Origin of the sequence: Bradyrhizobium sp. 132, from assembly GCF_023074185.1 — a bacterium.
Lineage (GTDB): Bacteria > Pseudomonadota > Alphaproteobacteria > Rhizobiales > Xanthobacteraceae > Bradyrhizobium.
In genome coordinates this window covers 288,357-346,027 of the sequence record NZ_JADPKY010000132.1, presented here as the reverse complement: position 1 = coordinate 346,027, position 57,671 = coordinate 288,357, and the positions used below count along the sequence as shown (strand labels likewise).

The 57,671-nt window shown below is 64.3% G+C and carries 52 protein-coding genes (2 of these 52 cut by a window edge); 29 read left to right on the top strand and 23 right to left on the bottom strand.

Features of this window, described 5'->3' with window-relative positions; all coding sequences use genetic code 11:
- The 4 genes from IVA74_RS29540 to IVA74_RS29525 all read right to left on the bottom strand — a co-directional run.
- Positions 1-1,716 carry the 5' portion of an adenine deaminase C-terminal domain-containing protein gene (locus tag IVA74_RS29540; protein ID WP_247350020.1) on the bottom strand. It extends 87 nt beyond the left edge of the window, so only the first 1,716 of its 1,803 coding nucleotides appear in the window; the start codon lies at positions 1,714-1,716; the stop codon falls past the left edge of the window.
- 84 nt (positions 1,717-1,800) lie between these two features.
- Positions 1,801-2,592, bottom strand: a complete 792-nt coding sequence (locus IVA74_RS29535; RefSeq protein WP_247350018.1) for an NYN domain-containing protein — start codon at positions 2,590-2,592, stop codon at positions 1,801-1,803.
- A 108-nt stretch (positions 2,593-2,700) separates the two neighbouring features.
- On the bottom strand, positions 2,701-3,546 hold the full coding sequence (locus IVA74_RS29530; protein WP_247350017.1) for an IclR family transcriptional regulator: 846 nt from the start codon (positions 3,544-3,546) through the stop codon (positions 2,701-2,703).
- 57 nt (positions 3,547-3,603) lie between these two features.
- On the bottom strand, positions 3,604-5,733 hold the full coding sequence (locus IVA74_RS29525; RefSeq protein WP_247350014.1) for an acetate--CoA ligase family protein: 2,130 nt from the start codon (positions 5,731-5,733) through the stop codon (positions 3,604-3,606).
- Positions 5,734-6,078: 345 nt separating this feature from the next.
- On the opposite strand from IVA74_RS29525, the gene IVA74_RS29520 reads away from it, so the two are divergent.
- The 4 genes from IVA74_RS29520 to IVA74_RS29505 all read left to right on the top strand — a co-directional run bounded on the left by IVA74_RS29520 (position 6,079) and on the right by IVA74_RS29505 (position 10,445).
- Positions 6,079-6,774, top strand: coding sequence for a GntR family transcriptional regulator (locus IVA74_RS29520; protein WP_247350268.1), 696 nt, complete (start codon positions 6,079-6,081; stop codon positions 6,772-6,774).
- Positions 6,775-6,835: 61 nt separating this feature from the next.
- A complete protein-coding gene (gene oxc / locus IVA74_RS29515) occupies positions 6,836-8,569 on the top strand; it encodes an oxalyl-CoA decarboxylase (protein ID WP_247350012.1) in 1,734 nt (577 codons plus the stop codon).
- Positions 8,570-8,633: 64 nt separating this feature from the next.
- Positions 8,634-9,911, top strand: a complete 1,278-nt coding sequence (gene frc, locus IVA74_RS29510) for a formyl-CoA transferase (protein ID WP_247350010.1) — start codon at positions 8,634-8,636, stop codon at positions 9,909-9,911.
- A 351-nt stretch (positions 9,912-10,262) separates the two neighbouring features.
- Positions 10,263-10,445, top strand: a complete 183-nt coding sequence (locus IVA74_RS29505; protein ID WP_247350009.1) for a hypothetical protein — start codon at positions 10,263-10,265, stop codon at positions 10,443-10,445.
- Between the two features lie 65 nt (positions 10,446-10,510).
- Here the strand turns inward: IVA74_RS29505 and IVA74_RS29500 are convergent, their stop codons facing one another.
- The 3 genes from IVA74_RS29500 to IVA74_RS29490 form a co-directional block, all read right to left on the bottom strand.
- Positions 10,511-10,735, bottom strand: coding sequence for a hypothetical protein (locus IVA74_RS29500; protein WP_247350007.1), 225 nt, complete (start codon positions 10,733-10,735; stop codon positions 10,511-10,513).
- 54 nt (positions 10,736-10,789) lie between these two features.
- Positions 10,790-11,032 carry a transcriptional regulator gene (locus tag IVA74_RS29495; protein WP_247350006.1) on the bottom strand — a complete coding sequence of 81 codons (243 nt, stop codon included), beginning with the start codon at positions 11,030-11,032 and terminating at the stop codon, positions 10,790-10,792.
- 97 nt (positions 11,033-11,129) lie between these two features.
- On the bottom strand, positions 11,130-11,339 hold the full coding sequence (locus tag IVA74_RS29490; protein WP_007593324.1) for a cold-shock protein: 210 nt from the start codon (positions 11,337-11,339) through the stop codon (positions 11,130-11,132).
- Between the two features lie 463 nt (positions 11,340-11,802).
- On the opposite strand from IVA74_RS29490, the gene IVA74_RS29485 reads away from it, so the two are divergent.
- A complete protein-coding gene (locus IVA74_RS29485; protein WP_247350005.1) occupies positions 11,803-12,246 on the top strand; it encodes an SRPBCC family protein in 444 nt (147 codons plus the stop codon).
- Positions 12,247-12,372: 126 nt separating this feature from the next.
- Here the strand turns inward: IVA74_RS29485 and IVA74_RS29480 are convergent, their stop codons facing one another.
- Positions 12,373-13,704 carry an Hsp70 family protein gene (locus tag IVA74_RS29480; protein ID WP_247350004.1) on the bottom strand — a complete coding sequence of 444 codons (1,332 nt, stop codon included), beginning with the start codon at positions 13,702-13,704 and terminating at the stop codon, positions 12,373-12,375.
- Positions 13,705-14,003: 299 nt separating this feature from the next.
- Between IVA74_RS29480 and IVA74_RS29475 the strand changes: the two genes are divergently transcribed.
- The 13 genes from IVA74_RS29475 (at position 14,004) to IVA74_RS29415 (ending at position 28,708) form a co-directional block, all read left to right on the top strand.
- Entirely contained in the window at positions 14,004-14,141 is a 138-nt protein-coding gene (locus tag IVA74_RS29475) for a hypothetical protein (RefSeq protein WP_247350003.1), read from the top strand.
- 235 nt (positions 14,142-14,376) lie between these two features.
- Positions 14,377-15,663 (top strand): oxalate/formate MFS antiporter, encoded by a 1,287-nt coding sequence (gene oxlT / locus IVA74_RS29470; protein WP_247350002.1) that lies wholly within the window; start codon positions 14,377-14,379, stop codon positions 15,661-15,663.
- A 255-nt stretch (positions 15,664-15,918) separates the two neighbouring features.
- Positions 15,919-17,241, top strand: coding sequence for an oxalate/formate MFS antiporter (gene oxlT / locus IVA74_RS29465; protein WP_247350000.1), 1,323 nt, complete (start codon positions 15,919-15,921; stop codon positions 17,239-17,241).
- A 182-nt stretch (positions 17,242-17,423) separates the two neighbouring features.
- Positions 17,424-17,852: a CBS domain-containing protein gene (locus IVA74_RS29460; protein WP_247349999.1), complete on the top strand. Its 429-nt coding sequence runs from the start codon at positions 17,424-17,426 to the stop codon at positions 17,850-17,852.
- A 234-nt stretch (positions 17,853-18,086) separates the two neighbouring features.
- A complete protein-coding gene (locus IVA74_RS29455) occupies positions 18,087-19,106 on the top strand; it encodes a 2-dehydropantoate 2-reductase (RefSeq protein ID WP_247349997.1) in 1,020 nt (339 codons plus the stop codon).
- Complete coding sequence (locus tag IVA74_RS29450; RefSeq protein ID WP_247349995.1) at positions 19,103-19,891, top strand: fumarylacetoacetate hydrolase family protein; 789 nt, start codon at positions 19,103-19,105, stop codon at positions 19,889-19,891. The genes IVA74_RS29455 and IVA74_RS29450 overlap by 4 nt, the downstream gene beginning before the upstream one ends.
- 147 nt (positions 19,892-20,038) lie before the next feature.
- Positions 20,039-20,440 (top strand): hypothetical protein, encoded by a 402-nt coding sequence (locus IVA74_RS29445; protein WP_247349993.1) that lies wholly within the window; start codon positions 20,039-20,041, stop codon positions 20,438-20,440.
- 210 nt (positions 20,441-20,650) lie between these two features.
- A complete protein-coding gene (locus tag IVA74_RS29440; RefSeq protein ID WP_007608336.1) occupies positions 20,651-20,851 on the top strand; it encodes a hypothetical protein in 201 nt (66 codons plus the stop codon).
- A 73-nt stretch (positions 20,852-20,924) separates the two neighbouring features.
- Positions 20,925-21,575, top strand: coding sequence for a hypothetical protein (locus tag IVA74_RS29435; RefSeq protein WP_247349991.1), 651 nt, complete (start codon positions 20,925-20,927; stop codon positions 21,573-21,575).
- Between the two features lie 1,018 nt (positions 21,576-22,593).
- Positions 22,594-23,589 (top strand): nitronate monooxygenase family protein, encoded by a 996-nt coding sequence (locus IVA74_RS29430; RefSeq protein ID WP_247349989.1) that lies wholly within the window; start codon positions 22,594-22,596, stop codon positions 23,587-23,589.
- 25 nt (positions 23,590-23,614) lie between these two features.
- Positions 23,615-24,586: a zinc-binding dehydrogenase gene (locus IVA74_RS29425; RefSeq protein WP_247349986.1), complete on the top strand. Its 972-nt coding sequence runs from the start codon at positions 23,615-23,617 to the stop codon at positions 24,584-24,586.
- A gap of 192 nt (positions 24,587-24,778) precedes the next feature.
- A complete protein-coding gene (locus IVA74_RS29420) occupies positions 24,779-26,152 on the top strand; it encodes a cation-efflux pump (protein ID WP_247349983.1) in 1,374 nt (457 codons plus the stop codon).
- A 225-nt stretch (positions 26,153-26,377) separates the two neighbouring features.
- Positions 26,378-28,708: a PAS domain-containing sensor histidine kinase gene (locus IVA74_RS29415; RefSeq protein WP_247349980.1), complete on the top strand. Its 2,331-nt coding sequence runs from the start codon at positions 26,378-26,380 to the stop codon at positions 28,706-28,708.
- A 3-nt stretch (positions 28,709-28,711) separates the two neighbouring features.
- On the opposite strand, the gene IVA74_RS29410 is transcribed toward IVA74_RS29415, so the two are convergent.
- A complete protein-coding gene (locus IVA74_RS29410) occupies positions 28,712-29,605 on the bottom strand; it encodes a LysR family transcriptional regulator (RefSeq protein ID WP_247349978.1) in 894 nt (297 codons plus the stop codon).
- A 222-nt stretch (positions 29,606-29,827) separates the two neighbouring features.
- On the opposite strand from IVA74_RS29410, the gene IVA74_RS29405 reads away from it, so the two are divergent.
- From IVA74_RS29405 to IVA74_RS29385, 5 genes are read left to right on the top strand one after another with little or no spacing between them, the layout of a single operon-like run.
- Positions 29,828-30,304, top strand: a complete 477-nt coding sequence (locus tag IVA74_RS29405) for a formate dehydrogenase subunit gamma (protein ID WP_247349977.1) — start codon at positions 29,828-29,830, stop codon at positions 30,302-30,304.
- Positions 30,301-31,857, top strand: a complete 1,557-nt coding sequence (locus IVA74_RS29400; protein WP_247349976.1) for an NADH-quinone oxidoreductase subunit NuoF — start codon at positions 30,301-30,303, stop codon at positions 31,855-31,857. Before IVA74_RS29405 ends, IVA74_RS29400 begins: the two co-directional genes overlap by 4 nt.
- A 10-nt stretch (positions 31,858-31,867) precedes the next feature.
- Complete coding sequence (gene fdhF / locus IVA74_RS29395) at positions 31,868-34,741, top strand: formate dehydrogenase subunit alpha (RefSeq protein ID WP_247349975.1); 2,874 nt, start codon at positions 31,868-31,870, stop codon at positions 34,739-34,741.
- A 4-nt stretch (positions 34,742-34,745) separates the two neighbouring features.
- Positions 34,746-35,573, top strand: coding sequence for a formate dehydrogenase accessory sulfurtransferase FdhD (gene fdhD, locus IVA74_RS29390; RefSeq protein WP_247349974.1), 828 nt, complete (start codon positions 34,746-34,748; stop codon positions 35,571-35,573).
- On the top strand, positions 35,563-35,796 hold the full coding sequence (locus IVA74_RS29385) for a formate dehydrogenase subunit delta (protein WP_247349973.1): 234 nt from the start codon (positions 35,563-35,565) through the stop codon (positions 35,794-35,796). Before fdhD ends, IVA74_RS29385 begins: the two co-directional genes overlap by 11 nt.
- Here IVA74_RS29385 and IVA74_RS29380 read toward each other — a convergent pair.
- The 13 genes from IVA74_RS29380 to IVA74_RS29320 form a co-directional block, all read right to left on the bottom strand.
- Positions 35,753-38,740: a bifunctional [glutamine synthetase] adenylyltransferase/[glutamine synthetase]-adenylyl-L-tyrosine phosphorylase gene (locus tag IVA74_RS29380; protein WP_247349972.1), complete on the bottom strand. Its 2,988-nt coding sequence runs from the start codon at positions 38,738-38,740 to the stop codon at positions 35,753-35,755. The two genes, IVA74_RS29385 and IVA74_RS29380, sit on opposite strands and share 44 nt — an antisense overlap.
- Positions 38,737-40,197 (bottom strand): ATP-binding protein, encoded by a 1,461-nt coding sequence (locus tag IVA74_RS29375; RefSeq protein WP_247349971.1) that lies wholly within the window; start codon positions 40,195-40,197, stop codon positions 38,737-38,739. The genes IVA74_RS29380 and IVA74_RS29375 overlap by 4 nt, the downstream gene beginning before the upstream one ends.
- Positions 40,181-40,861: a response regulator transcription factor gene (locus IVA74_RS29370; RefSeq protein WP_038944287.1), complete on the bottom strand. Its 681-nt coding sequence runs from the start codon at positions 40,859-40,861 to the stop codon at positions 40,181-40,183. The genes IVA74_RS29375 and IVA74_RS29370 overlap by 17 nt, the downstream gene beginning before the upstream one ends.
- Positions 40,862-41,145: 284 nt before the next feature.
- A complete protein-coding gene (locus IVA74_RS29365) occupies positions 41,146-42,726 on the bottom strand; it encodes a Do family serine endopeptidase (protein WP_247349969.1) in 1,581 nt (526 codons plus the stop codon).
- Positions 42,727-42,951: 225 nt separating this feature from the next.
- Positions 42,952-43,434, bottom strand: a complete 483-nt coding sequence (locus IVA74_RS29360; protein ID WP_247349967.1) for a cytochrome c-type biogenesis protein — start codon at positions 43,432-43,434, stop codon at positions 42,952-42,954.
- A gap of 4 nt (positions 43,435-43,438) precedes the next feature.
- Positions 43,439-45,421, bottom strand: coding sequence for a heme lyase CcmF/NrfE family subunit (locus tag IVA74_RS29355; RefSeq protein ID WP_247349966.1), 1,983 nt, complete (start codon positions 45,419-45,421; stop codon positions 43,439-43,441).
- Positions 45,418-45,927 (bottom strand): cytochrome c maturation protein CcmE, encoded by a 510-nt coding sequence (gene ccmE / locus IVA74_RS29350; RefSeq protein WP_247349965.1) that lies wholly within the window; start codon positions 45,925-45,927, stop codon positions 45,418-45,420. The genes IVA74_RS29355 and ccmE overlap by 4 nt, the downstream gene beginning before the upstream one ends.
- A gap of 37 nt (positions 45,928-45,964) precedes the next feature.
- Positions 45,965-47,080: a c-type cytochrome biogenesis protein CcmI gene (gene ccmI, locus IVA74_RS29345; RefSeq protein ID WP_247349964.1), complete on the bottom strand. Its 1,116-nt coding sequence runs from the start codon at positions 47,078-47,080 to the stop codon at positions 45,965-45,967.
- A 131-nt stretch (positions 47,081-47,211) separates the two neighbouring features.
- A complete protein-coding gene (locus tag IVA74_RS29340; protein WP_247350265.1) occupies positions 47,212-47,481 on the bottom strand; it encodes a hypothetical protein in 270 nt (89 codons plus the stop codon).
- Between the two features lie 100 nt (positions 47,482-47,581).
- Positions 47,582-48,979 (bottom strand): hypothetical protein, encoded by a 1,398-nt coding sequence (locus tag IVA74_RS29335; RefSeq protein WP_247350263.1) that lies wholly within the window; start codon positions 48,977-48,979, stop codon positions 47,582-47,584.
- 158 nt (positions 48,980-49,137) lie between these two features.
- A complete protein-coding gene (locus IVA74_RS29330; protein ID WP_247349963.1) occupies positions 49,138-50,514 on the bottom strand; it encodes a sensor histidine kinase in 1,377 nt (458 codons plus the stop codon).
- A gap of 121 nt (positions 50,515-50,635) precedes the next feature.
- Complete coding sequence (locus IVA74_RS29325; protein ID WP_247349962.1) at positions 50,636-51,307, bottom strand: response regulator transcription factor; 672 nt, start codon at positions 51,305-51,307, stop codon at positions 50,636-50,638.
- A gap of 228 nt (positions 51,308-51,535) precedes the next feature.
- Positions 51,536-51,691 carry a hypothetical protein gene (locus IVA74_RS29320; RefSeq protein ID WP_247349961.1) on the bottom strand — a complete coding sequence of 52 codons (156 nt, stop codon included), beginning with the start codon at positions 51,689-51,691 and terminating at the stop codon, positions 51,536-51,538.
- 236 nt (positions 51,692-51,927) lie between these two features.
- Between IVA74_RS29320 and IVA74_RS29315 the strand changes: the two genes are divergently transcribed.
- The 4 genes from IVA74_RS29315 (at position 51,928) to IVA74_RS29300 (ending at position 53,922) form a co-directional block, all read left to right on the top strand.
- Positions 51,928-52,911, top strand: coding sequence for a Ku protein (locus tag IVA74_RS29315; protein ID WP_247349960.1), 984 nt, complete (start codon positions 51,928-51,930; stop codon positions 52,909-52,911).
- Between the two features lie 60 nt (positions 52,912-52,971).
- Complete coding sequence (locus tag IVA74_RS29310; protein WP_247349958.1) at positions 52,972-53,208, top strand: hypothetical protein; 237 nt, start codon at positions 52,972-52,974, stop codon at positions 53,206-53,208.
- 175 nt (positions 53,209-53,383) lie between these two features.
- The gene (locus IVA74_RS29305; RefSeq protein ID WP_247349956.1) at positions 53,384-53,566 is read left to right on the top strand and encodes a hypothetical protein; all 183 of its coding nucleotides are present in this window, start codon (positions 53,384-53,386) and stop codon (positions 53,564-53,566) included.
- A gap of 191 nt (positions 53,567-53,757) precedes the next feature.
- On the top strand, positions 53,758-53,922 hold the full coding sequence (locus tag IVA74_RS29300; protein WP_247349953.1) for a Flp family type IVb pilin: 165 nt from the start codon (positions 53,758-53,760) through the stop codon (positions 53,920-53,922).
- Between the two features lie 38 nt (positions 53,923-53,960).
- Here IVA74_RS29300 and IVA74_RS29295 read toward each other — a convergent pair whose 3' ends face one another.
- Positions 53,961-54,929 carry a phosphatase PAP2 family protein gene (locus tag IVA74_RS29295; RefSeq protein WP_247349951.1) on the bottom strand — a complete coding sequence of 323 codons (969 nt, stop codon included), beginning with the start codon at positions 54,927-54,929 and terminating at the stop codon, positions 53,961-53,963.
- 174 nt (positions 54,930-55,103) lie between these two features.
- On the opposite strand from IVA74_RS29295, the gene IVA74_RS29290 reads away from it, so the two are divergent.
- The gene (locus IVA74_RS29290; RefSeq protein ID WP_247349950.1) at positions 55,104-56,666 is read left to right on the top strand and encodes a hypothetical protein; all 1,563 of its coding nucleotides are present in this window, start codon (positions 55,104-55,106) and stop codon (positions 56,664-56,666) included.
- 157 nt (positions 56,667-56,823) lie between these two features.
- A protein-coding gene (locus IVA74_RS29285; protein ID WP_247349949.1) for a glycosyltransferase family 2 protein crosses the window boundary here: on the top strand, positions 56,824-57,671 show its 5' portion. Its footprint extends 148 nt past the window's final position; the window shows 848 of its 996 coding nt (coding positions 1-848); it begins with the start codon at positions 56,824-56,826; its stop codon lies off the right edge, out of view.

The following is a 57,671-nucleotide window of genomic DNA, read 5'->3' as shown; positions in this document are numbered from 1 at the left end:
AATCAAATTGAAGCCCATGTAGGGGATGGTGCAGCCGGCCTCCGCCCATTCCTTCTTCAGAGCTTTGACCTCCTCGGCCACCTCCGTGACGCGCTTGTCGGACAAGAGCCCGGCGATTGGCAGCGGCACCAGCGCCCTCACCTTGCCGTCGGCGACGACACAGACGGCGCCGTGCTGTGCCTTGATGGCCGATATCGCCGCCTGCATATCGGCCTCGTTGGTTCCGGCAACGATGATGTTGTGGCTGTCGTGCCCGACGCTGGAGGCTACCGCCCCGCGCTTCAGGCCAAAATCCTTCAGCAAGCCATAGGCGACGTTGCCGGCCGATTTGCCGTGGCGCTCGACCACCGTAACGAAGCACAGGCCGTAGCGCGCAAACAGCGACGGCCAGTCTTTTGCGGGCTCGATCGCGATCTTCTCATGGATCAGCGTGATGCCGGGCAGCGCGGTCTTGATCGCGTTGACGGTACAGGCTTTCGCCGGCAACTCCGGCGTCAACTTGACCTTCTCGGGCAGCTTCACGGTCGCATATGCCGCCTTCGGATATTGATAACGCTGCGACAGCGCCTGATCGAGCTTCGGCGTGATCTTACGGTGCTCGACCACGAGTTCGCCACCGTACCAGGTGCATTGCGGCCTGAGATTGTCGTCTACCAACACCAGATCGGCGCGGCGGCCGCCGCCGAACCCGCCGATATCGCCATCGATGCCAAAGCGCGTCGCACCATGCAGCGACCCCATTGACCAGGCCTGCTCGGGCGACATTCCCGCCTTCACCGCCTCCCGCACCACCCAGTCGAGGCCGAACAGCAGCAGATCATCGGCGTCGCGGTCATCGGTGCACACGGCGGTGCGCTTGTGCGAGGCGCCGAGCTCGGTGATGGTGCGGATCGCCTGCGGCAGCGAGTGCCATGGCGTGGTCGGCGGGCCGCCACGCAAAAACACCCAGACGCCGGCATCGAGCAAATCGTCGGCGATGTCGCGGTCGATCGCCTCATGGGTGTCGGTGACGCCGGATGCCGCATAGGCCGCGACGAATTCGCGGCCATAGACATGGCCGGACACCGGTCGCCCGCGCTTCAGGGCGGCGGCGAGGATGGCGTGGCTGCGTTCATCGCCCATGGTAACAGGCACAAAATCCATCTTCTCGCCGAGCCCGACTGCTTCCGGCCAGCGGTCGAACAGGCCGGCGATCTTGTCCGGCGTGAGGTCGCCGCCCGCAGTCTCCAGTGCGGCCGAGGTGGCCGGTACCGTGCTCGGCACCGTCAGGAAGATCGAAAGCGGGGCTTCGCGCGCGTCCTCCAACATGGCCTCAACGCCGGCGACGTCCATGACGTTGCCGATCTCGTGGCTGTCGCAGAAGATCGTGGTGGTGCCGTTGAGCAGTGCCGCCTCGGCATAGGCGCAGGCCGTCACCATCGAGGATTCGATGTGGATGTGCGGATCGACCAGGCCGGGCGCGATGATGCCGCCGGCGGCGTCGTACAGCGGCACGTTGCCGAAGAATCGCTTCGCAGCACCCGCCGGCTTCACCGCCGCAATGCGCCCCCCGGTAATCCAGACCTCGCGGTTCGCGTGGATGCGCTCGGAATAGGTCGAGAGCACCCGCGCACCTGATATGACGAGATCGGGCGCGACCCGCGCGGAGGCGACATCGGCCAGACGCCGCGTCATCGCGTGCAGCGGCGCGACGGCAAAGCGGGTGAGTTTTGTCATGAGCGCTCTCGCGGGATGTTACGGCCCCGCGATGGTTACGCCCTGAGCCAGACCGGGCAAGCTCAAATATAACAGCACGCCTGCTTACGCCTTGGGTGGAACGCCTGCCGTCCCTGACCTTCTGCGCGGGTTCCGCGTTTTCGACGGTGGTGCGGCAGCAGGCTTGACCCGAATCCGCATCGACCGCCCCTTCGGCTCATCGATCTCGAAGGAGTTTGTCTTCCGCACGAGGTCACTCAGCTTGCGGAAACCGAACGTCCTCGGATCGAAATCGGACGCCAGATTGGCAAGCTGCCGCCCGACCTCTCCGAGCGTGACCCAGCCGTCTTCGCTCTCCATCTGGGTGATGACCCTCTTGATGATGGGGGTTGCCCCATCGGGCGGCTGAAGTGGCGCTGACCTCGCCGCCGCATCCTGCGTGTTCGCGGGGGCGGGAAGCAGGTTCTCCGTATAGACGAACCTTCGGCAGGCCTGCCGGAAGCTTTCCGGCGTCTTCTGCTCGCCGAACCCAAAGACATCGACGCCCTGCTCGCGGATACGGGCGGCAAGACGGGTAAAGTCGCTGTCGGACGACACCAGGCAGAAGCCATCGAACCGGCCGCTGTGAAGCAGGTCCATCGCGTCGATGACCAGCGTTATGTCGGATGCATTCTTTCCCGTCGTATAGGCGAATTGCTGCTGCGGGATGATGGCGTGTTTCGACAGGATGTCGGCCCAGCCCCTGGACCTGGCATTGGAGAAATCGCCGTAGATACGGCGGACGCTGGCCTCGCCGATCTTGGCGATCTCCTCGAACAGTCCATCCGCGATCTTGGCCGAAGCATTGTCGGCATCAATCAGGACGGCGAGACGGGGCGAACGGAGCTCTGACGGCATGACTTTCCCCAAAAGGACGCGACAACGGTGGACGGATATACCGATGTCGGGGCTCTTGCCGCCAGAGCTGATTTCTCCCGCAAGGTGGCGATGGAGCGCAGGCCTGGCTCAACCCGGCTTTGCCGCCGGCATCACGCCGCCAAGCGCTGCCGTCAGTTCCGCCGCGACGTCCCGCACCACGCGGCCGATCTCGGGCAGCCGGCCGTCGGTGACGCGGCTGGTCAAGCCGGACACCGAGATCGCGGCGAGCGGCTCGGCGCTGGGGCTGTAGACCACGGCTGCGACGCAGCGCAGACCCATCTCGGCCTCTTCATCATCCACTGCAAAACCCTGCTTGCGGATGGTCGCGAGCTCCCTGAACAGATCGCTCGGTCGCACGATGGATTTCTCGGTCAGGCGTGGCATGCCGTGATGGCGGATGACGGCACTGACGTCCTCGTCGGAGTAGGTCGCAAGCACCGCCTTGCCGACACCCGATGTCACCATGGCGACGCGACCGCCGACCTTGGTCAGCGAGCGCATGATCTCGCGGCTCTCCATCCGGGTCAGCACGATGATGAACTCGTCGTCGACGACGGCGAGATTGGCGGTCTCGCGGGTGAGATCGCGCAGCTTGCGCAAATAGGGAATGGCCTGGGCGCTGAAATTGCGCCGTCGGGCAAAGCTCGCGCCGACCGTGAAGCTGCGCACACCGACATGCCATTTGGATTCGGCGCGGTCGAATTGCACGAAGCGGCGGCTTTCCAGCGTCGCCAGCAGGCGGTGCACGGTTGAGGCCGACAGGCCGGTGCGGACGGCGAGATCGCTGAGGCGATAGCCTTCGTCGTCCTCGGCCAGCGTCTCGAGGATCGACAGCGCGCGGCCGACGGACTGCACACCGCCGTCGCGCGCGTCGTGGTCTGCCTCCGACGATCGAGGCTCGAGCGATTTGCGCCGGATCACGTTCTTGCCCATCGCGACCTGACAATTGTCACCTCTCTCCGCGTGCGGAGAGAGGTGAAAGTCCTCGTGTCAGAGCAGCCCTGCCCCGCGCGCCCATTTGTACTTGGCGCCCAGGACCTCGACCGGCAGTTCGGTCGAATAGGCATAGGCCGGGATGCCGTTCTGGTAGAGATATTCGGCGGCTTCCTCGACCTCGACGTCGCCGGCGAGCGAGGCGACGATCGGCTTCACAAAACCCTTCGCCTCCATCTCCTTCTTCACCTCGACCATGTTACGGGCGAACACCATCGGCGGCGTGACGATAGTGTGCCAGTAGCCGAGGATCAGCGAATGGATGCGCTCGTCCGTCAGGCCGAGCTTGACCGTGTTGACGTAGGTGATCGGCGGCTCGCCACCGGTGATGTCCACAGGATTTCCGGCCGCGCCGAACGGCGGGATGAACTTGCGGAAGGCCGCATCGAGATCCGGCGGCATCGACATCAGCGACAGGCCGTTGTCGACGCAGGAGTCCGACAGCAGCACGCCCGAGCCGCCTGCACCGGTGATGATCAGGACGTTCTCGCCCTTGGGCGTCGGCAGCACCGGCACGCCGCGCGCGAACTCGAGCAGCTGCCGCAGCGAGCGGGCGCGGATCACGCCGGACTGCGCCAGGACGTCCTCGTAGATCTTGTCGTTGCCGGCGAGCGCGCCGGTGTGCGACGAGGCTGCCTTCGCACCGGCGGAGGTGCGGCCGGCCTTGAGCACGATGACAGGCTTCTTCTTGGAGACGCGTTTTGCGGCTTCGGCAAAGGCGCGGCCGTCCTTGAGATCCTCGCAGTGCTGCGCAATCAGGTTGGTGTTCGGATCCTGCTCGAAGAAGGCGAGCAGATCGTCCTCGTCGATATCGGACTTGTTGCCGAGACCGACGATGGCCGACACACCCATTTTTGCCGAGCGCGAAAAACCGATGATGGCCATGCCGATGCCACCCGACTGCGATGACAGCGCCGCGTGGCCCTTGACGTCGTAGGCGGTGCAGAAGGTCGCGCAGAGATTGGCCGGCGTGTAGTAGAAGCCGTAGATGTTCGGCCCCATCAGGCGGATGTCGTATTTCTTGCCGACCTCGACGATCTCGGCCTGGAGCTCCGGCGCGCCGGCTTCCGCGAAGCCCGACGGAATCAGAACCGCGCCGGGAATTTTCTTCTCGCCGCATTCGGTCAGCGCCGCGGCCACGAACTTCGCGGGAATCGCGAACACCGCGGTGTCGATCACGCCCGGCACGTCCTTGACGCTCTTATACGCCTTGTAGCCGAGGATTTCGGCGGCCTTGGGATGGATCGGGTAGATGTCGCCCTTGTAGCCGCCGTTGATGAGGTTCTTCATCACGGAATTGCCGATCTTGCCGTCTTCGGCCGAGGCACCGACCACGGCAACCGCCTTCGGCTGCATGATGCGGCTCATGGCCGCGACGATCTCTTCGGTCGGGCGCGGCTTCGGCTTGGGCACGTAAGCGAAATCGACGACGATGCGGACGTCGGCGGCGATCGCGTCCTTTGCCGTCGCGAACACCGGGTTGAGATCGAGCTCGACCATCTCGGGGAAATCAGTGACGAGCTGCGAGACCTTGACGATGATATCCGCAAGCGCCGTGCGGTTCACCGGCTCGCCGCCGCGAACGCCCTTCAAAATCTCATGCGCCTGGATGCCGTCGAGCATCGACAGCGCGTCTTGCTTGGTCGCGGGCGCCAGGCGGAAGGTGATGTCCTTCAGGACCTCGACCAGCACGCCGCCAAGGCCGAAGGCAACCAGCTTGCCGAACGAAGCGTCGGTGATCGACCCGACGATCACTTCGGTGCCGCCGGCCAGCATCTGCTGCACCTGGACGCCCTCGATCTTGGCATCGGATTTGTACTTCTTGGCGTTGCCGAGAATGGTGTCGTAGGCCTTCTCGGCGTCTTCGGCCGTCTTGAGGCCGACGATGACGCCGCCGGCTTCGGTCTTGTGGAGAATGTCCGGCGAGACGATCTTCATCACCACCGGGAAGCCCATGGACGAGGCCATCTTGCCAGCCTCGCCGGCCGACTTCGCCACGCCCTCCTTCGGCACCGGAATGCCGTAGGCGTCGCAGACCAGCTTGCCTTCCGGCGCGGTCAGGCTGGTGCGGTTGTCCGCCTTGACCTGGTCAAGCACCTTGCGGACGGCATCTTTGGAATTGGACATGTGGCTTCTCCCTGGACCTTAGTTCTTTCTCAAAGCGCGCGCGTGTTGCGGCTGCCCGTGATGCTTGCCAATCGCCGCGCTCTGTTCCATGTCGCGGAGCGGAGTGGCGTAAGCCTGAGACTACTCCGCAGCTTTGGATCAAAAATGGCTGGCGATGGCATTTGGTATGCCAGAAGCCAACTTGTCAAGCTGCAGCGCACCTTAGAATGCTGCGAAAAATAGGCAGCTTGACATTCTGGTATTTGGTATGCCAAAAACTTTCCGGTCAATATTCCTGTAAAAGACGACTCCCACTGGAGGAGATTCGTCGTGTCACTGCGGAAACCAACCAAGGCGTTGCCGAACATGGCCGAGGCAGATATCGCAATCGTTCGTATTGCCCCGGAGAGCAGCTTCAAGAACAAGGCGTATGACGCCTTGAAGCAAGCTATCCTCAAGATGGACATCTACTCGACGCCCGAGCCGGTGATGCTCGACGAGCGCGCGCTGTCAGAACGCCTGGGTGTGAGCCGCACGCCGATCCGCGAAGCCATCGCGATGCTCGAGCAGGACGGTCTCGTGAAAACGGTTCCGCGCCGCGGCATCATGGTGGTGCGAAGGACCAAGACCGAGATCGTGGACATGATCCGCGCCTGGGCGGCGCTGGAAAGCATGGCGGCCCGCCTCATCACCACCACCGCGCGCAAGAAAGACATCACGGCGCTGCGCGACTACTTCAAGGACTTTGGCAAGGACCGCCTGCCCGAGGATCACGTCGAGGAATATTCGCGCGCCAACATCGCCTTCCACCAGGCGCTGATCTCGCTGTCGGAATCGTCGGTGCTGGTCGATCTCACCAACGACCTCCTGCTGCACGTGCGCGGCTATCGCCAGCTGACTATCGGACGCAAGGACCGCACAGCGACTTCGCTGCCCGAGCATCTCGGCATGATCGAAGCACTGGAAGCGCGCGACACCGAGCTCGCCGAGAAGCGCGCCCGCGACCACACCCTCGGCCTTGCTGCTTACGTCGAAGCGCACGGCCAGGAATTATTCAACTAGCAACGTTCACCAGAAGGGCGAAGCACTCGCCCCAGTAGCTGAGACCAGGGAGACAACGCCCATGCTGAATACCGCGACCAAGTCCGAAGCACCGGGCACCGAGCAGGAATTGACGGATGGTTTTCATCTCGTTATCGACGCGCTCAAGCTGAACGGCATCAACACGATCTATAATGTGCCGGGCATCCCGATTACGGATTTGGGCCGCATGGCGCAGGCGGCCGGTATTCGCATGATCTCGTTCCGCCACGAGCAGAACGCCGGTTATGCGGCGGGTATCGCCGGCTACCTCACCAAGAAGCCCGGGATCTGCCTCACCGTCTCCGCGCCAGGCTTCCTCAACGGTCTCACCGCGCTCGCGCACGCCACCACCAACTGCTACCCGATGATCCTGATCTCGGGCTCCTCCGAGCGCGAGATCGTCGACCTCCAGCAGGGCGACTACGAAGAGATGGACCAGCTCGCGATTGCCAAGCCGCTGTGCAAGGCGGCTTATCGTGTGCTGCACGCCCAGGACATCGGCATCGGCCTGGCCCGCGCCATCCGTGCCGCCGTCTCCGGCCGTCCCGGCGGCGTCTATCTCGATTTGCCGGCAAAGCTATTCGGCCAGGTGATGAACGCCGATGCCGGCCGGAAGTCGCTGGTCAAGGTGATCGACGCGGCTCCCGCGCAGATCCCCTCGCCCGCTTCCATCAAGCGCGCGCTTGATGTGTTGAAGAACGCAAAACGTCCGCTCATCATCCTCGGCAAGGGCGCGGCCTACGCGCAGGCCGACGAGGAGATCAAAACCTTCGTCGAGAAGAGCGGCGTCCCCTTCCTGCCGATGAGCATGGCCAAGGGCCTCCTCTCCGACACCCATCCGCAATGCGCAGGTGCTGCTCGCTCGACGGTGCTGAAAGAATCCGACGTCGTGCTGCTGATTGGCGCCCGGCTGAACTGGCTGCTCTCGCACGGCAAGGGCAAGAACTGGGGCGAAGCGCCCAAGAAGTTCATCCAGGTCGACATCGAGCCCAGGGAAATGGACTCCAACGTCGAGATCGTCGCACCGGTCGTCGGCGACATCGGCTCGGTCGTCTCCGCCTTCAACCAGGCGATGGCTTCGGGCTGGACCGCCCCGCCGACCGAATGGACCAAGGCGATTTCGACCAAGCGTGAAGAGAACGTCGCCAAGATGGCGCCGAAGCTCATGAACAACAAATCGCCGATGGACTATCACGGCGCGCTCGGCGTGCTGAAGAACGTGATCAAGGATCATCCCGAGGCGATCCTCGTCAACGAGGGCGCCAACACGCTCGATCTCGCCCGCGGCGTCATCGACATGTACAAGCCGCGCAAGCGTCTCGACGTCGGCACCTGGGGCGTGATGGGCATCGGCATGGGCCAGGCGATCGCGGCAACGCTCGAGACCGGCCACCCCGTGCTCGCGGTGGAAGGCGACAGCGCGTTCGGTTTCTCCGGCATGGAGGTCGAGACCATCTGCCGCTACAATTTGCCGATCTGCATCGTCATCTTCAACAATGACGGCATCTATCGCGGCACCGACGTCAACGGCGCCAACGCCGATCCGGCGACGACGGTGTTCGTCAAGGGTGCGCGCTACGACAAGATGATGGAAGCCTTCGGCGGCGTCGGCGTGAACGCGACCTCGCCGGACGAGCTCAAGCGCGCCGTCAACGAGGCGATGGCCTCGGGCAAGCCGACGCTCATCAACGCGGTGATCGATCCGGCTGCAGGTTCCGAGAGCGGCCGCATCGGCAACCTCAATCCGCAGAGCGTTCTGCAGAAGAAAAAGTAAGTCCTCCCCTTCAACCCTTTATTCCCTGCGGTTGGCAGGGGCAGACAGAGTACGGAGCAACACGATGACCAAGGCGCTTGAGGGCGTTCGCATTCTCGACTTTACCCACGTCCAGTCCGGACCGACCTGCACGCAGCTGCTGGCCTGGTTCGGCGCCGACGTGATCAAGGTGGAACGTCCGGGCGTGGGTGACATCACCCGCGGCCAGCTGCAGGACATCCCGAACGTGGACAGCCTGTATTTCACCATGCTCAACCACAACAAGCGCTCGATCACGCTCGACACCAAGAACCCCAAGGGCAAGGAAGTCCTCACCGAGCTGATCAAGAAGTGCGACGTGCTGGTCGAGAACTTCGGCCCCGGCGTGCTCGACCGCATGGGTTTCCCGTGGGAGAAGATCCAGGCGATCAACCCGAAGATGATCGTCGCCTCGATCAAGGGCTTTGGTCCCGGACCGTACGAAGACTGCAAGGTCTATGAGAACGTCGCGCAGTGCACCGGCGGCGCCGCCTCCACCACCGGCTTCCGCGACGGTCTTCCGCTGGTCACCGGCGCACAGATCGGCGACAGCGGCACCGGTCTGCATCTGGCGCTCGGCATCGTCACCGCACTCTATCATCGCACCCATTCCGGCAAGGGCCAGAAGGTCACTGCCGCGATGCAGGACGGCGTGCTCAACCTCGCGCGCGTCAAGCTGCGCGACCAGCAGCGCCTCGCCCATGGCCCACTGAAGGAATACAGCCAGTTCGGCGAAGGCATTCCGTTCGGCGATGCCGTGCCGCGCGCCGGCAACGATTCCGGCGGTGGCCAGCCCGGCCGCATCCTGAAGTGCAAGGGCTGGGAGACCGATCCCAACGCCTACATCTACTTCATCACCCAGGCCCCGGTCTGGGAGAAGATCTGCGACGTGATCGGCGAGCCGACCTGGAAGACCGATCCGAACTACGCCAAGCCGGCCGTCCGCCTGCCGCGCCTGAACGAGATCTTCGGCCGCATCGAACAGTGGACGATGACCAAGACGAAGTTCGAGGCGATGGAAATCCTCAACAAGGACGACATCCCCTGCGGCCCGATCCTGTCGATGAAGGAGATCGCCGAGGACCAGTCGCTGCGCGCGACCGGCACCGTGGTCGAGGTCGACCACCCTACCCGCGGCAAGTACATCTCGGTCGGCAACCCGATCAAGCTGTCGGACTCCCCAAGCGACGTGGAGCGCTCCCCGCTGCTCGGCGAGCACACCGACGAGATCCTGCGCAGCGTACTCGGCTTCTCGGACCACCAGGTCGCCGACATCCACAAGTCCGGCGCGCTCGATCCGCCGCAGAAGCAGGCCGCGGAGTAAGCGGAGCTACCCGAGAATACAGAAGGCCGCCGGTTTTGGCGGCCTTTTTGCTGGCGCCGAGATGAACCATGTCGCGCAATCGGCACGTTTCCTGGGTTGACCCGCCAAAGCGAATAAGGACTAATCTTGGGGAACCGATGCGGCAGCCGGCCGTTGTTATCTCGACCGGTGTGCTCTCAAATGCGGGCGTGCCGCGGCCATAGCGAGTGACTGAACGCCTCGCAAAAGACCTGCATACCGCTGAAGAACTGGCCGCCTTCTCCCTGGAAGGCGAGGCCTAATCATGCAGGATGCGAGACGAAGGCGTCGCGTCCCGGTCGAACCACGAACGTTGATGAAAGTGAGATCGAAATGTTGAAAGATCAATCCCCTGATCGCGCCAAGCGTGAAGCCAACAAGGCGTTCAAACCAACCACAACGCAAAAACCGGTGAATGACTATGCGAAGGACCAGAACTCCTTCAACGAGAACCGGGAGCGGCTGAAAGCCGAGCGATTGGCCCGCGAAGCCAAGCCGGGAAACGATTCCGACTAGGAGCCCGCTCAACCGGCTTCCGATCGCAAACGCGCTGGAAGCCTGGCATCGAAATCGATCCCGATCTAAAGCATCGAGAGCACGACGATCCCGTCTTCAAGCTCGCCTAGGGCCAGCCGAGTCCGCGCGACGCGCTCTAATTCCGTTCGGTTCTTTTGAAGATAGCTGAAGGCCTGCTTCTGCGTCAGGAACGCGGTGGCAAGTCGACACATTTGCCGGCCCGCGCCAAGCGCGAGAAAGAAAGTGATTGTGCCACCGCTGTCCGACTTTATTCTAGGCACGACCCGCACTCTTTGGCATGTGACCGGCCCTCTCCAGATTTTCGTCGGCGCTTTTAGTGCCGGCTATGGCGGCAGCTTCTTCTTGCGCTTCGCGGGGGCAGGCGCCGGCAACGATGCTTGAAGGGTCGCGTCGGCCGCTTCCTTGGCCCGGCGCAGCTCTCGAAGCCGCGCCATGTTCTTGCGAACATCGACGGCTTGCTTTTCGGCATCCGCCATGGCTCGCACGCCTTCTTCGGCAGCCAAACGCTGACGATTGGTGCGCGCGATGGCTTCAGGTGATGGTTCGGCCGATTTCCTGGCGCTCATTATTCACCCTGCTCTGCAACAGACAAAACCCGCTCAATCCTGGGATCGAGCGGGTGGCGTGGCCGTTTCAGTACATCCGTGAAACGGCACCAGGGCTTTAAGCCAGCGAGAGATTCTCTGCGCTGACCTTGCCCCGCATCTTGTCGGTCTTGAGCTCGAAGTTGACCTTTTGGCCCTCTGCGAGACCCGCAAGACCAGCCCGCTCGACCGCGCTGATGTGAACGAACACATCATTACCGCCGTCGTTCGGCTGAATGAATCCAAAGCCCTTCTGGCCGTTAAACCACTTCACAGTACCTGTTGTCATTTTCTTCTCCAAAGCGCATACGCGCGCGCCCCGCGCGATAGTCACGCAGAACCAAGTCAATTCGTCGATGTCTATGGAAAAGGAGCCCGCGGGCGCATTCAACAAGGCACAGCGGCTGAACGAACAGCTCTAACGTATACCACATCTGCCTCATTTGCAAGGCTTGGGCGGATTCCAAGGCGCTTGGCCAGCCTTCATGGCTTGACCAGCCTTCAAGGCTTGGCCGGATTCAAGGATTGGCCGGACCTCATGCCTCAGGAACTCGACGGCGAGATACGTCCGCGTCAGGACGGACGGAGTAGGCACGATGCCGCAGGATGGCGGCAGTCTGCCAGCTCTCGCCAGGCATCCCTATAGAAATTCGAGACGCCCTGTCGGATCGGAAGTATCTCGTTCGTCATCTAGACATGAATGGGCAATAGACGCTGAGGTCGAGCCCGGCGATTCATGAGGAAGAACGATCATGCCCAGCACTGTCCGCCTGCACCGCGTTCTCTCGACCAGCCCCGAGAAAGTCTATCGCGCTTTTCTGGAGGCGGATGCGCTGGCGAAATGGCTTCCGCCGAATGGCTTTACCTGCACCGTGCATCATTTCGAGCCGAAGGTCGGGGGCACGTTCAAGATGTCGTTCCGTAACTTCACGACGGGCAACAGCCACGCCTTCGGCGGCGAATATCTCGAACTCATCCCCGGCGAACGTCTCCGCTACACCGACAAGTTCGACGACCCCAATCTGCCGGGTGAGATCGAGGTGACGGTGTTGCTGAAGAAAGTATCCGTCGGCACCGAGGTGGATATCACGCAGGCCGGCATTCCCGACGTCATCCCGCCGGAGGCCTGTTATCTCGGCTGGCAGGAGTCGCTGCGGAATCTGGCGAAGCTCGTCGAGCCCGAGATCAACCAGTAGCGTCCCACGCGGAGCCGAGCGCGCGCCAAAGGCGGGCGTCTCGAAGGATGGGCGGCAGAGAACAGCCTTGAATGCGATAGTCCTGTCCGGAAGCGGAGCAAGCGATCGAGCCCAGTCTCACAGCGCTTACGCGCCCACCCTCGACTCCAGCCCGCCGCTTGCGGTCCAGCGCTCCGGGTCGGGGCTGTGTCCGATCAAGGCCAGGCCGTAGGCAATCGACTCGAACTGGTCGCCCGACATCAGCCGTTCGTTGCCGAACCGCTCGGCGAACAGTTTTCGGACAGCGGGGACGAAGGACGTGCCGCCGGTCAAAAATACCTTCTCAATTTCGCGCGCGGTGATGCCGGCTTCGCCCAGCACCTTGTCGACGGTGGCCCCGAGCCTCGCGATATCGTCGCCAATCCAGGCTTCAAAATTCTTCCGTGTAATGGTCGAGCCAATGTCGACCCCGCCGCCCTTGAAGCGGAATTCGACCTGGTCCTGCGCCGACAACGCGACCTTGGCGTCGGACACCGCGCGGTACAGCGAAAAGCCGAGGTCGAGATCGACGATGGTGATGAAGTCCTCGAGCAGAGCCGGCTTCACCGCGGTGCGCGCAAGCTCCCGGAGCTCGCGCAGGTCGCCGTTGCTCTTCATCATCGCGAGCTGATGCCAGCGAGCGAGATTGGTGTAGTGGCCGGTGGGGATCGGCAGCACCTTGTCGAACGAGCGGAAGCTGGAGCCTTTGCCGAGGCGCGGCGAAACGACATGGTCGACGATGCGGTAATCGAAGGTGTCGCCCGCAATGCCGATGCCGGCATGGCCGAGCGGCTCGGCACGCAAGCTGCCGCCTTTGCGCGAGAAACGCATCACGGAGAAATCGCTGGTGCCGCCGCCAAAATCCGCGACCAGCACGGTGGCGTCGCGCTCCAGCCGGCGGGCGAACGAGAACGCGGCGCCGACCGGCTCGTAGACATAGCGCGCGTGACCGGCGCCAAGGCGCTCGAACGCGGTCCGGTAGCGCTGCATCGCCAGCGCTTCGTCGGGATTGCCGCCGGCGAAGCGCACCGGGCGGCCGACCGTGATGGTCGACGTCTCGAAGCCGAATTTGTCGCCGCCATGGCGCGCCAGCGTCCGCAGGAACGCCGCCAGAATATCCTCGAACTTGTAGCGCTGCCGGAACACCTGGGTGGTGTTGAAGCTCGAGCTCGCCGCGAAGGTCTTGAACGACTGGAGGAAGCGGTAGACGTGGCGCCCTTCGAGGAACTGCTCGATCGCCCAAGGGCCGCCTTCGGCCTGGGCCCCGGCTCCCGGCCGGTCCTCCCAGAAGCACAGCGCCGAGACAAAGACGCTGTGGCGCTGTCCGCCATGGTCGAAACGGATGGCCTCGACCCGGCGGTCGTCCGCTGCAATGGCTACGACCGTGTTGCTGGTCCCAAAATCGATGCCGATCGAGACGGCGGGCGAGGCGCTCGACATGAACCACTCTGACAGATGATTGGAAGGGGGCAGACCACTAACGGCTTTGCCTTGCCCTGCCAAGACCTTGCCCTGCCAAGACCTTGCCCTGCCAAGACCCTGCCGGACCGCCAAACACCGCGTTTCGGCTGTCCAGGAGGACGTTAAGCGCGAAACGGCCCCATTAACCCGCGTTATGTTGCAATGCGGGATGTCGCATGCTGCCATGCAATGGCATGCGTAGACAGTGGCATCTGGTATACATAGATTGTCCTTTGAAATGAGACAGCAATACTGACCGTCTCAAGAAGGGATTTCCAATGTCCAAGACCGCTGCCGTCGCTCTCGCACCGTCCTCCTCGCTGTTCGCCCGCCTGATGGCGACGATCGACCGCCTTCTGATGGCGAGCGCCGAGATTTCGAATCACAACGGCGACCTCCCCCGTTTCGGCCTGTAAGCCCGCGCTGCCAGGAGCGCGACGGTTTCAGACCGGTTCGCATACTACTTTTGATGAATGGCCCCGCAGGACGGGCCCATTTCTACTTGTGCTGGCCTGAGTCACAGCCGCAACCGGTCAAGGTACTGCGGCATTTGCGCACGGTGACCGGACCAGCGCTTGAAGCTTGGCATAATGCATACAAGAATGCCGTTCCAGCGCTCGCAGAAAAATGAGAGGCGCCACGGGAGGCTTTATGACGGACATGGTGCAAGCAACCGCCCCTACAGCTGCGCGCGTTAGCGACACGTATCGCTGGACGCAACTGGCGGTCGGGGTCGGGGCGATGGTGATGATCGCCAACTATCAATACGGCTGGACGTTCTTCGTCCCCGACATCCAGAAGAAATTCGGCTGGGATCGCGCGTCGATCCAATGGGCCTTCACACTGTTCGTGCTGTTCGAGACCTGGCTCGTGCCGGTCGAAGGCTGGTTCGTCGACAAATACGGCCCGCGCCTCGTCGTGCTCATCTGCGGCGTGCTGTGCGCCATCGGCTGGGCGATCAATGCCCAGGCCACCACGCTCAACGGCTTCTATCTCGGCATGATCATCGCGGGCATCGGCGCGGGCGGCGTCTATGGCACCTGCGTCGGCAATGCGCTGAAATGGTTTCCTGACAAGCGCGGCCTTGCCGCCGGCATCACGGCTGCCGGCTTCGGCGCGGGCTCCGCGCTCACGGTCGCGCCGATCCAGGCCATGATCAAGGATAGTGGGTTCCAGACCACCTTCCTCTATTTCGGTCTCGGCCAGGGCATTGTCATTTGCATCCTCGCCTTCTTCCTGCTCGCGCCGAAAGCAGGTCAGGTGCCGAGCGTGGTCGCGAACGCCGCGCTGGTGCAGACGCGCCGCAACTACCAGCCGACCGAGGTCCTGCGTCAGCCGATCTTCTGGCTGATGTACTTCATGTTCGTGATCGTCGGCGCCGGCGGCCTGATGGTGACGGCGAACCTGAAGCCGATCGCGCTCGACTGGAAGGTCGACAACGTGCCGGTCACGCTGATGGCGGTGACGATGACCGCGGTGACTTTCGCGGCCACGATCGACCGCGTGCTCAACGGCCTGACGCGTCCGTTCTTCGGCTGGATCTCCGACATGATCGGACGCGAGAACACGATGTTCATCGCCTTCGGTATGGAAGGCATCGGCATCTGGATGCTCTACCTCTGGGGCCACGATCCGCTCTGGTTTGTGCTGCTCTCGGGCTTCGTGTTCTTTGCCTGGGGTGAGATCTACTCGCTGTTCCCCTCGACCTGCACCGACACGTTCGGCGCCAAGTTCGCGACCACCAATGCGGGCCTGCTCTACACGGCGAAGGGTACGGCCTCGCTGCTGGTCCCGATCGGCAACTACATGCAGCAGTCGTCGGGCAGTTGGGACCACGTGTTCATCATCGCGGCCGGCGCCAACATCCTGGCCTCGGCGCTGGCGATCGCGGTGCTCAAGCCCTGGCGCAAGGTCGTGGTCGCGCAATCGACTATCTGACACACGCTCCAAAAGCGCTTCTTGCGCAAAACGCCCGGCCTCAGGCCGGGCGTTTTCGTTTTGCGCGAAGCTTTCGCGAGCCCAGTTTTTCCCAATGGAACCCGCCTTTTGTCACCAGGGCGCCAAGTTAGGGCTTGCAATCTGGAATATGGTATACCAAAGTCCCCGCCGCGCTTGCGACGATAAGCCACAATATTGCGACATCAGGTCATCTTGCAACCGGTGTCGAACAGACAGGCGCTTGGGAGGTTCTTGATGATTTCCGGCACCGACGGCGCCGTCACGGCCGCGCCTCTTCGCACAGGTTTCCGTTGGCTCCAGCTCGTCATGGGCATCGTCTGCATGGCGATGATCGCCAATCTGCAATACGGCTGGACGCTGTTCGTCGATCCGATCGATCATACGCACCACTGGGGCCGCGCCGCGATCCAGCTCGCTTTCACCATCTTCGTCGTCACCGAAACCTGGCTGGTGCCGATCGAGGCCTGGTTCGTCGACAAATACGGCCCGCGCCTCGTCATCATGTTCGGCGGCGTCATGATCACGCTGTCGTGGATTCTCAACTCCTACGCCGATAGCCTCACTTTGCTCTATGCGGCCGCGATCATCGGGGGCATGGGCGCGGGCGCGGTGTACGGCACCTGCGTCGGCAACGCGCTGAAGTGGTTTCCCGACCGCCGCGGCCTTGCCGCCGGCGCAACTGCCGCCGGCTTCGGCGCAGGCGCCGCGCTCACCATCGTGCCGATCGCGACCATGATCGCAACGAGCGGCTATCAGCACGCGTTCTTCACCTTCGGCATCGGCCAGGGCGTGATCGTCTTCGTGCTCGCCTTCTTCATCCAGCCGCCGCGGATTTCGATCCCGCCGAAGAAGAGGCAGCTCAATCTGCCGCAGACCAAGATCGACTTCACCCCGCCGCAGGTGCTGCGCGCCCCTATTTTCTGGGTAATGTATCTCGTCTTCGTCATGGTCGCCTCCGGCGGCCTGATGACCGCGGCGCAGATCGCCCCGATCGCGCACGACTTCAAGATCGCCGACACGCCGGTGACGCTTGCAGGCTTCCAGATGGCGGCACTGACGTTCGCGATCTCGCTCGACCGCATCTTCGACGGTTTCGGACGCCCCTTCTTCGGCTTCGTCTCCGACACGATCGGCCGCGAGAACACCATGTTCATCGCCTTCGGCACCGCCGCGCTGATGTTGCTGACGCTGTCGTCCTATGGCCACGTGCCGGTCGTCTTCGTGCTCGCGACCGCAGTCTATTTCGGCGTGTTCGGTGAGATCTACTCGTTGTTCCCCGCAACCTGCGGCGACACCTTCGGCTCGAAGTTCGCAACCACAAACAACGGCATGCTCTACACCGCGAAGGGCACGGCATCCCTGCTCGTTCCGCTCGCCAGCGTGATCTCGGCGACGTACGGGTGGAAAGCCGTGTTCGTGGTCGCGGTGGCGCTGAACGCGACGGCGGCGCTGATGGCGCTGTTCGTGATCAAGCCGATGCGCCGCTCCTTCATCCTCGGCAAGGAAGCCGAGAGCGTCAACGCCGCGACGGCTAACGCCACGACCGAGACGGCGTAACGGCCACACACCTTGCTCGGTTGAGAAAGGGGCGCAGCGATGCGCCCCTTTCTTTTTGCTTTTGGGGAACGGCAAACGTCAGCAGTGCTGCCGCAAGATTTTTCGGATCAGCCAAATCCAACGCTTGACCATTGGCATTATGTATACCACACTTGCCTCAACATTCACCCAGGGAGGTTGCAATGCTGGTCGGAGACATTCTGCGCAAGAAGACACCGCGCGTTGTCACGGTGCGAATGAACGAAACGGTGGGTATCGCCGCCAAGCTGATGCGCGCCAACAATATCAGCGCACTGGTGGTGAAGGACGTGGTCCGCTCCGAGGGGAACACCGCGGTCGGCATGTTCACCGAGCGCGACGTCGTGCGCGCCGTCGCCGAGCACGGCGCCAATGCCGTCAACGTCAAGGTCTCGCAGCTGGTCTCGGTGCAGCAGCTCGTGTCCTGCACGTCGAGCGACACGATCGAGCACATCCGCCATCTGATGAACCAGAATCACATCCGCCACCTGCCTGTCATCGACGATTACAGTCTGGTCTCGGTCGTCAGCATGCGCGACATCGCCGCTGCCATGGACGAAGCGCTCAACCGCACGCCGCAAGCAGCAGCCTGAAGGCGTCGCCGCACTTCTTGGAACTGAAGCCACGGAAAAAGGGCGCCCCCTCTCCCGCTTGCGGGAGAGGGTTGGGGAGAGGGTCTCTCCGCTAGGAAGACTCCCCAGGAGGATAGAGCCCTCACCCGCCGCGCTCTTCGAGCGCGTCGACCTCTCCCGCAAGCGGGAGAGGTGCAGAGAGCCTGTGGCGTGAACGATCGAACGAACGACCAATTTTGGTCCCGCGAGGATTCCATGAAGATCTGCATCTACGGCGCCGGCGCGATCGGCGGATATCTCGGGGTTCAGCTCGCGCGCGCTGGCGCCGACGTCAGTCTCATCGCACGCGGCGCCCACCTCGCCGCGATGCGCGAGCGCGGCTTGACGCTGCTCGCGGGCGAGGAGAAGCACACCGTGCATCCGCGCTGCACTGACGATCCCGCCGAGCTCGGCGTGCAGGACTACATCATCATCACGCTGAAGGCGCACTCGATCACCGGCGTGATCGAGAAGATGCAGCCGCTGCTCGGACCCCACACCCGCATCGTCACCGCCGTCAACGGCATCCCCTATTGGTACTTCTACAAGCACGGCGGCCAATACGAGAACGCGACGCTGGAGAGCATCGACCCCGGCGGACGGCAGTGGCGCGAAATCGGCGCCGGGCGCGCCATCGGTTGCATCGTCTACCCCGCCACCGAAATCGAGGCGCCCGGCGTGATCCGCCACGTCTACGGCAACAATTTCCCGCTCGGCGAGCCCTCCGGTGAAATCACCCCGGACGTGCAACGCCTCGCCGATCTCTTCATCGCCGCCGGGCTGAAAGCGCCCGTGCTCGACCGCATCCGCGACGAGATCTGGCTGAAGCTGTGGGGCAATGTCTGCTTCAACCCGATCAGCGCGCTGACCCATGCAACGCTCGACGTGATCTGCACCGATCCCGCCACCCGCGCGCTGTCGCGCGCGATCATGATGGAGACGCAAGGCATCGCCGAGACGTTCGGCGTCAAATTCCGCGTCGACGTCGAGCGCCGCATCGAGGGCGCGCGCAAGGTCGGCGCGCACAAGACTTCGATGCTCCAGGATCTCGAGCGCGGCCGTCCGATGGAGATCGACCCGCTCGTCACCGTCGTGCAGGAGATGGGCCGCCTCACCGGCGTCGCCACCCCCGCGCTCGACTCGGTGCTGGCGATGGTGACCCAGCGCGCCCGCATCGCCGGTCTCTATGACGGCATCACGACGCCATCAGATCCACGCGCACTGGCGGTGGCATGATGGCTGGCGAGATGAAACAATGGCTCCGCTTCCGCAACAGCGGTGCGACCGGCTTCGGCGCGCTGAATTCGTCAGGCATCAGCGTGCACGAGGGCGAGATGTTCGGCCGCCATGCAGCCACCGGCAAGACGCTGGCACTGTCGGAGGTCGAGCTGCTCGCGCCCTGCGCGCCCAGCAAGATCGTCGCGCTCTGGAATAATTTTCACGCGCTCGCGGCCAAGCTCAACCAGCCTGAGCCACCGGAGCCGCTCTATCTGCTGAAGGCCACCACCAGCATCACGACACCTGGCGCCGTGATCCGCCGTCCCTCTTATTACGACGGCAAGACAACATATGAGGGCGAGCTCGGCATCGTCATCGGCAAGACCTGCGCGCGCGTCGCGCCGGCGGAAGCAGACAGCTTCATCTTCGGCTACACCTGCGTCAACGACATCACCGCCAACGACATCCTGACCAGCGATCCCACGTTCCCGCAATGGGCTCGTGCCAAGGGCATCGACGATTACGGCCCGTTCGGTCCCGTCATCGCCACCGGTCTCGATCCGGCCAAGCTGGTGGTCCGCACCATTCTCAACGGCGCGGAGCGGCAGAACTATCCGATATCGGACATGATCTTCACAGCGCAGGAACTGGTCAGCAAGATCTCCCACGACATGACCCTGCTCCCCGGCGACCTCATTGCCGTCGGCACCTCCGTCGGCGTCGGCGTGATGAAAGAGCCGGTGAACACGGTGACCGTCGCGATCGACGGCATCGGCGAGCTCACCAACGAGTTTCGGCTGTAGCGCAATCTCTGTCGTTCGATGGATTCCGGGCTCGGGCTACGCGCCGCCCCGGAATGACGGCCAAGGGGACCTGACGTCGCCCGTTCCAATTCGGGAAAATCCGGTACTCTCCACCGCCCCTCCACCGATCGACTGACGCAACCAGCCGTGGATCGCGCTACCGGAAACGTCCGGGCAAGCCCCGCGACCCTTTCGCGCCAGCGCCTCGGCGCGTTTCAGGAGACGCTGGCGACGCTGAACGGCTTCAAGACGGAGCTGTCGAAGTCGCAGGCCGACCTCGTCCCGCTGAAGGCCCCGGTGTTGGGCATCGAGGCTCTGATTACGGACGTCGGCACCACCCGCGACCTCCTCGCCAAAACCATCGGCGAGATCGAGGCGAGCGGCGACGTCACCCTCGCCTCGCGCGTCGACGCGCTGACCAAGAGCAAGCGCGAGGCCAAAGACCGCCTCGCCCGCATCTTCGACAATTTCAACGCGCTCGACGGATTGCGGAAAGACATCGGCGGGATTTTCTCGACGATTCGGAGCAGCCTAAACCGGATCGGGTGAGGCCGAGCTGCGTAGGATGGATTCGCTGCGTTCAACTCATTCTGCGAGCCGCGTGCTCCGAAACGTTCAGACACATCACATCTCCATGCGCCCAGCAGATGCCGCCAACATGTCCCGCGGATGCCGCACTGTGGACGCATTCGGCCGCCCTTCTGTGAGGCGTGTCTGGGGGCACGGCGGTGCCGTGTTTGGACCAAACCTTCTAGGGGTATGACTGTGAAGAAGATTGTATTTGTCGTAGGTGCTACGCTTGCTCTGGTGACGGTTGCGAATGCTGCGGATCTGCCGCGCCGCCAGCCCGTTCCCGTTTATTCGGAGCAGGCGCCGATCGGCAAGATGCCGATTGGCAAGAGCCCGGTTGGAAAGGCCCCGATCGGCAAGGCGCCCGGCCCGGTCGCGGCGCGCTACTGACGCGTTAGCGAAGTACGCGCAGAAGAAGCAAGCGCAGACTTGGCGTAAGCGGCCGACAGTCGAGGGGCACAGCGTGACGAACAAACCTGATCGATCGGGACCCTGCATCCTTGCGGGATTTGCGCTCGCGGCCATGATCGCGTGTACGACACCCTCGGCCTCGGCCCACGAAGCGAACAAGCGCGTTGCTGACGCAAACGCGCTTGCCACGACCGACACCGTATCGCGGCCGGCGCCGCCATCGACGCGGCGCGCGGTCGCGCGCGCGGAGAAAGGTCCGTACTACGTCGATTTCCGCGCCCGCACGGCCGCGAGCTGGGGCCACGCCTTCGTCTGGTACGGCAAGACCAGCGAGCGCGCCGTCGAGGTGGCAGGGCTCACGCCCGCCGGCGACACCTGGGCCTATGTGCTCGGTCACGTCACCTGGGTGCCGGCGGAGACCGGCGCGAGTTACGGCGATCTCGACCCGGACTATCTGACCGCGAACTACCGCGTCTATTTGAACGAAGCCGACGCCAAGCGCGTGTTTGCCTATATCAAGAAATTGCAGGCGAGCTCGCCGGTCTGGAACGCCGAGACCACCAACTGCACCGGCTTCATCGGCGACATCGCCGAGTACATGGGATTGAAGGTCCCCTACCGCTGGCAGCGGCCGGAAAACTTCGTCAACAGCCTCAAGGAAATAAACGGCGGCCGCCAGATGGTGCGACTGTCGGCGGAGTAGCCGCAGCCTTGTGACCCGTCGGGCAAAACACTCCGCGCAATTCCCCCACCTCGCTTGTCAATCCTCCGCGCCAAAAATATTCCACTTTACCGAAATTCTGATTTACCGTACACACGAACCACCCTGTCCGAGACAAGGGACGGATCGCGATCGTCGCGAACGGCGGGCAGGGTAGCGATGGACGCGACGGCGTCGGGCGCGATCGGAATTGCAGGGCGGCCTTGCCGTGAGCAGTCACCACCGCGCGTACGACACGATGCCGACAGCGTTTTCGCATGGCTTCGGGCGTGAGCACACGCCAGCTCTCGAAGTCCCAGCGAGGATGTGCGCGGACGGTCAAGTCGTGTGGTCCTGACGCCCGGGGTCTGTGCGTCAAGTCCAGCGGTGATGTTGCTGCCCGACCGGGCGTGCGCATCAGCGATCCGCTCGGCGACGGGGGCAATAGTGCATCGCTCCCCGAGGAGAGCACGAAGTAAGCCGTAAACCATTGCGCAGGGAAGGCCGGGCGATTGGCTGACCTGTGGTCCACCCCGTGTGCATCTTCCTGCGCACGGACCTGGGTGCCAGCCGGCGCCCGGCCTTCCCTGCGCCCTTGTCACGACGAGGGCGATGCGATCAGGCAAAGCTCGGGCGAAATGCGCCGCGAGGAGGCGAAGGTGTGTCCACTGTTTGAAAGTTGGGTCGGGATTGATCAGCAGACGGTTCGTCCGTGCCCCGGATGCAGCGCAGCGTCCCTCGACGGTGCCCTGCAGAGCCGGGGCCCATCTTTCAGAGTGCTCGTGGGGCATGGGTCCCGGCTCTGCGCCGCAAAGTGAAGGACGTTGCAGCGCGTCCGGGACACGAGACGGAGAGACGCTGTCGCCCACACTCATCGCGCCCCAATTATCCGCCCCACGGAATCCTCCACTCCCCCGCATGATCGCCCTGTCCGACCTCGCAATAGACTTTTCCCGACCCGGGCGGCATCCTGCCGCCATCAACCGATAACAGAGCGCCACGCAGGCGGGGGAAACAGATCATGTTGCAGACGCGGTTCACGAAGCTCGTCGGTGTCGAGCACCCGATCGTCCAGGGCGGCATGCAATGGGTCGGCCGTGCCGAGCTGGTCGCTGCCGTCGCCAATGCCGGGGCGCTCGGATTCATCACGGCGCTGACCCAGCCGACGCCGGAGGACCTCAGGAAGGAGATCGCGCGCTGCCGCGACCTCACCGACAAGCCGTTTGGCGTCAACCTCACCATCCTGCCCGCGATCAAGCCGCCGCCTTATGCCGAATACCGCGCCGCCATCATCGAGAGCGGCATCACGGTGGTCGAAACCGCCGGCAACAAGCCGCAGGAGCATGTCGACGAGTTCAAGAAGCACGGCGTCAAGGTCGTGCACAAATGCACCAGCGTCCGTCACGGGCTCTCGGCTGAGCGCATGGGCGTGGACGCCATCTCGATCGACGGGTTCGAATGCGCCGGCCACCCCGGCGAGGACGATACCCCCGGCCTGATCCTGATCCCGGCCGCCGCCAACAAGATCAAGATCCCGATGATCGCTTCAGGCGGCTTTGCCGACGCCCGCGGCCTCGTCGCCGCGCTGGCGCTGGGCGCCGAAGGCATCAACATGGGCACGCGCTTCATGGCCACCAGGGAAAGTCCGATCCACCAGCTCATCAAGGAGAAGATCGTCGCCAACGACGAGCGCGAGACCGAGCTGATCTTCCGCACCATGCGCAACACCTCCCGCGTCGCCAGGAACGAGATCTCGACCAAGGTCGTCGCGATGGAGAAGGAAGGCGCCAAGTTCGAGGACATCCGCGAGCTCGTCGCCGGCGCCCGTGGCAAGATGGTCTATGCGACCGGCAACTCGGACGAAGGCATCTGGTCGGCGGGCCAGGTGCAGGGCCTGATCCATGATATCCCGAGCTGCGCCGAACTCGTCTCCCGGATCGTGCGCGAAGCCGAGGCCATCATCCGCAGCCGGCTCGAAGGCATGATCGTTCATCCGACAGCGCAAGCTGCTGAATAGTCACTGTAAGAAGCGAGAGCAATTTATGAAGGCTTATGTCTACGGCCCTGGTGGCGCTACGATTTCCGACGTCGCTCAACCAAAACCTAAAGGCACGCAGGTGCTGGTCCGCGTCCGCGCCTGCGGACTGAATCGCGCCGACACGGGCATGCGCAAGGGCCACGTCCATGGCGCGGCCGGCGGCGCCGGCACCGTGCTCGGTATGGAATGGGCCGGCGAAGTCGCCGAGCTCGGACCGGATGCCAAGGGCGTGAAGGTCGGCGACCGCATTATGGGCTCGGGCGGCGCGGCGTTCGCCGAATACACGCTGGCCGATCACGGCCGGCTGTTCTGCGCGCCCTCGAACATGAATTTCGAGGAAGCCGCCACCCTCCCCGTCGCGCTCGCGACAATGCACAACGCCGTCGTCACCGTCGGCGGCGTGCAGCCCGGGCAAGCCGTGCTGATCCAGGGCGCAAGCTCCGGCGTCGGCCTGATGGCGATGCAGATCGCCAGGCTCAAGGGCGCCAAACTCGTGATCGGCTCGTCGACCGATGCCACTCGCCGCGGCCGGCTGCAGGAATATGGCGCCGACCTTGCCGTCGATTCCTCCGATCCCACATGGGTCGACGAGGTGTTGAAGGCGACGAACGGCGAAGGCGTCGACCTCATCGTCGACCAGGTCTCAGGCCAAGTCGCCAACCAGAACCTCGCCGCGACAAAGGTAAAAGGCCGCATCGTCAATGTCGGCCGGCTCGGCGGCACCCATGCCGATTTCAACTTCGACCTGCACGCGGCGCGCCGCATCGACTATGTCGGCGTCACCTTCCGCACCCGCACCATCGAGGAGGTCCGCGAGATTTTTGAGGAGGTCCGCAAAGACATCTGGGGCGCGGTCGAGTCGCGAAAACTGCAGCTGCCGATCGACAAGGTGTTTGCCTTCGACGACATCGACAAGGCATTCGAGCACATGGAGGCGAACAAGCACCTCGGCAAGATCGTGGTGACGGTGCCGTAGCGGTCCCAGTCTTGCAGGGTGGGCAAAGCGAAGCGTGCCCACCACAAGCGGTTGATCAGGAGACGCCTGTTGGTAGGCACGGCGCCATGGCGCCTCTGTCCACCCTACGAAAAGGTGCTCCTGCAACTCACTTGCGACTACGTCTGTGGACTGCAGCTTGATGTTCACTCGTGGCCTGCTAAATCCCACGCCATGAGCTCCCAACACAACAAGACCTCGGTCGCGGCGATCTCGATCTTCGCCAGCGGCGGCATGGCGGCGGCCAAGTTCGCAGTCGGGATCGCGATCGGCTCGCTGGCGCTGATCTCCGAGGCCCTGCACTCCTCGGTCGACCTGGTCGCCACCATCATCACCTGGGCGGTGGTACGGGTGTCCGACAAGCCGGCGGACGAGGAGCATCATTACGGCCACGGCAAGCTCGAAAGCATCTCGGCGCTGGGCGTCACGGCTCTGCTCTACGTGCTCGCCGGCGGCATCCTGGTCGAATCCTACAGCCGGCTGCGCGAGGGAACCCCGCCACCGACCATTTCGGCCGTGCCGTTCGTGGTGCTGGTGATCGACATCGTCGTCAATCTCTGGCGCGCCCGCGCCCTGCACCGCGCCGCGCGGGAGACGCGGAGCCAGGCGCTGGCCGCCGACGCGCTGCATTTCGCCTCCGACGTGATGGGCTCTTTCGCCGTGATCGTGGGCCTGGTCCTCGCCGCCCTCGGCTTCTGGTGGGGCGATGCCGCCGCGGCCGCCGCGGTCGCCGTGATGATCGCCCTGCTCGGCTTGCGCATGGCCGGCTCGACCGTGCAGACGCTGCTCGACCGCGCTCCGGAGGGCGCGCAGGAGAAGGCCACGGCCGCGATCCGGGGCGTGTCCGGCGTGATCGACGTCGAACGGCTGCGCGTGCGCATGGTCGGAGCGACCACCTTCATCGACACCATCGCAAAGGTGCCGCGGACCTATCCGATCGACCGCGTCGAGGAGATCAAGCGCAAGGCGCAAGCGGCCGTCGACAAAGCATTCGGCGAAACCGACCTCACCTTCACCGCGGTCCCTGTCGCCCGCGACAACGAGACCGTCCGCGACCGCATCATGGTGATCGCGCATAATTCGGGACTCGCCGTCCACCACGTCACGGTGCACGACCTCGGCGGCAAGCTGATCGTCAGCATCGACCTCGAGGTCGATGCCGGAATGCAGCTCGACGCCGCCCATGACGTCGCCAACACGCTGGAGCGCAACATCCAGGAGGAGTTCGGAGCGGACGTCGAGGTCGACGTCCACATCGAGCCGCTGGAACCTGAACTGCCGTTCGGGGTCGATGCCGCACCGGAACGGGTGCAGGCCATCGCCGCCGCTCTGACGGAATACGCCGCCGGCGGCGAGATCCACGACATCCACAATGTCCGCGTCCGCAACACCGACGCCGGCGAGATCGTCAACTTCCACTGCCGCGCCGAGCCGTCGATGAGCGTGATCAAAGTGCACGAGCACGTCGACGCGATCGAGCGTGCGCTGCGGCGCGCGTTCCCGAGCGTGAAGCGCGTGATCAGTCACGCCGAACCGCCGCGCGCATGATGCAGAATGTGCGAGGAGTCACACGTTCCCGTTTCGGACTCGTAACGCACGTCAATTTACGGACGCGAGAGGCGCGAACTCTCCATTGGATAAGAATTATTCGGCATTAACGATTCATTGACTCTCGACAGGCCGCGAAAACTGGATTCAAATCGCTGTGATTCGAAAGCGATGTGGGGCTGCTTTCGAAATCAGTCGCAGCAGAGTTTCCAGGGGGCCTAGGGCATGGCGCGTGCAGACGCCGCGAACGCGTGCGTGCAATCCGATTCGATCAAAGGATTGGCGCAATCGATCGCGAAACCTGCCTACCATCGGCTGCTGATCGCGGAGCCGGCGCTGCGCCGCGCGGTGCCGACGCTCATCATCGCGTTCCTGATCACGATCTGCCTCGGCGCGTTCGTGCAGGTCGTCGATCAGACGCGCCAGAAGCGGCTGGTGATCCGCCACGACATGTCGGCGCTCGCTGACCTGCTCGCCGAGCGCATCGACCGCCTCACCTCGGCGCGACAGGAGCGGCTGAAGAACATCGAGAACCTGCCGACGCTGCTGTCCGATCTCATTCCGTCCTGGGGCACCGCCTCGGGCCGCCACGTCATCGTCACCTCGGCCGGCCTTGATCGCCGCATCCTCGCCCGCATCCCGGTCGACAGCGATCCCTCGGGCAACGACCGTCTGCTCGACGCAATCACGACGGCGCAACTGCTGGCGGCGCCGCCGCGCGACGGCAACATCTCCGACATGACGCTGCCGAACGGCAACGCCGCGATGGCGACCTCGCGGCAGATCAAGTCGCTGCCCGGCTTCGTCACCGTGATCCAGGAGCGCAACGAGCCGATCTGGGGCTCGGACGCCGCGCTGTCGGTGACGCTGTCGGCCACCACCGGCTTCGTCGTCCTGATCCTCGGCTTCGCCTTCCACTGGCAGTCCACCCGTGCCCGCGAGGGCGACTTGATCAACGACGCCATGCGCGGCCGTATCGACACCGCGCTCAACCGCGGCCGCTGCGGGCTGTGGGACTGGGACCTGTCGCGCGGCCGCATCTTCTGGTCGCAGTCGATGTTTTCGATGCTCGGCCTCGACGGCCGCAACGAGCTCCTCACCTTCGGCGAGGTCAACGCGCTGGTGAAGTCCGACGACATCGACCTGTTCGAGATCGCCGACCAGCTCATCTCCGAGAAGATCGACCACATCGACCAGACCTTTCGCATGCAGCATGTCGACGGCCACTGGATCTGGCTCCGTGTCCGCTGCGAAAAGACCCACGGTGCGACCGATTCCAGCGTGCACCTGATCGGGATCGCCGTCGACATCACCGAGCAGAAGAGCCTCGCCGAGCGGACCGTGGAAGCCGATCTGCGCCTGCGCGACGCGATCGAGACCATTCCCGAAGCCTTCGTGCTGTGGGACGCCAGCGACCGCCTGGTGCTCTGCAACTCGCACTTCCAGCGCCTGCACAAGCTGCCCGACAGCGCCGTCATCTCCGGTACCTCTTACGAGACCGTGCTCGAGGTCGGCCGCATGCCGGAGGTGCGAACCCGCCATAACGAGACCGCCAGCCAGGGCCCCGGCGCGCGCACCTTCGAGGCGCAGCTCGACGACGGCAGCTGGCTGCACATCAGCGAGCGCCGCACCAAGGACGGCGGCTACGTCTCGGTCGGCACCGACATCACCCGCATCAAGGAGCACGAGCAGAAGCTGGTCGACAACGATCTGCGCCTGCGCGCCACCGTCATCGACCTGAAGCGCTCGCAGGCAGCTCTGGAACGACAGGCAGGCGAGCTCGCCGATCTCGCCGAAAAATACCAGCGCGAGAAGACCCGCGCCGAGGAGGCCAACCAGACCAAGTCGAAATTCCTCGCCAATATGAGCCACGAGCTGCGCACGCCGCTGAACGCGATCATCGGCTTCTCCGAGATCATGGGCTCGGGCATGTTCGGCGAACTCGGTTCGGAAAAGTACCAGGAATACTGCCACGACATCCTGACCAGCGGGCATTATCTGCTCGAAGTCATCAACGACATCCTCGACATGTCCAAGATCGAGGCCGGCCGCATGAAGCTCGACATGGAAGAGCTCGACCTGGCGCAGACGCTGGCGGAATCCTTGCGGGTCGTCACCGGCCGGGCGCAGGACAAGCACCTGACGCTCGACGCCGACATCGAAAAATCCCTCTCCGTCGTCGCCGATCGCCGCGCCACCAAGCAGATCATCGTCAATTTGCTCTCCAACGCCGTGAAGTTCACGCCCGACGGCGGACGCATCGTGGTGCGCAGCCGGCAGTTCGACGACAGGATCGTGCTGATGATCGCCGACACCGGCATCGGCATCGCGCCGCATTCACTGGCGCGGCTCGGCCGCCCCTTCGAGCAGGTCGAGAGCCAGCTCACCAAGACCTATCACGGCTCGGGACTGGGGCTCGCGATCGCCCGCTCGCTGGCGCAGCTCCATGGCGGCTCGATGCGGCTGCGCTCCAAGCTCGAAGTCGGCACCGTCGTGCGCGTGACCCTGCCGCGCGACGCGATCAAGGCGGCGTCCGGAATATCGGCCGCGGCCTGAACCCTAGGATTGCAGCGACGGCGCGACTTCGCGCGCGACATTGACCAGCGCCGCAATCAACGGCGTCATCGGATCGCGCTGCGGGATCACCATGCCGATGCTGTAATTGACATCTGGATCGGTGATCGGGATCGAGCGCACCGTGTCGGACAGGCCGAGCGTCTCGGCGAGCTTGGCCGGCATCACGCTGGCCCAGCGCCCCGTCTTCACGTGCGTGAACAACACCAGGAGCGAGTTCGACGTCAAGGTCGGCGTCGCCTCCGCGCCGACCGAACGCAGCGCGCGGTCGATGATGCGGCGGTTCTGCATGTCGGGCGTCAGCAGGCACAGCGGCACCTGCCCGACCTCCGTCCACGTCACCGTCTCGCGATCGCCGAACATTCCATCCGGCGCGGTGAGCAGGCGATAGCTCTCGTTGTAGAGCGGAATGGTGCGCACCTTGCCGATCGGCTCGTTCTCGATATAGGTCAGCCCCGCGTCCACCTCGAGATTTTCGAGCAGCCCCAGCACCTCGGACGAGGTGGTGGACCGGATGCTGAAGCGCACCTCGGGATGCCTTGCGCGGAACGGCGTCGTCAGCGCGGCGACCATGCCGAGCACGGTCGGGATCGCGGCAATACGGATCTCGCCGGAGAGCTGATGCTTCAACCCATTGATCTCGTCACGCATCGCGCGTGCATCGCCCACGATCCGACGGGCCCAATCCAGCGCCCGCTCGCCTTCCGGCGTAAAACCCTGGAAGCGGGAGCCGCGCTGGACCAGCATCACGCCGAGGATCTCCTCGAGCTGTTTGAGCCCGGTCGACATCGTCGGTTGCGTCACGCCGCACACCTCTGCGGCCCGGCCGAAATGCCGCTCTTTCGCCAGCGCCAGCAGCAATTCAAGCTTGTCGAGCAACCGTCATCCCCTCGGATTGTGTGGTGGCATACAAGCTAGCATGCCCTGCCCCGCCCAACACGTAAAAACCGCCCGGCAGACAGCTCCGATTGCAATTTCAAATCAACTGATTGCCAACGCAAATCGATCGGGATTCGCGATCGCAGCATGAGACAGCTTTATTGATCTTCGAATGATTCCAAATAGTTTGCGATGAGCAGACGCTCTGGTTGAGAACGAAGAATGACAGCGGTTTTTGAGCCTTGGAACGAAATGCGCGGCGCCGATATCATCGCCGAACACAGCAAGCAGGAAGGCGCGACGCTGGTGATCCTGCACGCGCTCCAGGGGGCGTTCGGCTACGTGCCGGAAGCAGCCATTCCGATGGTGGCGCAAACGCTCAATCTGTCGCGCGCCGAAGTGCATGGCGTGTTCACGTTCTATCATGATTTCCGCCACAAGCCGGCCGGCCGCCATGTGCTGAAACTCTGCCGCGCGGAGGCCTGTCAGGCGGCGGGCGGCGATGCGCTGGCTGCGCGTGCCGAGGCGAAGCTTGGCGTCTCGCTCGGCAACACGACGGCCGACGACCGCGTCACGCTGGAGCCGATCTACTGCCTCGGCCTGTGCGCGACCGCACCGTCCGCGATGCTCGACGGCCGGCTCATTGGCCGGCTCGATGAAAAGCGTATCGATGCGCTTGTTGCGGAGGCGCAGCGATGAAGATGCGGATATTCGTCCCCCGCGATGCGGCTGCAGTCGCCGTCGGCGCCGATGACGTGGTCAGGGCGCTCGAACGGGTCGCGGCACAGCGCGACCTGCCGATTGAGATCGTCAGGACCGGCTCGCGCGGGCTCTGCTGGCTGGAGCCGATGATCGAGGTGGCGACCCCCGGAGGCCGCATCGCCTACAGCCCCGTCGGCCCGGAGGATGTTGCCTCCGTGCTCGATTCGATGGCGAGCAATGGCTCTCATCCCCTGCGGCTCGGCGCCGCGGATGAAATCCCCTGGCTGAAGCGCCAGACCCGCCTCACCTTCGCGCGCTGCGGCGTGATCGACCCGCGCTCGCTCGACGACTACCGCGCCCATGGCGGCTACAAGGGCCTTGAGCGTTCGCTCTCGCTCGGCTCGGATGCGATCCTGAACGAAGTCACCGCATCCGGCTTGCGCGGCCGCGGCGGCGCAGGCTTCCCGACCGGCATCAAGTGGAAGACGGTCGCGCAGGCGAAAGCGGATCGTAAATTCATTGTCTGCAACGCCGACGAAGGCGACAGTGGCACCTTCGCCGACCGCATGATCATGGAAGGCGACCCCTTCGTCGTGATCGAGGGCATGACGACCGCCGGCGTCACTGTCGGCGCGACCAAGGGCTACATCTACATCCGCAGCGAATATCCGCATGCCGTCGAAGCGATGAATGCGGCCATCACAGCGGCTAGACGCCGCGGCTATCTCGGCGACAAGATCGACGGCTCCACATACAGCTTCGATCTCGAAATACGCGTCGGCGCCGGCGCTTACGTTTGCGGCGAAGAGACCTCGCTGCTGGAAAGCCTCGAAGGCCGCCGCGGCCTCGTGCGTGCAAAGCCGCCGCTGCCCGCGCATCACGGCCTGTTCGGCAGACCGACCGTCATCAACAACGTGCTATCGTTCGCCGCCATCCCCTTCATCCTGGCCGAAGGCGCCAAGGCTTATGCCGATTTCGGCATGGGTCGCTCGCGCGGCACGATGCCGATCCAGCTCGCCGGCAACATCCGCCAGGGCGGCCTGTTCGAGACCGCGTTCGGCGTCACGCTCGGCGAGCTCGTGGACGACATCGGCGGCGGCACGTTCACGGGCCGTCCCGTTCGCGCGGTTCAGGTCGGCGGCCCGCTCGGCGCCTACTTCCCGCGCGCGCTGTTCGACACCCCGTTCGACTACGAGGCCTTTTCCGCGCGCGACGGCCTGATCGGCCATGGCGGCATCGTCGTGTTCGACGACAGCGTCGACATGCGCAAGCAGGCGCGCTTCGCGATGGAATTCTGCGCCGTCGAATCCTGCGGCAAATGCACACCGTGCCGGATCGGTTCGACCCGCGGCGTCGAGACCATCCAGAAGATCATGCGCGGCGAGCGCGTGAGCGAAAATCTGGCGCTCGTAGAAGACCTCTGCAACACGATGAAATTCGGCTCGCTCTGCGCGCTCGGCGGCTTCACGCCCTACCCCGTGCTCAGCGCATTGAAGCACTTCCGGGAAGATTTCGTCCCGGCCCCGACTACGCTTCAGGCCGCGGAATAGGAGAGCGACAATGTCTCTGATCGAAGAAATCGACTTCGGCACGCCGCGCTCGAAATCGGAAACGATGGTGATGCTGACCATCGACGGCAACCAGGTCACGGTGCCCGAGGGCACCTCGATCATGCGGGCGGCGATGGACGCCGGCCACCAGATCCCAAAACTCTGCGCGACCGACATGGTCGATGCGTTCGGCTCGTGCCGCCTTTGCGTCGTCGAGATCGAGGGCCGCGCCGGCACGCCGGCCTCCTGCACCACGCCCGTCATGCCCGGCCTCGTCGTGCACACCCAGAGCGAACGGCTGAAGAAGCTACGCAAGGGCGTGATGGAGCTCTACATCTCCGACCATCCGCTCGATTGCCTCACCTGCGGCGCCAACGGCGACTGCGAGTTGCAGGACATGGCCGGTGCCGTCGGCCTGCGCGACGTGCGTTACGGCTATGAGGGCGAGAACCACGTCTTTGCCAAATCCAATGGCGAGATCAACGCCGCCTGGATGCCGAAGGACGAGTCGAATCCGTACTTCACCTATGATCCCTCCAAGTGCATCGTCTGCTCGCGCTGCGTCCGCGCCTGCGAGGAAGTCCAGGGCACCTTCGCGCTGACGATCTCCGGCCGCGGCTTCGACAGCCGCGTCTCTCCTGGCATGAGCGAGAGCTTCCTCGGCTCCGAATGCGTCTCCTGCGGCGCCTGCGTGCAGGCCTGCCCGACCGCGACGCTGACCGAGAAATCGGTGATCGAGATCGGCCAGCCCGAACACTCCGTCGTCACCACCTGCGCCTATTGCGGCGTGGGCTGCACCTTCAAGGCCGAAATGCGCGGCGAGGAAGTCGTCCGCATGGTGCCGTACAAGGACGGAAAGGCCAATCGCGGCCATTCCTGCGTCAAGGGCCGCTTCGCCTGGGGTTACACCAACCACAAGGAACGCATCCTCAGGCCGATGATCCGCGAGCGGATCGAGGATCCCTGGCGCGAAGTGTCGTGGGACGAGGCATTCTCGTTTGCCGCCGACAGGATGCGCGGCATCCAGACGAAGTACGGCCGCGACGCCATCGGCGGCATCACCTCGTCCCGCTGCACCAACGAAGAAACCTATCTGGTGCAGAAGCTGATCCGCGCCGGCTTCGGCAACAACAATGTCGACACCTGCGCCCGCGTCTGCCACTCCCCGACCGGCTACGGCCTCTCCACCACGTTCGGTACGTCCGCCGGCACACAGGATTTCGATTCGGTCGAGGACACCGACGTCGTGGTCATCATCGGTGCCAACCCCGCTTCGGCCCATCCTGTCTTCGCCTCCCGCCTGAAGAAACGGCTGCGCCAAGGCGCCAAGCTGATCGTGATCGATCCGCGCCGCACCGAGATGGTGGAATCGCCGCATGTGAAGGCGCTGCACCTGCCGCTGATGCCCGGCACCAACGTTGCCGTGATGACGGCGCTGGCGCATGTGATCGTGACCGAAGGCCTCGCCAACGAAGTCTTCGTGCGCGAGCGTTGCGACTGGAGCGAGTTCGAGGAGTGGGCGGCTTTCGTCTCCCAGACTAACAACAGTCCGGAGGCCACCGCCATCCTCACCGGCGTCAATCCCAAGGAACTGCGCGAAGCGGCTCGCATCTACGCCACCGGCGGCAACGGCGCGATCTATTACGGGCTCGGCGTCACCGAGCACAGCCAGGGCTCCACGACTGTGATCGCGATCGCCAACCTCGCGATGGTCACGGGCAATATCGGCCGCTCCGGCGTCGGCGTGAACCCGCTGCGCGGGCAGAACAACGTGCAGGGCTCCTGCGACATGGGCTCGTTTCCGCATGAGCTGCCGGGCTATCGTCACATCGCGGGCGATGCCGTGCGCGAGCAGTTCGAGGCGCTGTGGAACGTCAAGCTCAACCCCGAGCCCGGCCTGCGCATCCCCAACATGTTCGACGCCGCGGTCGAAGGCACGTTCATGGGCATCTACGTGCAGGGCGAAGACATCCTGCAATCCGATCCCAACACCAAGCACGTGGTGGCCGCACTGTCGGCGATGGAATGCGTCATCGTCCACGACCTCTTCCTGAACGAGACTGCGAACTACGCCCATGTGTTCCTGCCCGGCTCCAGCTTCCTCGAGAAGGACGGCACCTTCACCAACGCCGAGCGCCGTATCCAGCGCGTTCGCAAGGTGATGACGCCGAAGAACGGCCTCGCCGACTGGGAGGTCACCATCGGCCTTGCCAAGGCCATGGGCTTCGAGATGAACTACAGCCACCCTTCCGAGATCATGGACGAGATCGCCGCGCTGACCCCGACCTTCGCCGGCGTCTCCTACGCCAAGCTCGACGAGCTCGGCTCGGTGCAGTGGCCCTGCAACGAGGAGGCGCCCGAGGGCACACCGGTGATGCACATCGACGGCTTCGTCCGCGGCAAGGGCAAGTTCGTCGTCACCGAATATATCGCGACCGACGAGCGCACCGGCCCACGCTATCCGCTGCTTCTCACCACGGGCCGCATCCTCAGCCAGTACAATGTCGGCGCGCAGACCCGGCGCACCGAGAACGTGGTCTGGCATGCCGAGGACCGGCTGGAGATCCATCCGCACGATGCCGAGCAGCGCGGCGTGCGCGACGGCGACTGGGTGCGGCTGAAGAGCCGTGCCGGCGAGACCACGCTGCGTGCGGAGATCACCGATCGCGTCGCGCCGGGCGTCGTCTACACCACCTTCCACCATCCGGACACGCAGGCCAACGTCATCACGACCGACTATTCGGACTGGGCGACCAACTGCCCCGAATACAAGGTCACGGCGGTGCAGATCTCGCCGTCGAACGGCCCGTCCGACTGGCAGAAGGCCTACGACGCGCAGGCACGGCACTCCCGCCGCATCGCGCCGGCCGAGGCGGCGGAGTAGCGGCATGCACGTGCCGGTCCAGGCCATCGACCGCGAGATCTGGCGCGACGGTATCGCATCCGAGGGGACACGGCTGATTCCGGAGGAGACGCCTCTGGCGCTGACCTACAATGGCGGCACCTACGCCGTCATGATGGGGACGCCGCAGAACCTGGAAGATTTTGCGGTCGGCTTCAGCCTCGATGAAGGCATCATCAAATCGGTCGACGACATCAAGTCGCTCGAAATGGTCCGCCTCGACGACGGCATCGAGCTGCGCATGTGGCTGGCCTCGGAAGATGCCGCGCGCATCGGCGAGCGGCGCCGCCACATCGCTGGCCCGACCGGCTGCGGCCTTTGCGGCATCGATTCAATCGCCGAAGCCGTGCGGCCTGCGGCGGTCGTGCCGCAGGGACAGAGGTTTACGCCCGAACAGGTCATGGCGGCGATGCAGACCATCGCACCGCTGCAATCGATCAATTTGCAGACCCGCGCCGTTCACGCCGCCGCGTTCTGGTCGCCTGCCGGCGGTATCGTCACGCTGCGCGAGGATGTCGGCCGCCATAATGCGCTCGACAAGCTCGCCGGCTCGCTGGCGCGCAGCCGCACGGTTGCAAGCGGCGGCATCGTGCTGCTGACCAGCCGCGTCTCGGTCGAGATGGTGCAGAAGACCGCCGCCATCGGCGCGCCGGTGATGGTCGCCGTGTCTGCGCCGACCGCGCTCGCGGTGCGCACCGCTGAGGCCGCCGGCATCACGTTGATTGCCATTGCCCGCCAGGACGGGTTCGAAGTGTTTTCGCATGGCGGCCGGGTTATCGCGCGTCATGCCACGGAGATTGCCGATGTCGCCTGACCGCCTGATCTACATGGCCAACCAGATCGGCACGTTCTTCCGGAGCCAGGGCCACGACAAGGCCGTGCCGGGAATCGCCGATCATATCAAGAAGTTCTGGGATCCGCGGATGAAGCGCGCGATCTTCGCCCATCTCGATGCCGGCGGCGTTGGCCTGGAGCCGAACGTGCGCGAGGCGCTCACCTCGCTGAAGCCGGCGACGTCCCTTCCAGCAGCGCCCTGAAGACACGGCGCACCTCGCTCTGCGTCTCCTTCACGCGCGCCTCCAGCGAGGAGAAATCCGGCGCGTCGCCGGCGCGTGCCATCACGCGCAGGAGGTCGGTGCCGGCTGTTTCCGGCTTGAAGCGGTCGCTGACGCAGAGCCGCAGGATCTGCGTCAGGTCGTGATAGAGCCGCGCTGCGGCGCGCAGTATCTCGGTCTCCGATTGTGCGAGCACGCCGAGCCGACATGCATTTTCCAGCACCTGCATGGTGCCGACGTCGAGAACCCCCGGCTTCTCGTGAGCATGCACGAGCTGGAGATATTGCGCGATGAAATCGATGTCGACCATGCCGCCGGCGGCGTATTTGAGATCCCAATGGTCGGTCTCGCCCTTCTCCTGCGCGATCGCGCGCCGCATGTCCGCGACGTCGTTGGCGGTGATTCCGGGATCGCGGCGGCGGGTCAGGACATCGCGGATGACGTGCTCGATCCGTTCCCGAAATGCGGGCGAAGCCGACACGACGCGCGCGCGCGTCAGCGCCATGTGCTCCCAGGTCCAGGCCTCGTTGGTCTGGTAGTCCGCGAAGGAGACGAGGCTCGACGCCACAGGGCCGGCACGCCCCGAGGGGCGCAGCCGCATGTCGATCTCGTAGAGCACGCCGTAATTGGTACGCGTCGTGAAGGCGCTGATCAGGCGCTGGGTGAAGCGGGCGAAGTAGTGTGCACCTTGCAGTGACTTCGCACCGTCGGAGTCAGGGTTGTCGCTGTCGAAATCGTAGAGCAGGATCAGGTCGAGATCGGACGAGGCCGTCATCTCTCGGCTGCCGAGCCGGCCCATCGCGATCATCGCGGTCTCTTGTCCCTTGATCCGGCCGTGCTGGGCGGCGAAGCGGTCGGCAACGAGGCCGTGCACGGTATGGACGATGCCCTCGGCGACGTCGGCAAAGGCCGTGCTCGCCTGCTGCGCCGAGACCGTGCCGGACAGGATGCGCGTGCCGATCAGGAACAGGCTCTCCTGCCCGAACAGGCGCAGGCGGTCGAGGAACTCTTCGTATGAGCCGGCATCCTGCACCGTCGTCGCGAGCCGCCCCGACAATTCCTGCCTGTCGGGCATGGCGCCGAAGAAGCGCGGATCGATCAGGCCGTCCATGAGCTGCGGCTGCCGTGCCAGCATCTCGCCGAGCCGCGGAGCCGCACCCAGCACCAGCGCCACCAGCGCGACGAGATCGCGGTTCTGGCCGAGCAGCGTGATCAGCCGGCCGCCGCGCTGGAGCGCCCCAAGGAATTGATCGAACGCCACGACCGCCCGATCCGGCTCTTCGGCATGAGCGAGACCGTCGATCAGGGCCGGCACGAATTCGACGAAGGCGTTTCGCGTCGCCTCATTGCGAAACACGCGGTAGTCGCCGGTGATCCAATCACGCACGGTCTGCGCAACCGCGGCGGGCTTCTTGAAGCCGAGCGCCGCCAACTGCTGAAGCAGCCGCGGATCGTCGGGACCCACACTGTAGTCGAGTGCCGGCAGCCTGGCCGTGCCGGTCGGATCGTCGCCCTCGAACAGTTTTTCGTAGTGACCCTGGACGATCTCGAGCTGGCGCAAGAGGTCGCCGGCAAAGGCCTCGCGATCCGGATAGCCGAAGAACCAGGCGAAACGCTCGACCGCCTCCTTGTCCTCGGGCAGCGTATGGGTCTGCTCGTCGGCGATCATCTGGAGCCGATGCTCGACCCGGCGAAGGAATTCGTATGCAGTGGCCAGTTCGTCGCGCGCTGCGAACGTGATCCAGTTGCTGGAAGCGAGAATATTGAGCGCGGCGAGCGTCGGCCGCACGCGCAGCTCGGGATGACGGCCGCCGGCGATCAATTGCTGGGTCTGGGCGAAGAACTCGATCTCGCGGATGCCACCGCGCCCGACCTTCACGTTATGCCCTTCGACCGCGACCTCGCTCTGGCCGCGATAGGTCTGCATCTGCCGCTTCATGTCGTGAACGTCGGCAAGCGCGGCGAAATCGAGATGCTTGCGCCAGACGAAGGGCGCGATCTCCGCGAGCAGCGCTTCGCCCGCTTTGGGATCGCCGGCGCAGGCTCGCGCCTTGATCATCGCGGCGCGCTCCCAGGTGCGCCCTTCCCGCTCGTAATAGTTCAGCGCGGCGTCGCGCGAAATCGCCACCTGCGTCGAGGATGGATCGGGACGCAGGCGCAGATCGACGCGGAAGACATAGCCGTCATAGGTGCGCTGCTGGAGAATGCGTGCCATCCCCTGCGTCACCCTCACGAAGAATGGCTGGGGTTCGATATCCGCTGCCAGCGTCGTATTGTCGGGATCGAAGAACACGATCAGATCGATGTCGCTCGAATAGTTCAGCTCGCCCGCGCCCATCTTGCCCATCGCAAGCACGATCAGCCCGCAGCCTTCCTCGGGCGCCTCGGGATTGGGCGGCAAGAGCTTGCCGCGTGCGGCTTCCTGCCGCAGCAGGTACTGAAGCGCCGCCTGCACCGAGGACACCGCGACATCGGTGAGAGCTGCGGTCACCCGCATCACCGGCCAGACCCCGCCGATGTCGCACAGCGCGGTCAGGAGCGCGGCCTCCGCCTTCATGCGGCGAAGCAGCCGCATCACCTCGGCCTCGTCGGATGCCGCAAGCACCGCACCGCTCGCCTCCGCGATCAGCGTGGCGAGATGCGCATCCGGATCGCATTCCAGCAGCCGGATCAGGCGCAAGGTATCGGCACGCGCCAGTTCGAACAGATAAGGCGAGAATTCCGTGATGCCGGACAGGATGTTCCGCGCCAAGGGATAAGCCAGCAGCGCTTCAAGACGGGCGGATTGCGCGGGCTCGAGCCCGGCCAGCCAGCTTTCAAAACGTCCTTGGTCAGTGACGGAAGCGGCAATATGGGGAGCCTCCGCGAAGCGTGCGGCCAGGCTCTCACCATGCTTGTCCGCGTTTCCCGGCGCGGAATGGTTCATGCCACCTTCTGTGGCACATCCTGCATTGACGGAGCAACCCTGTCGCCGGCCCCCGCGCGCGCCGGCAGCACCAGCGTGGCGACAAGCCCGGGCTGGGCGTCACCCAACCTCAACTCGCCGCCATGCAATGTCGCAACCGCCGAGGCGAGACTGAGGCCGAGCCCGGATCCGGGCAGCGTACGGCTCGCTTCCAGCCGCACAAATCGTTCCACGACGTGCTTGCGGTCGGCTTCGGGGATGCCGGGACCGCGATCGGTGACGCTGAGCAGCACCTGATCGCCCTCGCGCCTGGACTCGATCGTGATCTGCCGGCTGTCCATGCTGACCACGGCTCCAGCCGACTGCGCGATCGGCTTGCCGTATTTGATCGCATTCTCGACAAGATTGGCGAGCGCCTGGCTGATCAATTCGCGGTTGGCGTGAATCGGCGTCGGCTCGCAGCTGACCTTCAAGATCATGTCGTCGTCTTCGGCCAGCGGCTCGTAGAGCTCGTGGATGCCGCCCGCGACGTCGGCGGCGTCGAAATCATCCATGTTGCCGCGCGCCTGTCCGGACTCGGCACGCGCGATCATCAGCAGCGCGTTGAAAGTGCGGATCAGGCCGTCGGATTCCTCGATGGTCCGTTCCAGCGCGGCGCGGTAATCGGCCTCGCCGCCCGATTTCGCCAGCGCCTCCTCGGCGCGGTTGCGCAAGCGCGTCAGCGGCGTCTTGAGATCGTGGGCGATGTTGTCGGAAACCTCCTTCAGTCCCGCCATCAGCGCCTCGATCCGCTCCAGCATGGCGTTGAGGTTTTCGGCGAGGCGGTCGAGTTCGTCACCGCTGCGTCCCACCGGCAGGCGTTCGCTGAGATCACCGGTCATGATGCGATGGGCGGTGCCGCTCATCGCATCGATGCGCGTGAGCACTCGGCGCGCCACGAAGATGCCGCCGCCAAGGCCGAGCACCACGACGATCAGGATCGACCATTGCGCGGCCTTCGCCACGATGCCGAACAGCCGTCGCCGCTCGGCGAGATCGCGTCCGATCAGAAGCCGGAAGCCGTTTTCCAGTTCGGTGACGCGAACCAGCGCAAGATGGTCGCGATCATCGGTGTCCTCGATCCGCCGGTAGGCGGTCTCGGACCAGCCGCGCGTCGCCATCACGCCGGGCGCGAGCGAGCCGACATTGCCGGCGATCGACTGGCCGGTCGGCGTCGTCACCAGATAGAGGTTGGCGCCCGGCCGCAACGCCCGGTACTCGATCGCGAGCACGAGACCGCGCAAGCCGCGGCGGCCGTAGATCTCGTTGATCTCCGACGTCTCGGCATTGACCGTCTGCGTGATCTCCTCGGTGATCAGCCGCCGTGTATTCCAGGCGAAATAGGCAAGCAGCGAGGCCGCGAACATCGCGAACAGCAGCAAATAGACCAGCGTCAGCCGGAATGCCGTGGTGCGGACGAGTTTACCGAATGCCGTCACGGATCATGTACCCGGCGCCGCGGATCGTGTGCAGCAGCGGCCGCTCAAAACCCTTGTCGATCTTGGAGCGCAACCGCGAGATGTGCACGTCGATCACGTTGGTCTGCGGATCGAAATGATAGTCCCAGACGTTCTCCAAGAGCATGGTGCGGGTCACCACCTGGCCCGCATGCTTCATAAGGTATTCGAGCAGGCGGAATTCACGCGGCTGGAGCGTCAGCTCGTCCTTGCCGCGAGCGACGCGATGGGAGAGCCGGTCGAGCTCGAGATCGCCGACCCGGTACAGCGTGTCCTCGGCCGGACCGCCGCGGCGGCGTGACAGCACCTCGACCCGGGCCAGGAGCTCGGCAAAGGAATAGGGTTTTGGCAGATAGTCGTCGCCGCCGGCGCGCAAGCCCTTGATGCGGTCGTCGACCTGTCCAAGCGCGGAGAGAATCAGCACCGGCGTCGAATCGTCCTTGTCGCGGAGCGCGCCGATCAGCGACAGGCCGTCGCGCTTGGGCAGCATGCGGTCGACCACCAGCACGTCGTAATCGCCGTTCTCGGCCATGGCGAGGCCTTCCTCGCCGTCAGCGGCGTGATCGGCAATGTGCCCGACCTCGCGAAACGCCTTCACGAGATAGTCGGCGGATTCGCGGTCGTCTTCAATGATGAGGAGGCGCATCGTGCGTTCGGCGACGGTCAAGGGAGGGAACCTTCTCTAAACATGGCGCGAGCGGCAATCGCATGCAAGCCGAGTGAGAGACTCTGGCAACGAGAAAAAGGCGGGCGGTGAAGCTGGGGGGACCTCACCGCCCTAGGCCTTCCGACGGAGGGGGGCGTAATTCCACCGGAAGGTAGACAGGGGAAGCAAACGTTGCGCTGCTTCCCCGAAGGACGCCGTCGGCGGGGGCGACTGATGCCGGCGACACCCTTCATCTCGTGGGCCTCCTGAGGCCTGGCCCTTGGTTAGCCCTTGGCGATGGGCACGGCGACGAAGCGCGACTGGCCGCCGCTCTTGACCCGCATCAGGACGCTGTTCTTGTTGTCGGTCCGCGCCGTGGTGATGGCGTCGCGGACTTCGCCGGCAGTGCTCACGCTCTTGCCGCCGACTTCGAGAATCACGTCGCCTTCCTTGAAGCCGCGTTCGGCTGCGGCGCTCTTCGGATCGACTTCGGTGATCACGACGCCCTCCTTGCCGGCGCCGGCCACAGAATCGGCGGGCGCGACGGTCATCCCGAGCTTGGGCACGTCGGTGCCGCGGCTCGCGCCCTTGCCGGTGTCCTTGTCGGTGTCGGCTTTGGCCTCGACCGTGTTCGGCAACTGGCCGAGGGTCAGGTTCACGACCTTGTCCTGGCCCTTGTGCAGCACGTTGAGCTTCACGGTCGCGCCGGGCGTCAAACCGCCAATGGTGCGGGCGAGCTCGCGGGCGTCCTTGACCGATTCGCCGTTGACTGACGTGATCACGTCACCGGACTCGATGCCGGCCTTGGCCGCCGGGCCATTCGCCTGCGGCTCGGCAACCAGCGCACCTTCGGCCTTCTTCATGCCGAGGCTGTCGGCGATGTCGGAGGTGACAGGCTGAATCTGCACGCCAATCCAGCCGCGGCTGACCGAGCCCTTGTCCTTGAGCTGCGCCACCACGCTCTTCACGGTGCTCGCGGGGATCGAGAACGCAATGCCGACACTGCCGCCGGAGGGCGAGTAGATCGCGGTGTTGACGCCCATCACCTCACCGTTGGTGTCGAAAGCCGGACCGCCGGAATTGCCCTTGTTCACGGGCGCGTCGATCTGGATGAAATCGTCATAGGGGCCGTTGCCGATGTCGCGGCCGCTGGCCGAAACGATGCCCGCGGTCACGGTGCCGCCGAGGCCGAACGGATTGCCGACCGCGAGCACCCAGTCGCCGATCCGCGGCTTGCCGTCGGCAAGCTTGGCGAACGGGAAGTTCGAGCTGCCCTCGACCTTGATCAAGGCGAGATCAGTGCGCTGATCGGTGCCGATCACCTTGGCGGTGTAGGTCTTGCCGTCGTCGGTCGTGACCTCGACCTTGTCGGCGCCGTCCACCACGTGGTTGTTGGTCACGGCGAAACCGTCGGCCGAGATGAAGAAGCCGGAACCCTGGCCCTGCACGACGCGGCCACGGCCGCCCCCCTTCTGGCCCGGGAAACCGTCCGGACCGCCGAAGCGGCGGAAGAAGCGCTCCATCGGCGAGCCCGGCTGGAACGGCGACTGCGCGTCATCGCCGTCATCATTGCTCGCGGTCTTTTCCTTGATGTTGACTTTCACCGAGATCACTGACGGCTTCACGCGCTCGACGACGTCGGCGAAGCCGATCGGACGCTCGACCTTGCGGACCTCGTTGTTGACCTGCGCATGCGCCGGGGTCGAGAACAGGTCGGCTGACGAGGTCGACGGGCCAAAGCCGTAGACGGCGGCACTGAGCCCGGCGACGACCGAGGCCATCAGCGCGATCTTGCGGGCCGAGAAAACCGACCGGCGGGGCTGCCGGTAGGACGGAAGGTTCGAGAGGTCAGGACGGTCGGTCATGCAGAGATCTCCAGGGCCTTGAAATCCATTTGGTGCCTGATGGCTGCACCTTACGGAGCTGAAGATGGGGGCTCCCGCCTTACCGTGCGCTGGCGGCGGGGTTAAACTTTTGTAATGAACGGCAATGCGAATGCGGCAGTTCATCGCAGGACGAAAGTTGTGATCCCGTAGGAACTTAACGAGGTTCCGCTTCGGAGTGTCGGCTTGACGCGCGAAGCGACGCAACTAGGGCGATGAGGCTTCGTCCGACATCAATGCGGCCAGCCGCGCTTCCTCATCGGGCGTGAGCGGCGGAGCTGGCACGTCTGCACCGCTTCGCGAGCGCCGGCGGATTTGCAGCCACAGCGCCAGGCCGCCGCCCATCAGCAGCAGCGGCGCGAGCAGCCACAACAGCATGGTGTTGCGCTCGAAGCGCGGCTTGAGCAGCACGAACTCGCCGTAGCGCGCGACCAAAAAATCGAGCACTTGCGAATTGCTGTCACCGGCGGCGATGCGCTCGCGCACCAGGAGCCGCAAATCGCGCGCGAGCGGCGCATCGGAATCGTCGATCGACTGGTTCTGACAGACCATGCAGCGCAGCTCGCGCGACAAGTCGCGCGCGCGCGACTCCTTCGCAGGATCCGACATGATCTCGTCGGGCTGCACGGCGTGCGCCGCAGGCAAGGCCAGCAGCATCAGGGCGACGAACGCAACCATCATCCGGCGCATCGGATCACTCCGCCGGCTGCAGGCGCTGCTTGGCCCGCGCCGGGCTTGGCGCGCCGACCCGCAGGCGCCGGTCGGACAGCGACAGCATGCCGCCGAACGCCATCAGCACCGGTCCCCACCAGATCAATAGCACCAACGGCTTGTGATAGATGCGCACGGCGATGGCGCCCTCGGCGTTGGCGTCTCCGAGAGAGACGTAGAGCTGGTTTGCGCCACGCGTCAGCAGCGCGGCCTCAGTGGTCGACGAGCCGCGGGTGGTGAAGCTGCGCTTGGACGGCGTCATGACGCTGATTTTCTCGCCGTCACGGCTGACGTTGAATTCGGCGATCATCTCGTGGAAGTTCGGCCCTTGACGCTGAAACAGGCCGTCCAGCTTGACGTCATAGCCGGCGACATGGGCGACGTCGTTCTGCTTCATGGTCGCGATATATTCGCTGTTCCAGGTGGTCTCGCAGACGATTCCGATCAACGCGACGCCGAGGCCAGCATGCGCGAACATCGAGCCCCAGGCCGAGCGCGGCAGACCCCGGGCACGATGCAGCGTCGTCGCGAACGGCAGGCGAAACAAGCCGGTTCGTTCGGCCAGATCCGTCGCGGCACCGGCAATGACGAAGACGCCAAGTCCGATTGCCAATGGCGCCAGCGCGCTGCCGCCGCGCGCCCAGCCCCAGACCATGGCGACGGCGACGAGCCCGGCAACGCCGGCCGCGAGCAGCCGTTGCGTCACGCCGAGCAGATCGCCGCGTTTCCACGCCAGCATCGGCCCGAACGGCACGGCGATCAGCAGCAGCGTGAACAGTGGAGCGAAGGTGAGGTTGTAGAAGGGAGCACCGACCGACATCTTGAAATCGGCGAGCATCTCCATCGCCAGCGGATAGAGCGTGCCGAACAACACCACCGCGCAGGCGACCGTGAGCAGCAGATTGTTCAGCACCAGCGCGCCCTCGCGCGAGATCGGCGCAAACAGGCCGCCCTGCTTCAACGACGTCGCGCGCCCCGCAAACAGCGACAGGCTGCCGCCGATGAACAGGCAGAGGATCAGCAGAATGAACACGCCGCGGGTTGGATCGGTCGCAAAGGCATGCACAGAGGTGATGACGCCCGAGCGCACCAGGAAGGTGCCGAGCAGCGACAGCGAGAAGGTCAGGATCGACAGGAGGATGGTCCAGACCTTCAGCGCATTGCGCTTCTCCATCACCAGAGCCGAATGCAGCAGCGCGGTGCCGGCAAGCCACGGCATCAGCGAGGCGTTCTCGACCGGGTCCCAAAACCACCAGCCGCCCCAGCCCAGTTCGTAATAGGCCCAGTACGAGCCCATGGCGATGCCGAGCGTCAGGAAGATCCAGGCGACCAGCGTCCACGGCCGCACCCAGCGCGCCCAGGCGGCGTCGATCCGTCCCTCCAGCAACGCTGCGACAGCGAAGGAGAACGAGATCGAGAAGCCGACATAGCCGAGATAGAGCATCGGCGGATGCACGGCGAGACCGATGTCCTGAAGTACCGGATTGAGATCGCGTCCCTCGATCGGCGGATTGGCGATGCGCAGAAACGGGTTCGAGGTCACCAGGATGAAGAGATAAAAGGCGCTGGCGATCCACGCCTGCACGGCCAGCACATGCGCGCGCAGCGACAGCGGCAGATTGTTGCCGAAGGCCGCGACCAATCCGCCGAACAGCGCGAGGATCGACACCCACAAGAGCATCGAGCCTTCATGGTTTCCCCACACGCCGGTGATCTTGTAGAGCAGCGGCTTCATGGAATGGGAATTCTCGTAGACGTTGACGACGGAGAAGTCCGAGTCCACGTGCAGCATCACCAGCGCGATGAATGACGCACCGACGAACAGAAGCTGCGCCAGCGCGGTGGAGCGCGCCACATTCATCAGCGCATCATCGCGCAGGCGAGCCCCGATCAGGGGCACGATGGACTGGATCAGTGCCAGTCCGAGCGCCAGCACCAGCGCGTAATGTCCGGCTTCCGCAATCACCGCACAGCTCCCTGCGAGTTTCCCTGCGCCGTCGTAGCCGCAGGCTTTACGCTATCAGAAGCCTTGGCGTCATAATCATCCTTCCAGTGCCCCTGCTTCTTCAGGGCATCGGCGACGTCCTTGGGCATGTAGGTCTCGTCGTGCTTGGCGAGCACGGTGTCGGCCTTGAACACGCCATCGGCGTCGAGCGCGCCTTCGGCGACGACGCCCTGCCCTTCGCGGAACAGGTCGGGCAAAATGCCCTTGAAGGCGACCGGAAGCTTGGCGCCGCCGTCGGCGACCTCGAAGGTCACTGCGAGATTGTCGCCGCGCTGGAGCGAGCCGGGCTGCACCAGGCCGCCGAGGCGAAACCGCTTGCCGGGCGCGACGTGCTTTTCGGCGACCATGGTCGGCGTCGAGAAGAACACGATGGAGTCGCGCAATGCGTTGAGCACCAGCGCGGCCGCGAGCGCGAGCACGGCGAGCGAGCCGCCGATGATGGTCATACGTCGCTGCTTGCGCGTCATGGCGTATCCGTTCCCTGCTCGTCTCGCCCTGACGTCGTCATCCGTCGAGCCCGAGTGTCTTGAGGCCTTCATTGAGCTGGCGCAGCCGCGCTGTATCGTTGGCAACCGCCTGGCGGGCATCGGTTGATGCGCCCACCGCCTTGTCGCGGTCGCCCATCACGAGATAGGCGCGCACTAGCCGCAGCCAACCCTCGACGTCGTCGCCGTTCTGCCTGAGGCGCGTGGCGAGCCGTTCGACCATACCGCGAACCATGGCGTTGCGATCACCCTCCTTCATGTCCTTGGAAGCTGCAACGGTCTCATCCGACAGCGCCGGCATCGTCGCGCCACCGCCGCCGACCCGCGCGAGCGAGGTCTGCACGAGTGGGCGCCACGGCGCATCCGCGGGCGCCTTCGCCAGCAGTGCGCGCCAGATATTGGCGGCATCGTCCTTGCGGCCGTCCTGCTCGGCGGCGAGACCGAGGAAATAGTTCGCTTTGGGATCGTCGGCGCTAAGCGCGCGCGCGCGCTCGAACTCGGTCTTGGCTTCGGCGGTCACGACGCCACCGGCCGCGGCCGACATCGCTTCGCCGAGATCGGACCGGCGCTCCGCGCTCTCGCCATTGTAGGTGAGCGAGTTGCGATAGGCGCGCACCGCGTCGTCGAAGCGACCAAGCCGCTCCAGCACGGGCGCGATCACGTTCCAGCCACGCCCGTCGGTCGGATTCTTTTCCAGATGTTGCTCGACCTGCACGACCAGATTCTCAAGCGACTGCGCCATTCCGGACCCGGATCCGCGCTCCCGCTGTGCCAGCGGAAAATCCTGAAGCCTGGGCGAGCCGAGCGGCATGTAGACGCCGATCGCAACCAGCGGCAGACCGGCAAGCGCCAGCACGGCCGCCGCGCGGCGCCATTTGAGGTTGGATTTCGGCGCTAGTGCGGGCTCACTGCCGGCCGCGGCGAGCAGCCTGCGGCTAACCTCGACGCGCGCGGCTTCGGCCTCGGGCGCTCCGATCAGCCCCGCGGCAACATCACGGTCGATCTCGGCCAGTTGGTCCTTGTAGACCACGACCTCGCTGCCCTGATTTTGCGCGCGTCCGCTACGGCCGAGCGGCAGAAGCACGGCGAAAATCGCCGCGACCGTCATCAGCGCGAACACGAACCATAGCGTCATCTGGCAAGCTTCCGGCAGCGCGCGAGCCGCGCCCACCCGTGGCTTTACACCACGGCCGGACGATGCGGCAATTGACAATTGTCAATTTGCCGCGACCGCGCACAGTCCCGAAACGGTGAGAATCCAACGGCTTAGCCGATCTCGAAGTCCACGCTTTGAGCGGCGTCCTCGCCGTGCCCATTGAAGGCCTTCAGGAAGTATGTTCCCGGCTCGATGGCGTCGGGCAATCTGATGCGCAACGCCCCGACGGGAACCGGCGATGCAACCCTGGTGAGGGTCTCAGGCAGCTGCCGACCGCTTGCCTTCTCGACCAGCACTACCTTCGCGCCGACCATCAATCTTTGATACTTGGCAACGATGACGCGATTCTCGATTTCGATAGAGCTGATAAGGGATTTCATGCGCCCACAGATAGAAATTCCAAAAACTTGCACGGCGACCGTAGGGCCCGTCGCCGGCATCGTCAACCTCAAATTGTGATCACTGAAAGATACGCCCGGATCAGCTCGCGCGCGACGATTTACGCTCGCCCGTGGCCGCGTTCTCCGCGGCGCGGCTCATCAGCGAGGCATAATCATCGCCGAACAGCACCTGGCAGAAACGGATCGCAGCCTGCACCTGCTGCTGCCGATAGGTGCGAACCTTGTGATCGGCCCCGCGCAGCGACTGCACCAGTTGCTCGGTCGAACGCTCGACATATTGCTGGAGGTCGGAATAGGTGCGCAGTGTCACCTCGTTGATCGCAAGCTCGCTCGCATAATTGCGGCAGGTCGCGACAAAATCGATCAGCGCCACGGTTTCCTCGACCTCGGTGCTGTCGATCCGCGCGCCCGGCGGAATGTCCTTCTCGGCGCGCTGGCGCAGGATGCGGCGGACGCGGCCGGGAACGCTGTCGATCTCGGATTGCAGTGCGTTGGAAATGTCGGCCCGGATCGAGGTCAACTGCTTGCCCCAGGCGGAATCGTTGCGGAGGTCGAGCTCGGTGCGCAGACCGCGTACGCCGTCGTGCAGCGTCTTGAGATTGCCGGCCACGTTCTCGAAACGGCTGCGCTTGATGTCCATGCGCAGGATCGCGGCGACACAGGACAGATCATGCAGCGCGATCGTGACGGCGACGCCATAGGGCGTTGCCGCGACGCGGATCTCGTCGTCGGAGGCGGCAATCTTGATGGCGAGGCGGATGATCTGCCACGGCGCGGTCATCCGCTGCATGACGATCGACAGCGCGAAGGGCAGCATCTGCGGCGTCTGAAGGACGGGAGTGTTGAGCGCTGAAGTCACCGAGACGATCTGCGCATCGCCGAAGGCGCGCAGGGCGCGCGGCAGCTTCTCGTTCAGGGTGGCGACGGCCTCGCGAACCGCGAGCACCGCCCCGATCGAATAGAGGTCCTCGATCACGTTGGGGGGCCCAACGCGGGCGAGCGCACGCGACTTGTCACCGCCGCCGGGCCCCGTCAGCTCGAAGATGGCCTCCGCGGCGACCGCCTGGAGCTTCGAGGCCAGCGCTTCGACCTGCCCACTGTCGGCCGGCATGCGCGCCAGCGCCGCCTCGAATTCGTTCAGCTTGTCTGGAGCACCGTCGCGGCCGAGCCATTGCCAGATCGGAGCCAGCGAGGAACGGCGGACCTGCCCGACCCGGATCGGGGTACCCGCTTCGATGAGGAATGGTTCCAGCACCTGGAACAGCAGCCGCGACAGATCGTCCGTGCGCGGCGGCGGGGCCTCGTCGGCTTCGGTCTTGCGGACGACCTTGCGCAGCTGATCAAGCACGAGGGTCGCCACAGCCGTGTCCTGACCACGCTCCAGCGCACGCTCGAACTCCCGCATCAGCAGCGCCTGCGCCTGCGGCGGGAGCTGCGCGAGATATTCCCTCAGCCGCTCGATCGATGTCTGGCTCATGCGCCCGGGTAATGCACGGTAAATGGCGGACATGGGATGCGTCCGGGCGCGATCTTAGGAGGTCCCACTTAAGAAGCCGTTTAGCAAGTGGCTCCGAATCCCAGCAGTCCCCTTCGGGTGGGTGTTGATTGCGGCGAATAAGCCATGGGAACAAAGGATTATATTCCGGGCAAGACCAGCTCAGCCCGCAAGCCCCCGGTCGGCGCCCCGCCGAGCGAGAGGCTGCCGCCGTAGAGCGCGGCGAGGTCGGTCACGATCGACAGCCCCAACCCCGATCCGGGCTTGGACTCGTCAAGCCGCTGGCCGCGTCGCGAGACCTGGGCGCGCTCGGCCTCCGACAGGCCGCGGCCGTCGTCGTCGACGATGATACGCAGCCGCGGACCGGCGCCCGCCTGGTGCAGCGTCTCCACCAGAACTTCGATGAAGACCCGCGAGGCGGCCCATTTGCAGGCGTTGTCGACGAGATTGCCGACCATTTCCTCCAGATCCTGCCGCTCGCCACGAAATTTCGCCGACGGATCGGCCTCTGCCTCGACCACGATGCCGCGGTCGCGGTGGATCTTCTCCATGGTCCGCCGCAGCGCCTCGATGGCGGGGGCAACCTCGGTCACTGTTCCGACGACCGAGACCCGCGCCGCGATACGCGCGCGCTCCAGATGATGGGCGAGCTGGTCGCGCATCACGTTCGCCTGCTCCATCACCTTGGTCGCGAACGGATCGATGGCATGCGCGCCGGCCTCGTTGACGATGACCGAGAGCGGCGTCTTGATGGCGTGGGCGAGATTGCCGACATGGGTGCGTGCGCGCTCGACGATTTCGCGATTGGCGTCAATCAGCGCGTTGGTCTCGCGCGCCAGCGGCGCGATCTCGACCGGGAATTCGCCCTCGAGCCGCTCCGCCCGCCCCGAGCGAATGTCGGCGATGGATTCCGAGATGCGCTTGAGCGGCGCGAGGCCGAAGCGGACCTGGAACACGGTGGTCAGCAGCAGCACAATGCCAAGCGCGGTGAAGGTGCCGCCGAGATAGTAATCGAAACTGCGCGTCTCGTCGAAAATCTCGGTGTCGTCGCCGGCGACGCTGACGAGAAATTTGCCGTCCGCGCCGAGATCGACCGGCCGCTCCACCATGCGCAGGTTCTGTCCCTCGGGACCGTCGACATAAGCGATCCGGATGCCGGCGGCGGTGAGCTCTGTGCCCTGCTCTTCCAGCTTCGGCAGCTTCTTGTCCCAGAGCGAGCGGGAGGAGCGCACCTCCGGCTTTTCGGTGTCGGTCCGCGTGATCTGCCAGTACCAGCCCGACAGCGGCAGGTCGAACAGCGGCTCGCCGAGCGACTGGAACTGGCGGTCCGGCGGTTCGTCAGGGGTGGCGACCTCGGCGATCAGCGTGCGCAGATAGAGATTGAGCCGGCGGTCGAAGGCGCGCTCGGTGGCGTTCTTGTAGACCGACGACAGCACCACGCCGGTTATGGCCAGGATCACCACGAGCCACGCGGTCGCCGACAGGAACAGGCGGTTCGCAAGCGAGCTGGCGGGCATCTGAATGATCCCGGAGGCGCGGGGCGGCATGGCATCGGAACTCATGACCCGACCAAGGCCCGCGCCGGGCCGCCCGTCAAGACAAGATACTTCCAGACAAGATACTTCGAGACAACACGCTTCAAGCGCCGGGGGCCGGCGGGGTCAGGAGATAGCCGAGGCCACGGACGGTCTGGATGATGTCGACGTCGAGCTTCTTGCGGATGCGGCCGACGAAGACCTCGATGGTGTTGGAGTCGCGGTCGAAGTCCTGGTCGTAGAGATGCTCGACCAGTTCGGTGCGGGACACGACGCGCCCGGAATGGTGCATCAGGTAGGCCAGAAGCCGATATTCGTGCGAGGTCATCTTGATGGGATTGCCAGATACGCTGACCCGGCCGGTCCTGGTGTCGAGCGTGACGGGGCCACAGCTCAGCTCGCTCTGGGCATGGCCGGTGGAGCGGCGCAGCAGCGCGCGGATGCGTGCCAGCACCTCCTCCAGGTGGAACGGCTTTGCGACATAGTCGTCGGCGCCGGCATCGAAGCCCTGGACCTTGTCGCTCCAGCGGTCGCGTGCGGTGAGGATCAGGACCGGCATGGTGCGGCCGTTGCGCCGCCAGGCTTCCAGCACCGAAATGCCGTCCTTCTTCGGCAGGCCGATGTCGAGCACCACGGCGTCGTAGGGCTCGTTGTCACCGAGATAATGCCCCTCCTCTCCGTCGAAGGCGCGATCGACGACATAGCCGGCATCGGTCAGCGCCTTGGTGAGCTGGCGATTGAGATCGGGGTCGTCTTCAACGACGAGCAGGCGCACGCTTCTCTCCAGAATTAGGCCGCATGAACACCAGCAGAGATGAGCAATTCCGGCGTGAACTGAATATGAACGCGGGGAACCGGCCGCGTTACTTTTTGGTCATATACGACCTGTTCGCGGCCAACGCACTGCGCCCGCCGGGCCACCGGACGAACGGGGCATGGCGGGCGCAATGTGCCGCGTTACGCGGCGAGTCGGAAGGTACGAACCGTCCGGTCGATGTGCCGGTCAGGTCCGGAAGAACACGAACCAGATGACGGCGAGGATCAGGATCGCGAGCCCGGTCGAGATGGCAAGCAGCGCGGCCACTGACGGCCCGGGTTCGCCCTGGCGGGCCTCGGTCGCAGTTTCGACGATCTGACGTTGGTCTCGCGTGGTTACCATGGTGACCTCAAATCTCTGGCTGTCGCGTCGGATGGCCGCGACCTCCTCGCAACGTGATGTCCCGTGGCAACGCGTGATTGGATATGATGTTCCCGTTTTCACGTCGGGATCAGGCTGCAACCGTGCGCCGGGCGGCCGGTTAACGCAGTTGCAAGATTCCGCACTCCGGCTTGCTATGATTCGTTGTTCCCCGATGGTATCTTTATCTTCTGTCCCCGTTGCGTTTGGAGTAGCCCATGGCCCCCCGTGCCAATTGGAAGGGTTTTTTGCGCCTCTCGCTCGTGACCTGCCCGGTCGCGCTCTATCCGGCCACGTCGGATACCGAGAAGGTCTCGTTCAACCAGATCAATCGCAGGACCGGCCACCGGATCAAGTACCTCAAGGTCGACGCCGAGACTGGTGACGAGGTGACCTCCGAGGACATCGTCAAGGGCTACAAGGTCGACACCGACACCTATATCGAGGTCACCAAGGACGAGCTCGACGAGATCGCGCTGGACTCCACGCACACCATCGAGATCGACGAGTTCGTGCCGAAGACCGACATCGACAGCCGCTATCTGATCCGCCCCTATTATCTCGTGCCTGACGGCAAGGTCGGCCACGACGCCTTTGCGGTGATCCGCGAGACCATCCGCAGCATGGACAAGGTCGCGATCGGCCGCGTGGTGCTGACCAACCGCGAGCACATCATCGCGCTGGAGCCGCTCGATAGCGGCCTGATGGGGACGCTGCTGCGCTACCCCTACGAGGTCCGCGGCGAGAAGGACTATTTCGACGACATCCAGGACGTGAAGCTGACCAAGGACATGCTCGACCTTGCAAAGCACATCGTCGAGAAGAAGTCTGGCGCGTTCGAGCCCGAGCTGTTCGAGGACCATTACGAGACCGCGCTGATCGATCTCATCAACAAGAAGCGCAGCGGCGCGCCCATCACCGCGAAGGCCGCGCCGAAGACCGGCGGCAACGTCATCAACCTGATGGACGCCCTGAAGAAGAGCATCGCGAACGAGAAGGACGCAAGCCCCGCGGCGAAGACGGCCAAGGACACCACCAAGGACACCACCAAGGGCAAGAAGCCGAAGAAGCGCGTCGAAGGCCAGCGCGAAATGCTGCTGCCGATCGCCGGCAAGGGTGGCAAGGACGCCGCAGCGAAAGCCGCTCCCAAAAAGGCCGACAAGCCGGTGCGCGCGCCGATGCGAGCGAAGAAGGCCGGCTAGCAGCCATCGCAGCTCTCGATCTCGCCGTGATGCTTCCCCTCGCCGACCGGCCGACCTGACATGCCCTGGTCGACAGCGTTCGACGACCCCATCTCGTTAAGTGGCGGGCGCAAGCTGCGGACGTTGCAAGAGGCTGCCGATCACATCATGGGACTGCCCGAGGATACGCAGCGCGCAAGCCATTGGCAGACCGCGATCGAAACTCTGATCAGCGCGGCCGAGACCGGCGGCGGCTGGACGATGTTCGCCCGCATCGCAATGTTACGGGCGCTGAATGCGGACGGTCGGCGCGAGTGAGCCCCGCGCCCCGCTCAAGAACAGGCTCAACAATCCGTTAAGCCGAGCCAGCGCTTTCAGCGCCTGCCTGCGGTCGCGGGGGCGGCACGTAATCCTACGGAAGACAAAATTAACCGCCGGTTCCCGCTCAGCGCAGCATGGTCGCCCTTCGATTGAACCCGGGGTTTGCAGGCTCGTGCAGCAGCAGGACGCCAGAAAGAAGTACATCGGCCTCGTGAACGATACGGCCGAGGAAGAGAGCCTCGCCGGCAACTCCGCGCGGGTGCAGCCGCGCGTGGTGAGCTATCTGGCCGGACGCCTTGCTGCGGTGCTGAAACGCCCCGGCAAGGCCGCGCCGGAACGCCCGATCTCGTCCTGAGACGGGACGACGACCTCGGCAAATGCATCTGAATTGGGTGACGGAACCTTAAGTCAATCGATGACACCATACAAACCGCAGGTGAGGACCATCCGACCTGCGTTTTGACGCGCCCACGAAAAATTAATGAATCACTTTATCATTCCGATAACGGCACCAGCCTACGTTGGACGGATGAACAGGAGTTGACGATGACTGTGATCAGGTCATTTCTTGCCGATGAAAATGGTGCCACCGCCATCGAGTATTGCCTGATCGCCGTCGGCATCGCGCTCGCGATCATCACGGCCGTGAACAACACGGGCAGCGCACTGCTGAGCGGCAAGTTCAACTCGATCGACGCGGCGGTGAAGTAGCCGGCATCGCCGGCGCTCCACAATTCCGGCAGTGCGGGCTAAGACGGGCGCAAATGCAACTGGCGATCGGCTTCCATTCGCTCTCCCGCGGTGAGAGCGCGCTGAACCGCGACCCAGCTCAGGAGCGCGATTGCCAGACCTGCGGCCACATCGCAAAAGTAATGGCTTCCGTCCACCGGGGTCGCGGCAATCATCGCAACATTGAGCAACGCGGCGATCCAGCCGAAATATCTGACCGGCCAAAGGGCCAGCAGGAACAGAAGTCCAAGCGCCGCATGCAAGCTCGGAAAGCTGATGATTCCTTCGGCCCCCTCCGCCACCAGATGGCGGAAAGTCCCGTCTCGCAATCCAAAGAATACGGGAAGGGGTAGATCTCGCGTCACCGGTACGATGGCGGGAGAATCAACTATCGACAGATGCAAGTAACCCCAAACTCCCTGCGCCGGCATCAGACTAGAAACGCCGATTGTCAGAAGCGTCGTCAGCACGAAGCTCAGCATGAAGATGCGCAATCGCAGGGCGTGCCCTGTCGCAGCCAGCAAGACGACGACGGCCGTCGTCTGCACGGTAAAGCTCGCATACGCAGTCGCAAGTATTCGATGCAGAAGCGGCGCAGCGTTCATCGCGGCAAGCCACGCCATCCAGTCAAAGCCAAAACGCTGATCCAGTGCGGCGAGGTCGCCGTCCCATAGCGGAAATGCCGCGCCTGCCGCGACATACGACAGAGGCGCTGCCACCGCCGCAAACGCAATGATCTGGGCGGTGCTGATCAGCGCGCCGGCAAGAGCCGCGTCCCTCCTGATGGTTGCGTAGAACCAGCTCATCAAGATGAGCAGGCCGGCAACGAGGGCGGCCTTCCGGAATGAAAGCCATTCAATTTGGAAGGGCCCGAGCGTCGACGCGATCAACACGGCGCCGGCCGTGGCGCCGATCGCGATCCAGACGACACGATCGGCCTGCTTCGCCCGGTCGAGGTGGATATCAGCCGGGCTCAGCGTGTCCGTCATGGGGCATCCGATCGCCGGCCTGTTCGTCACGGCTCTCTTGTCACGCTAGCGGGGCAAAATTGCGCCTCCGTTAATGCGGTGGCCCTAAGTTGATTTTTGCGAGCTTCGCAGTATGGCGTTGTGTCGTGCAGTTGCGCCATCGTCGAGCGCAGGCTCAAACCCCAGCGGCCCGACATGGTGTCTTCCGATAGGCCAATCTTGAAAATCCCGGCTCCCCCTGGCCTGGACCGGTCCGTGACTTTGGTCGTTTTTGCCGTGCTGGCGGTCGCCTCGTTCCTTCCTGTGCTGCTGACCCCCATTCCCGCGATGGTCGATTATCCCAATCACCTCGCCCGCATGTACATTCTGAGCCAGAACGGCACCCCCGACGCCAATCCGCATTACGAGGTGGCCTGGGCTTTCTATCCCAACCTGGGAATGGATCTGCTGGTCCCGCAGATGGCGCGGCTGATCAGCGTCGAGAACGCCACGCGGCTGTTTCTGCTCCTGAGCCAATTATTGATCGTCGGGGGCGCGCTTCTGGTCGAATGGGCCCGGAAGGGACGCGTCCATCTCGCCGGCTTTGCGGCGCTCGCCTTCCTTTACTGTCTGCCGTTCAGCTGGGGCTTCGTCAATTTCGAGTTCGGACTGGGCCTCGCTCTCTGGGGCATCGCCGTCTATCTGATGCTGGCGGAACGCCGATGGCCACTGCGTTTCGTCGTCAACATGGTCTTCGTCGCGGCGCTGTTTGCGGCGCACTTCTTCTCCCTCGGCATCTACGGCGCGACGCTTGGCCTTTACGAGCTCTCGCGCATTTGCGATCGGCGAACATCGTACCGGGTCGCCGCCGCGCGGCTCGGCGCGTTGGCTCTGCCGGCGCTTGTTCTGTTTGGGATCATGCGCATGACCGCGGGATCGATCGGAAGCGAAGGTACGAGCTGGTTCCTCGAATTCAAGCCGATCTGGCCGTTGCGGATCATGAACGGCTACAATTTGACGGTCGCGGCGACGACCGGGCTGGCGCTGATGATCTCGCTGCTGTTCGCCGCAAGACGCGGCGTCCTCAAGCTCGAGCCAGCCGGGATCTGGCTCGCGATCGGCTTTGCGCTGCTGTTCGTCGTCATTCCCTCAAAGCTGTTCGGGACCTCGTTCGTCGACCTCCGCGTGATTCCCGCGGCAGCTCTGATCCTGCCCGCCTTCTGCTCGCTGTCGCTGCCCAGTCGGACATGGCGAATGGCTGCGCTCGCCGCGATCAGCGGCATCACATTGATCAATCTCGCCGTCGTCTTCGCGGTCTGGTTGCCTTACCGCACCGACTATGCGGCCATCGTCGAGTCGTTCCACAAGATCGACCGCGGCTCACGCGTCCTTGTCGCCGGTACGGACGACAGTGGAGACCCGCCCTTCGCCGACCTCACCTCATATCCAATGTATTATGCGCCGACGCTGGCCGTGCACTACGCCAACGCGTTCGTGCCCAATGTATTCACGGAAGCGGGCAAGCAGCCCCTGCGAACACGCGAGGCCGTGCGCCGTCTTGCCATTCCCGACGGCGGGCTAGTGCCGTCAGGCCTGCTTACCGCGATTGCGACAAGCCAGCCGCCGGCGGACGTCCCGCCATCTTTGCGCACCTGGTACCAGGATTATAACTATCTCTATGTGCTTGGACCGCTGGCCCCGAACCCGCTGCCGGATCTGCTGGAAGTGCTGGACGCATCGGAGCGATTTGTTCTCTACAAGATCCGCCGCAGGTCCTAGACCGGAGCAGCGCTGCCCAGCATGGTTAATCGGGCATCACCACCGCATCACCTATTGGAAGCCACCGCGGCGCCCATACCTTTAGCGGTTGTGGCAAGGCCACCTTAACCACCGCCGATATAGACTTCCGCTCCTGCAATGAGTTGGACTCTCTCGCATGGCGGCCAGTTTCCAGTCGATCCGCTACAGCCTCGTCATCCCCGTGTTCAACGAGGAAGCCGTGTTGCCGGTCCTGCTGCGCAGGCTCGACCTGGTCTTGTCCCGGCTCGACGGGCCGGCAGAAGCGATCTTCGTCGACGACGGCAGCAGCGATTCCAGCTCGATCGTGCTGCGGGCGCTCGCCATGCGCGACCCGCGCTATCGCTATATCGGGCTGTCGCGAAATTTCGGCCATCAGATCGCCATCACCGCCGGCATGGACGCCGCGCAAGGTGAAGCGATCATCGTCATGGATGCCGACCTGCAGGATCCGCCCGAAGTGATCGAGCAATTGATCGCGAAATGGCAGGAAGGCAACGACATCGTCCATGCCCGCCGCCTGTCGCGCGACGGCGAAAGCCGATTCAAGCGTGCAACCGCGCATCTCTTCTACCGGCTTCTCGGCAGGATGTCCTCGGTCGGCATCCCCGCCGATGTCGGCGACTTCCGCCTGATCGATCGCAAGGTGCTCGACGCACTTCGGCAGATGCCGGAGCAGGACCGCTACGTACGCGGCATGATCGCCTGGCTTGGCTTCAGGCAGACCGAGGTCGCCTTCCACCGCCTCGAACGCGCAGCGGGCGAAACCAAATACCCGCTGTTCAAGATGGTGCGGCTCGCGATGAACGCCGCGCTTGGCTTTTCCGATCTCCCCTTGCGATTCGCGATCTGGTGCGGATTGACCGTCTCGGGACTCGCACTGCTCTACGGCGGCTGGGTGATCCTGTTGTGGCTCAGCAACGACAGTCACCTTGTCACCGGCTGGTCCTCGACGATGGTCGTCGTGTCCCTGCTGTGTGGAATCAA

Coding starts and splice junctions, on each gene's coding strand:
- IVA74_RS29485 (WP_247350005.1), top strand. CDS start 11,803: ATGCCCAGCACTGTCCGCCTGCACCGCGTTCTCTCGACCAGCCCCGAG.
- IVA74_RS29495 (WP_247350006.1), bottom strand. CDS start 11,032: ATGAGCGCCAGGAAATCGGCCGAACCATCACCTGAAGCCATCGCGCGC.
- IVA74_RS29365 (WP_247349969.1), bottom strand. CDS start 42,726: ATGACCGACCGTCCTGACCTCTCGAACCTTCCGTCCTACCGGCAGCCC.
- ccmI (WP_247349964.1), bottom strand. CDS start 47,080: ATGACGCTATGGTTCGTGTTCGCGCTGATGACGGTCGCGGCGATTTTC.
- oxlT (WP_247350000.1), top strand. CDS start 15,919: ATGATTTCCGGCACCGACGGCGCCGTCACGGCCGCGCCTCTTCGCACA.
- IVA74_RS29420 (WP_247349983.1), top strand. CDS start 24,779: ATGAGCTCCCAACACAACAAGACCTCGGTCGCGGCGATCTCGATCTTC.
- IVA74_RS29370 (WP_038944287.1), bottom strand. CDS start 40,861: ATGCGCCTCCTCATCATTGAAGACGACCGCGAATCCGCCGACTATCTC.
- IVA74_RS29330 (WP_247349963.1), bottom strand. CDS start 50,514: ATGCCCGCCAGCTCGCTTGCGAACCGCCTGTTCCTGTCGGCGACCGCG.
- IVA74_RS29430 (WP_247349989.1), top strand. CDS start 22,594: ATGTTGCAGACGCGGTTCACGAAGCTCGTCGGTGTCGAGCACCCGATC.
- oxc (WP_247350012.1), top strand. CDS start 6,836: ATGCTGAATACCGCGACCAAGTCCGAAGCACCGGGCACCGAGCAGGAA.
- IVA74_RS29340 (WP_247350265.1), bottom strand. CDS start 47,481: ATGAAATCCCTTATCAGCTCTATCGAAATCGAGAATCGCGTCATCGTT.
- IVA74_RS29295 (WP_247349951.1), bottom strand. CDS start 54,929: ATGACGGACACGCTGAGCCCGGCTGATATCCACCTCGACCGGGCGAAG.
- frc (WP_247350010.1), top strand. CDS start 8,634: ATGACCAAGGCGCTTGAGGGCGTTCGCATTCTCGACTTTACCCACGTC.
- IVA74_RS29490 (WP_007593324.1), bottom strand. CDS start 11,339: ATGACAACAGGTACTGTGAAGTGGTTTAACGGCCAGAAGGGCTTTGGA.
- ccmE (WP_247349965.1), bottom strand. CDS start 45,927: ATGACGCGCAAGCAGCGACGTATGACCATCATCGGCGGCTCGCTCGCC.
- IVA74_RS29480 (WP_247350004.1), bottom strand. CDS start 13,704: ATGTCGAGCGCCTCGCCCGCCGTCTCGATCGGCATCGATTTTGGGACC.
- IVA74_RS29315 (WP_247349960.1), top strand. CDS start 51,928: ATGGCCCCCCGTGCCAATTGGAAGGGTTTTTTGCGCCTCTCGCTCGTG.
- IVA74_RS29360 (WP_247349967.1), bottom strand. CDS start 43,434: ATGCGCCGGATGATGGTTGCGTTCGTCGCCCTGATGCTGCTGGCCTTG.
- IVA74_RS29530 (WP_247350017.1), bottom strand. CDS start 3,546: ATGGGCAAGAACGTGATCCGGCGCAAATCGCTCGAGCCTCGATCGTCG.
- IVA74_RS29405 (WP_247349977.1), top strand. CDS start 29,828: ATGACAGCGGTTTTTGAGCCTTGGAACGAAATGCGCGGCGCCGATATC.
- IVA74_RS29415 (WP_247349980.1), top strand. CDS start 26,378: ATGGCGCGTGCAGACGCCGCGAACGCGTGCGTGCAATCCGATTCGATC.
- IVA74_RS29335 (WP_247350263.1), bottom strand. CDS start 48,979: ATGAGCCAGACATCGATCGAGCGGCTGAGGGAATATCTCGCGCAGCTC.
- IVA74_RS29505 (WP_247350009.1), top strand. CDS start 10,263: ATGTTGAAAGATCAATCCCCTGATCGCGCCAAGCGTGAAGCCAACAAG.
- IVA74_RS29300 (WP_247349953.1), top strand. CDS start 53,758: ATGACTGTGATCAGGTCATTTCTTGCCGATGAAAATGGTGCCACCGCC.
- IVA74_RS29455 (WP_247349997.1), top strand. CDS start 18,087: ATGAAGATCTGCATCTACGGCGCCGGCGCGATCGGCGGATATCTCGGG.
- IVA74_RS29380 (WP_247349972.1), bottom strand. CDS start 38,740: ATGAACCATTCCGCGCCGGGAAACGCGGACAAGCATGGTGAGAGCCTG.
- IVA74_RS29385 (WP_247349973.1), top strand. CDS start 35,563: ATGTCGCCTGACCGCCTGATCTACATGGCCAACCAGATCGGCACGTTC.
- IVA74_RS29525 (WP_247350014.1), bottom strand. CDS start 5,733: ATGTCCAATTCCAAAGATGCCGTCCGCAAGGTGCTTGACCAGGTCAAG.
- IVA74_RS29290 (WP_247349950.1), top strand. CDS start 55,104: ATGGTGTCTTCCGATAGGCCAATCTTGAAAATCCCGGCTCCCCCTGGC.
- IVA74_RS29460 (WP_247349999.1), top strand. CDS start 17,424: ATGCTGGTCGGAGACATTCTGCGCAAGAAGACACCGCGCGTTGTCACG.
- IVA74_RS29400 (WP_247349976.1), top strand. CDS start 30,301: ATGAAGATGCGGATATTCGTCCCCCGCGATGCGGCTGCAGTCGCCGTC.
- oxlT (WP_247350002.1), top strand. CDS start 14,377: ATGACGGACATGGTGCAAGCAACCGCCCCTACAGCTGCGCGCGTTAGC.
- IVA74_RS29450 (WP_247349995.1), top strand. CDS start 19,103: ATGATGGCTGGCGAGATGAAACAATGGCTCCGCTTCCGCAACAGCGGT.
- IVA74_RS29520 (WP_247350268.1), top strand. CDS start 6,079: ATGGCCGAGGCAGATATCGCAATCGTTCGTATTGCCCCGGAGAGCAGC.
- IVA74_RS29425 (WP_247349986.1), top strand. CDS start 23,615: ATGAAGGCTTATGTCTACGGCCCTGGTGGCGCTACGATTTCCGACGTC.
- IVA74_RS29310 (WP_247349958.1), top strand. CDS start 52,972: ATGCCCTGGTCGACAGCGTTCGACGACCCCATCTCGTTAAGTGGCGGG.
- fdhF (WP_247349975.1), top strand. CDS start 31,868: ATGTCTCTGATCGAAGAAATCGACTTCGGCACGCCGCGCTCGAAATCG.
- fdhD (WP_247349974.1), top strand. CDS start 34,746: ATGCACGTGCCGGTCCAGGCCATCGACCGCGAGATCTGGCGCGACGGT.
- IVA74_RS29535 (WP_247350018.1), bottom strand. CDS start 2,592: ATGCCGTCAGAGCTCCGTTCGCCCCGTCTCGCCGTCCTGATTGATGCC.
- IVA74_RS29440 (WP_007608336.1), top strand. CDS start 20,651: ATGACTGTGAAGAAGATTGTATTTGTCGTAGGTGCTACGCTTGCTCTG.
- IVA74_RS29475 (WP_247350003.1), top strand. CDS start 14,004: ATGTCCAAGACCGCTGCCGTCGCTCTCGCACCGTCCTCCTCGCTGTTC.
- IVA74_RS29320 (WP_247349961.1), bottom strand. CDS start 51,691: ATGGTAACCACGCGAGACCAACGTCAGATCGTCGAAACTGCGACCGAG.